The sequence below is a fragment of the Rudaea sp. genome (genome assembly GCF_057139185.1).
In genome coordinates, this window is record NZ_DBNHDN010000022.1 from 1 (window position 1) to 55076 (window position 55076).

Here is a 55076-nt window from a genome sequence, read left to right on the forward strand (position 1 = left end):
GGGACGGAATCGAACCGCCGACACGGGGATTTTCAATCCCCTGCTCTACCAACTGAGCTACCCGGCCGATGGGCTTTCGAAGCGGGGCGCAGAGGGCGCGGCCGCGGAAGGGCGCGTATTACAGCGACTTGCGGCGGGAGAGTCAAGAAGAAAATCGTCGATTGTCTTGTTCAGGCGCGGTCTTCGGGCGGCACGTAACCCAGCGGAGCGGCGGAGCCTTCGCCGAAGAAATACTTCTTCATCTCGTCTTCGAGAAACTTGCGCGCCTTCGGGTCCAGCGGTGAAAGTCGGTTCTCGTTGATCAGCATGGTCTGGTGCGCCAGCCATTGCGCCCAGGCTTCCTTCGACACGTGTCCGAAGATGCGCTTGCCGAGTTCGCCGGGGTAGGGCGCGTAGGCGAGGCCTTCGGCTTCGCGTTGCAGTTTGGCGCAGAAAACAGTCCGTGGCATGGTGGTTCTCGTCGGGTGTCAGGAAAGGGACTCGATCAGCCTGCGCACCGGCGCGGGCAAGCCGAGCGATGCGGCTTCGAGCGGATGCAGCCAGCGGCGGTCGACGTCGTCGGCGATGGCCGGCGCCGGATGAATATCGAGTGCAAGCGGGGTGACGTCGAGCAGATAGTGGCTGAAGCCATGAGCGAACGGCGGCAGCGGGTGAAAAACGATCGCGTTCGCATCGATGCCGTGCGTGCGCGCGATTTCGTTGCGTGCGGAAGTTTCGTCCGCGGATTCGGGCAGGCTCCAGAGTCCGGCCCAGACGCCGGTCGGTGCGCGCCGTTCCAGCAGCAGGCGCCCGCATGCGTCGCGCAGCACGAGCATGACCGTGCGCCGTGTCGGCCGCGCCTTCGCCGGCTTGCGCACGGGCAGGGTGGTGGTGCGGCCGTCGTGCTGCGCGACGCAATCGATGCGCAGCGGGCAGGCATCGCAGCCCGGCTTGGTACGCGTGCACACGGTCGCGCCGAGATCCATGATCGCCTGGGTGTAGTCTGCGACGCGCGCGCTCGGCGTATGCGCATCCGCGAGTTGCCACAGGCGGTTTTCCGTCGCGGCTTCACCCGGCCAGCCGGCGATGCCGTGAAAGCGCGCGAGCACGCGCTTGACGTTGGCGTCGAGGATGGCGCGGCGTTGGCCAAAAGCCTGCGCCGCGATCGCGCCGGCGGTCGAGCGGCCGATGCCGGGCAAGTCCAGCAGGCTGTCGAAAGCGTCCGGCAGCTCGCCGCCGTGGCGTTCGACGCAGATTTGCGCCGCGCGATGCAGGTTGCGCGCGCGGCTGTAGTAGCCGAGCCCCGACCACAGCGCGAAAACCTCGTCTTCCGTCGCCGCGGAAAGCATTTTTATACTTTGCAACTTCTCCACAAAGCGAAAAAAATACGGAATGACCGTGGCGACCTGCGTCTGTTGCAGCATCACTTCCGACAGCCACACGCGGTACGGCGTGCGCGGGTGCTGCCAGGGCAGGTCGTGGCGGCCGTGCGCGTCGAACCAGCGCAGCAGGCGCAGGGCGAAATCGTCGCTCATATGCGTGCAAACGGGCGGCGCATCGACATTGCCTTCGGCCCTCAGCTCTCGGCACTCAGCCCTATGTTTTCTGGCAGCAGCGCGTCGACGAACGCCGCAGGCTCGAACTCGCGCAAGTCGTCGGCGGTTTCGCCAAGGCCGACGTAGCGGATCGGCAGGCCGAATTCCCTGGCCAACGCGAACACCACGCCGCCCTTGGCGCTGCCGTCGAGTTTGGTGACGACGAGGCCGGTCACACCGATCGCGGCACGGAACTGGCGTGTCTGGTTGACCGCATTCTGGCCCGTGGTGCCGTCGATCACGAGCAGCACCTCGTGCGGCGCCTCGGCGTCGAGTTTGGCCAGCACGCGGCGAATCTTGGCGAGCTCGTCCATCAGACCCGACTGCGTGTGCAGGCGTCCGGCGGTGTCGGCGATGAGAACGTCGAGCTGCTTGGAGCGAGCCGATTGCAGCGCGTCGAAGATCACGCTGGCCGAGTCGGCGCCCGAGCCTTGCGCGACGACCGGTACGCCGTTGCGCTCACCCCAGGTCTTCAATTGCTCGACGGCAGCGGCGCGGAACGTGTCGCCGGCGGCGAGCGCGACGCCGTGGCCCTGCGTCTGGAAACGACGCGCGAGCTTGCCGATCGTCGTCGTCTTGCCGACGCCGTTGACACCGACCATGAGGATCACGAACGGCTTCTGCGCCGCATCGATGCGCAGCGGTTGCGCGACCGGCTGCAGCAGCGCGACGAGGTCGGCGCGCAGCGCAGCGAGCAGCGCATCGGCGTCGGCGAACTCGCGCTTGTTCATGCGTTTGCGCAGGTCGTCGACGAGCGTGGTCGTTGCGGTCACGCCGACGTCGGCGCCGAGCAGGGCGGTTTCGAGTTCGTCGAGCAAGGCTTCGTCGAGCCTGGGTTTGCGCGCGAACAGGCTGCCTATGTTGCGATGGAAAATGCTGCCGGCGAGGCGTTCGCGCCAGCTTCTCTTGGTCGGAACAGCGGGATTCGGGTCAGGGCGGTCGGGACTCGCAGCGGCGGCTGCGGGTTCGGGTTGCATGTCTGCCGCGGTGGCAGGCGCGTCGTGCGATGCGGGAATTCCTTCAGGCGCGAATGCATCGGCATGTTCTTCATGGTTTTCCGGGTTCCCGGTCGCGAGCCCCGGGTCCCGGCTTTCCTCACCCGTTTTTTTCTTCCAGAACTTGAACATCTTCGCCACGAATTGAAAGACAATGACGCCATGCTAACACCCGCGCCGACGCCGATTTTGGGCCGATGAGGTCTATCTCAAGCAATCGCCGCGGGGTTGCGGCACCCGGCAAGCTGCGCGTCGTCGGCGGCAGCCTGCGTGGATCGAAGCTGACGGTGGCCGATTTCGAGGGCCTGCGGCCGACACCCGATCGCGTGCGCGAGACGTTGTTCAACTGGCTCGCGCCGTCCCTCGCCGGCGCGCGCTGCTTGGATCTCTACGCCGGCACCGGCGCGCTCGGCATCGAGGCGCTGTCGCGCGGCGCGGCGCGGGTCGACTTCATCGAACGCGACGCGCGGCTCGCGCAGGCCTTGCGCGAAAATCTCGTGCGGCTGAAGCAGGGCAGCGGGCACGTTCGTTGCGCCGACGCGTTGGCCGTGCTGCGCGAGGCCCCCGCGCAGCGCAGCGATCTGGTGTTTCTCGACCCGCCATTCGCGCTGGATCTGTGGGACGAGTCGGCGCGGCTGCTCGAGGCGAACGCCTGGCTCGCGGCCGCCGCGCTGGTCTACGTCGAATCGCCGCTGGAACAGGCGCTGCATCTGCCACCGGCATGGCAGCCCCATCGCGAGGGCCGCGCGGGCGCGGTGCGCTATGCGCTGTACCGCCGATCGGATAAGCTTGCGGCCGGGTGAAGCACCCGCACATCCGGACGCGATCTCCATGTCGAACAACGCCATCCCCGCCGAACGCGCACGCATCGCGATCTACCCGGGCACGTTCGATCCGATCACCAATGGGCATGTCGATCTGACCATGCGTGCGGCGCCGTTGTTCGAGCGTATCATCGTCGCGGTCGCCGAAAGCCCGAACAAGGGCCCGGGATTCAGTCTCGAGGAGCGCATCGCGCTCGCGCGCGAGGCATTGGCGGACATCGCCAACGTCGAGGTGCGTGGGTTCTCCTCGCTGCTTGCGCATTTCGTCGAGGAGTCTGGTGCCGGCGTGATCCTGCGCGGCCTGCGCGCGGTGTCGGATTTCGAGTACGAATTCCAGCTCGCGAGCATGAACCGGCACCTGATTCCGCGTGCCGAAACCTTGTTCCTGACGCCGGCGGAGCAGTACAGTTTCATTTCGTCCTCGCTGGTGCGCGAAATCGCGCGCCTGGGAGGCGACGTATCGGGTTTCGTTCACCCGGCCGTGCAGCAGGCGCTGCGCAAGCGCTGGGGGAGCGTGAAGGTTTCTTGAAATCAGCAATGGGAGGCAAAATGAAAACGTACACATTCCGCATGATCCTCGTGCTCGTCGCCGCGCTGTTGCTCGCCGCCTGCGGGCCGAGCGAGGAAGAAAAGGCCAAGGCCGCAGAGGCCGCCGCCAAGGCCCAGGCGCTGGCGAAGGAAGCCGCCGCGCTCGTGCTGCCGAAGGACACGATCGACAAGGCCGCGTGGGCGCCGTACTTCAAGGCGACGGTCACCAAGTTCCTGCGCGACAACGCGGCAACGGTGAAGACCAATCATCCGTATGTCTACTACATCCCGGCTGGCGACGACGATGCGGCCAAGACCGATCGTCAGAACGGGCTCGACAACATCCAGACCACGGTGCAGCGTGGTGTGTTGCCTGGCGCGTTCATGGCTTTCGGCGGACCGAACTCGACCTACACGGCCGACACGACGGTCGATGCGTTCAAGGATGCGAAGGACGGTTCGTTCAAGGGCGTGTTCATCCTGTTCATCGGTTCGCCGGCCGACTCCGAGCGAGTCAAGCCTGTGATCGAGAAGACTGGCGCGACGTATTATTTCGTCGAGTTGAAGTGACGATGCGGCTCGAGAGCGCGTAGTGCGACCGGTCGGGCGAATCGTCATCCCGGCAGGGAGCGCCGGACTGCGAAGGCAGGAAGCCGAAGCGAACATGCGCGCAGCGAACGGCCTGAAGGGCATGCGGCAGGATTGCCGCATGTCATCCAGGTTCCAGGGACGGCAACAAGCAGATCGGCATCCATACAGTCCGGGCCCCGGCAATCCGTGCCGGGGTGACGCCGAACTTCAATGTCCTTAAAAATTCTCGACACCTGCGTCAATTGCGACGTCTGCGAACCGGTCTGTCCGAATCAGGCGATCGCGCTCGGCGCGGTGGTCTACGAGATTGCGCCGTCGCGCTGCACCGAATGCGTCGGCCACTACGACACGCCGCAATGCGTGGAGGTATGCCCGGTCGAATGCATCATCGTCGATCCGGAGCACGCGGAGTCGCGCGAAACCTTGCTTGAAAAATACCATGCGCTGACCGCGAACCAGGCGGGCAAGCCGGAGCCGAACGATGCCTAGACGAATGCTGTGTGTTTTTTCCTGTGTGCTGCTCGCTGCAGGCGTGGGCGCGCAGGCGGCCGAACCCGCCGCGAGGCCCGGGCATGCGGCGATCGCGAGCGCGCACAAGCTCGCGACCGAGGCCGGCTTCGAGGCGCTGGCACAGGGTGGCAACGCGTTCGACGCGGCGGTCGCGGTCGCGGCGGCGTTGTCGGTGGTCGAACCGCAGAGTTCGGGCATCGGTGGCGGCGCGATGTTTCTGCTGCATCGGGCGAGCGACGGCAAGGACATCTTCATCGATGCGCGCGAGACCGCTCCCGCAGCGGTCGACCCCAAGGACTATCTTGCCGCGAACGGCGACCTCGACAAGGATCATTCGCTCAACGGCCCGTTGTCGGCGGCGATTCCGGGCGAGCCGGCCGGGCTGGTCTGGCTCGCGGAAAAATACGGCAAGCTGCCGCTGGCCAAGTCGATGGCGCCGGCGATCCGCATCGCGCGTTCCGGTTTCGCGATCGACAAGCGCTTTGCCGACGAGGCCGCGTACCGCAAACCGATCTTCGAGCGTTACGCGGCGTCGAAGGCGTTGTTCCTGCCGAACGGCGAGGCGCCGAAGGCCGGTTGGATGTTCAAGAATCCCGACATCGCGCAGACGCTGGAGCGGATCGCGGCCAAGGGTAACGACGGCTTCTATCGCGGCGAGCTCGCCGCGCGCCTGGTCGGCGACGTGAACAAGAACGGCGGGCGCTGGTCGCTCGAGGACCTCGCCAGTTACCAGGTCAAGGAACGCGAGCCGATCTCGTTCAAATACCACGATTGGCAGATCGTCACCGCGCCGCCGCCTTCGTCTGGCGGCATCGCGATCGAGGAGATGCTCAACATCCTGTCGGGCTACGATCTGACCCGGCTCGATCGCGTGCATCGTGTGCATCTGATCGTCGAAGCGATGCGCCGCGCCTATCGCGACCGCGCGCAGTACCTGGGCGATCCCGACTTCGTGAAGATGCCGCTCGATGAATTGTCGAGCCCGATGTATGCCGCCGGCCTGCGCGCGACGATCCATCCCGACAAGGCGACGCCGAGCGATCTGCTGCCGCCGTACATGACGCCGCCACAAGGTCCGCATACGACGCATTTCTCGATCATCGACAAGGACGGCAACCGTGCCGCCGTGACCCAGACGGTGAACTTCGTGTTCGGCTCCGGCATGGTCGTGCCCGGCACGGGCTTCCTGCTCAACGACGAAATGGACGACTTCGCCCTCGTCGCCGGCAAGCCCAATGTCTACGGCGTGGTCGGCACCGACGCGAATGCGCCCGCGGCCGGACGGCGGCCGCTGTCGTCGATGTCGCCGAGTTTTGTCGTCGGTGCCGACCGCATCGGCGTGATCGGCACGCCGGGCGGCAGCCGCATCATCACGATGGTGCTCGAGGGCATTCTCGCCTTCGTCGATGGCGAGCTGCCGGAAAAATTCGTCGGCAATCCGCGCTACCACCACCAGTATCTGCCTGACGTGATTTCGGCGGAGAAAACCGCCTTCACCGCGGACGAGGTGAAGGCGCTCGAGGCGATGGGGCACAAGGTCAGCGAGTCCGAGCGCACCTGGGGCTTCATGAACGCGGTGAGCTGGAACCGCGCGACGAACAAGCTGCACGCGGGCACCGATCCGCGGCAGACGTCGGGCGGCGCGGTGGTCAAGTAGGCACGCGCGGCTAGGCATGGCGCGCAGACGCAAACAGAGGATTTCGCCGCGCAGGATCGGCGTGTTCGTCGCGCTGATCCTGCTCGGCTTCGGCGCGATCTGGACGTGGCAGCATCGCGCCCGCGTGCGCTCCGTGATGTCGACGGTCAACGCGGAACTGCCTGTGCCGGCGCGCGCGCCGGATGCGTCCCAGTCCGGCACGAGTGCCGCGATGCCGGTCAGGGTCGCGGGCAAACTTTCGCTGAAGCACGCGCCGCGCGACGCGCAGCTCGGCGTAGTCGCCGTCGACGCGGCGGTACTCGTGCGCAGCGTGGAAATGTATCAATGGCATGAGCGCTGCGAGCTGGGCGGCGGTGCGTGCGCGTACGCGGCGTCGTGGTCGCAGGGGCATGTCGACTCGACGAAGTTCCGCGAGCCGAAGGGGCACGAGAATCCGCCACTGCCGTTCGCCGATGCGCGCTTCGCCGCGGGCGAGATCCGGCTCGGCGACGTCGTTGTCGATCCGAAGCTGCTCGAAACGCTGCCGATGCAGGATTACTCGGTCAAGGCTGGCGCGCTGCCGCCGAACATGGCGGCGACGTTCAACGTCGTCGACGGCGTGCTCTACGCGGGCGGCGACGCTGCGCATCCGCAGATCGGCAGCGTGCGCGTGCGCTACCGCATCGTGCCCGCCGGCGCGGTCGATCTGGCCGGCGTGAAACGCGGCAACAAGCTCGAAGCGCAATAGTTGGCCGGCGACGCAAGAAAGTTCTTGAAACGAGCCGAGCTCTGACTTGAGATGATCAGCCGCTCAAGAGGAATTGCAAACATTCCCGGCGTGATGGATCGGGTGGTCGTGCAGATGGAGCCTGAGTGGAAGTTCAGCGGAACAGTGTTTCGCCGTGCTCGAGGAAGTACAGTCCGGCAAACAGTTTGGGATCGATCGAATAGCCCTCGCGCATCCTGGCGAGCAGCCAGCGCGGTGCCTCGGTACGTGCCACCTCGTGCACGAGGATGTCTTCCGTGGCGTCGCCGCCGCCGGCGTGCTCGCGCACCAGCCCGTGCGCGCGCACGAAGGCAATGATCTCGTTGCTCATGCCGGACGACGACGGCCCTCGCATCAGATATTCGATGCGCTCGGCGCGGTAGCCGGTTTCCTCGAGCAGTTCGCGCTCGGCGGCGAGGATCGCGGATTCGTCGCGGTTGCCGGCGATGTCGCCGATCAAGCCCGCCGGCATCTCGATCGTTTTCGCCTGCACTGCTTCGCGCCATTGCTCGACGAACAGGATGCGTCCCTCATCGGTCAACGCGACGATGATGACCGCGCCGCCGGGGTTCGTGCGTTCGGCGTATTCCCAGCGTCCGCGCCGGAGCAGGCGCAGCCAGCGGCCCTCGTGAAGCACTTCGGTCGTCGTCATCGTGTACAATTTTCCGGATTTGCGCCCGCAGGCGTGCCACGAACTTCGTCGGCGCCGCGCGGTCTTTAGCGCGATCCCGACACCATCCCGACCGCGTCGCCGCGGCCCGCCCTGACCAGACGCCCATGAAAACCCGATTCTATCCCGTCATTGTTGCGCTCGCCCTTGCCGCCTGCTCGAAGCCGCCGGCTACCGAACCCGCCAGCCAGGCGCAGCCCGCTCCCGCGCCCGCCGCGCAGGAGCAGGCCACTGCCGCGGCGAAACCGCAGACACCGGAAGAAGCGGCCAAGGCCGAGATGACGAAGAAGGCCGTGGCGCTGACCCGCGACCAGATCATGCAGTCGCGTGATCCCAATTCGTTGAGCAAGCTTGGCGAGATCTACGTGGAAGCCGGCGAGCCCGAGCATTTGGCGTGGACGCTCGAGCGCCTGTGCCAGCTGTTTCCCAACTCCGGCAACCTGCGCCTGCAGCTCGCGATGGCCTACGCCGGCCAGGACAAGAAGACGGAAACCTATGACACCCTGCTGCGCTTGATCAAGCAGGGCTACTACTACGACATCGGCAAGGATCCGCGTTTCGAAGGCGCGCATGGCACCAAGGTGTGGGACTACATCGTCAAGACCTTCGAAGACAACAACAAACCGTTCGGCGAGGGCAAGGTCGCCTTCGACCTGCCGAAGACGGACAGCCTGTTCGAATCGATCGCCTGGGATCCCAAGCGCAAGCAGTTCCTCGTCGGCAGCGTGCGCGACGGCGGCATCTACCTCGCCGACGGCAAGGGCGGGGTGAAGGAATTCATCAAGGCCGACGCGATCAACGGCCTGATGGCCGTGTTCGGCCTCGCGGTCGACGCCGAGCACGACCGGCTCTACGCGATCAGCAACGGCGTCGCGCATTTCAATCATTTCGACGCGGCGATGGTCGGCAAGGCCGGCGTCTACGAATTCGCCCTCGGCAGCGGGAAATTCCTGCACAAGGCGATGCTGCCTGTCGACGACGGCCGCCACATCCTGTCGAGCATCACGATCGATTCCAAGGGCAAGGTCTACGTCGCCGACGGCGTCGTCCAGCAGATCTACAAGCTCGACGGCGGCGAACTGAAACTCATCGCCGGCAACCCTGTGCTCAGCGGCATCCGCGGTCTCGCCGTGTCCGGCGACGGTCGCACACTGTACTTCGCCGACATCGCCCTCGGCCTGTTCGGCATCGATCTGGCCCAGGACAAGCCGTTCGCGCTGACCTACAACGAGGGCCAGCTGGCGCTCGGCGGCATCTCCGGCCTGTACTGGTTCGACGGCACGCTGGTGGCGATCCAGAACGACATGTCGCCCAAGCGCGTGATGCGCCTGCGCCTCGGCAACGACGCGCGCAGCATCGTCCAGGTACAGCCACTCGATGCAGCGCAGCCGGCGTTCACGTTGCCGACGGTCGGCACCATTTCCGGGACCGACCTCTATTTCATCGCGAACAGCCAGAAGGGGTTGTACAGCGACCTCGGCGTGCTGACCGACGAGAGCAAGCTCGAGCCGGTGCACATCTTCCGCAGCAACCTGCTTTACGCCTGGAACCAGAAGGCGCCCGCGATGCCGGCGCCGCACAAGTACACGCCGGAAGAACTCGAGAAGATGCGCAACACTCCGCCCAAGGGGTTCAACCCGCCTGGCGGCGCGCAGCCGAAGAACGAGATACCGCCCCTTCTGCAGCCGAACAAGTCCTGAGGCCGCCGCGGCACGCGGAAGCGCGCGCCTGCTCAGGCCGCCGGCGCGAGCGACCTGCAGCGCGAGCGCGTCAGCGGGCCGAACCGCAGGCGCTCGAACAACGCATCCAGCGTGCCGTGGTCGGGCAAGCGCCAACGCAGCGATTCGACGCCGCCGTCCGGCAGCGGTGCGTCGAGCGCGATCGCGGCGAGGCGTTGCGACAACAGCGCCTGTTCACGGTGTGCCCTGATCTTCGCACAGGTCTGGGCCGCGCCGCGAAAACGCAGATAGGGCACCTCATCGATGCGCGTCAGCAGCGCGTCGAGTGAGTCGAAGTGGCCGAGCAGCGTCGCCGCGGTTTTCGGCCCCACGCCGGGTACGCCGGGGATGTTGTCCACCGCATCGCCGGTCAGGGCGAGGTAGTCGACGACCTGGTCGGGGCGCACGCCGAGGCGTTGTTTGACGCCCTGCGCGTCCCAGCGTTCGTTCTTCGAGAAATCCCACTGTTCGTCGTGCAGGCCGACGAGCTGGCCGAAATCCTTGTCGGCCGAGACGATCACATTGCGGAAGTTCTGCCTGCGCGACATCTCGACCGCGCTGCCGATGAGGTCATCTGCCTCGTATTGCGCGTCGGCGAGCACGGTCAGGCCGAGCGCGGCGGCGATCTGCTTGCAGTAGGCGAACTGCAATTTCAGCTCCGGCGGCGGCAGCTCGCGGTTGGCCTTGTACTCGGGATAGATCGCGTTGCGAAACGAGGACACCAGCGATTCGTCGAACGCGGCGAGCACATGGGTAGGGCGCGTGCGTTCGAGAAATTCGCAGAGAAAGCGCGTATAGCCCTGCACCGCATTGACCGGCGCGCCGTCGACGTCGTGGAATTCGTCGGGCAGCGAATGCCACGCACGGAAGACGTACAGGCTCGAATCGATCAGATGCAGGGTTTGCATCGGGCTCACAGCCTCAACTCGCTGACGACGTCCGCCAACACTGGTCGCGGCCCTTCGATCGGGGCTTTCTGCGCCGTGCCGACATGCACGAAACCGATCACACGCTCGTTCGCGGCGAGTCCGAGCAACACGGCGGCGTCGCGGTCGTAGGCTGCCCAGCCGGTCAGCCACTGCGCGCCGTAACCCAGCGCCTGAGCGCCGAGCAGCAGGTTGTAGGCGACGCAGCCGGCGGAAAGGATCTGCTCCTGCGCCGGCACCTTCGGGCGGTGTTCATCGACGCGCACGATCACGCAGACGATCAGTGGCGCGAAATTGTAGCGCTCGCGGTCTTTTTCGAGTGTGGCCTCGGGCGCGTCGGGGTCGGTCCGGCGATGGATTGCGGCGAGCGCCGCACCGAGCTTCGCGCGCATCTCGCCGCGGATCAGCACGAGGCGCGTCGGCATGAGCTTGCCATGGTCGGGCGCGCGGATCGCGGCGGCGAGCAATTGATCGCATTGTTCCGGCGTCGGCCCCGGCTCACCGAGTTGGCGCGATGGGACGGATAGACGGCTATTCAGAAAGTCGAGCGTCGGCATGTCGGAAAAAGTAGTTTGGTTTCGGATCCCGGAATTCGAGGCGCAGGATAGCACTCGTCCAAATGGCGTATGGCGCCAGCCCCCAAGCTCGGCTAGGATGCGGATTCGGCAGTCATCGGGGATTTGCGCATGAGCATCACGATCAGCGCGGTACGCGAGACCGCGCCGGGCGAACGCCGCGTGGCGTTGACGCCGGACGTGGCGAAGAAACTGAAAGCAAGGCAGGTCGATCTCGTCATCGAACACGACGCCGGCAAGGCGGCGAGTTTCCCCGATGCTGCGTTCAAGGATGTCGAAGTCGTGCCCGACGCGCGCAGCGCGCTGGCGAAGGCGGACGTGCTGCTCAGCGTGCAGCCGCCGACGCTCGAGGAGATAGCCACGCTCAAGCCCGGCACGGTCACGATCGGCTACCTGCAGCCGCATCTCGCGCCCGAGCGCATCAAGGCGCTGCGCGATGCGAAGATCACGAGTTTCGCGATGGAACTCTTGCCGCGCACGACGCGCGCGCAGGCGATGGACGTGCTGTCCTCGCAGGCCAACATCGCCGGTTACAAGGCCGTGCTGATCGCGGCCGAGGCCAGCCCGAAGTTCTTCCCGATGCTGACCACCGCGGCCGGCACGGTGCGGCCGTCCAAAGCGCTGATCGTCGGCGCCGGCGTCGCCGGCCTGCAGGCGATCGCCACCGCGCGCCGCCTCGGCGCGCAGGTCGAAGGCTTCGACGTGCGCCCGGAGACGAAGGAGCAGATCCAGTCGCTCGGTGCCAAGTACGTCGAGCTCGGCGTCAGCGCCGCGGGCGCGGGCGGCTACGCGCGCGAGCTTACCGCCGAAGAACGCGCCCAGCAGCAGGCCGCGCTGGCCGAACACATCAAGGGTGTCGACGTGATCGTCACCACGGCCGCCGTGCCGGGACGCAAGGCGCCGCGCATCATCAGCGCCGACATGGTGCGCGGCATGAAGGCCGGCTCGGTCATCGTCGACATCGCCGCCGAGACCGGAGGCAACTGCGAGCTGACCGAAGCGGGCAAGAGCATCGTCACCGACAACGGCGTGACCATCATCGGCCCGGTCAACCTCGCCGCGACCGCGCCGATCCACGCGAGCGAGCTGTACGCGAAGAACCTGTACAACTTCCTCGAACTGTCGATCACCAAGGAGGGCGACCTCAACCTCGACTGGAACGACGAACTGATCGCCAAAACCTGCGTGACGCACGCGGGCGAAATCAAACACGAGCTGACCAAGCAGCTTGTCGAAGGAGCGCAGCCATGATCGACGGATTCCTCGCGCTGTACCTGTTCATGCTCGCCGCCTTCACCGGCCACGAGATCATCTCGCGCGTGCCGGTGATCCTGCACACGCCGCTGATGTCCGGCTCGAACTTCGTCCACGGCATCGTCCTCGTCGGCGCGATGATCGCGCTCGGCGAAGCGACGACCTGGTGGCAGCAGGTGATCGGCTTCGTCGGCGTGTTCCTCGGCGCGGGCAACGCGGCCGGCGGCTACGTCGTCACCGAGCGCATGCTCGAGATGTTCAAGTCGTCGAAGAAGCCGGCGGCGGCCGGCGAGGGGGGCAAGTAATGGAAACCGCGAAGATCGTTTCGCTGCTGATCCAGGCGAGCTACTTCGCCGCCGCGGTGCTGCTGATCCTCGGCATCAAGCGCATGGCATCCCCGGTAACCGCGCGCAGCGGTATCCAGTGGGCCGGCATCGGCGTGTTGATCGCGGTGATCGCCACCTTTTTCCACACCGAGGTGCCCGGCCATGTGCTGATCGAGAACGCGGTGCTGATCTTCATCGCGATCGCGGCGTCGACCGCGATCGCGTGGATCTGGGGCAAGAAGGTCGCGATGACCGACATGCCGCAGATGGTCGCGCTGTACAACGGCATGGGCGGCGGCTCGGCCGCGGCGATCGGCGCGAGCGCGCTGCTCGGCGCGGCGACGCAGAGCCACTTCGAGAGTCACCTGACCACGACGCAGACCCTGCTCGCGGTGATCGGCGCGCTGATCGGTTCGATCTCGATGACCGGCTCGATCATCGCCTGGGCCAAGCTCGACGGGCGCATGGACAAGACCTTCCGCTTCGGCGGGCAGAAGCTCGTCAACGGCGCGTGCTTCCTCGCCGCGCTGCTGATCGGTCTCTACAGCGTGTGGCATCTGCAGACCCAGTGGATCATCCTGTTCTTCGCCCTTGCGCTGCTGTTCGGCGTGCTGATGACGCTGCCGATCGGCGGCGCCGACATGCCCGTGGTCATCTCGCTGTACAACGCGTTCACCGGCCTCGCGGTCGGCTTCGAAGGCTACGTGCAGGGCAATATCGCGCTGATCATCGCCGGTACCGTCGTCGGTGCCGCCGGCACGCTGCTCACGCGCCTCATGGCCAAGGCGATGAACCGCTCGATCGCCAACGTGCTGTTCTCGAATTTCGGCGGCGGCGGTGCGAGCGCGCAGGAGATCAAGGGCTCGCAGAAACCGATCGAAGCCGACGACGCGGCCTCGCTGCTGTACATGGCCGACAATGTCATCATCGTGCCCGGCTACGGCATGGCCGTGGCCCAGGCGCAGCACAAGATCTGGGAGCTGTCGAAGAATCTGATCGCGCGCGGCAAGAGCGTCAAGTTCGCGATCCATCCGGTCGCCGGCCGCATGCCCGGCCACATGAACGTGCTGCTCGCCGAAGCTGGCGTGCCCTACGACCTGATCGCCGACATGGACGACATCAACCCCGAGTTCCCGAACTGCGACGTCGCCATCGTCATCGGCGCCAACGACGTGGTCAATCCGGCGGCCAAGACCGACAAATCATCCCCGATCTACGGCATGCCGATCCTCGACGTCGCCAACGCCAAGCAGACCATCGTGATCAAGCGCGGCAAGGGCACCGGCTTCGCTGGCATCGAGAACGAACTGTTCTACCAGGACAATACGCGCATGCTTTACGCGGACGGGCAGGATGCGGCGAACAAGCTGATTGCGGGGCTCAAGGCGGTTGATGGAGGCGGCGGGCATTAAATGGTGTAGGAGGCGTCCGCCCTTCTTGCGAGTCGAGTCATGAAGATCGGAGAACTCACATCATTTGGCCACAATGTCGCAGATTCGCTGGCAAGCGGAATTTGCTTCATGGTCGGCATATATTCGGTGGATACCCATGGCGAGGCAGCCGCTTCGTTAGAAGGACATATCGTCGTAGATTTCAAAGCAGGCTCAACATCTGGTAGCCCAGTCTCTGCGAATTTAGGAAACGCTATTCGGTGCTACGCGGAGTTGCTTCCCGAGCTCGCCAACCGGCACGGTTTAGACTCATCAGAGATCAAAATCCTCTCGGCCAGGTTCGGTACCGACCCCGTCGCTGGCCCTCATTTTTCCGTCACCGTTGAGGCTTCAGATGGGAGGCGGTCCATTGATCAGTACACAGGCGTTCCGGGCAGGCGTTTTAGTAGGCCGCGTAGGAACACACATTCCGCCTGACAATTCCGGCCGAATGCCTTCGCTACGCGCTTAGTGTTGATGTGCCCAAGCTAAGCGCGCAAGCTAACGGCCGAGGTGACCGCGCCTGTCAGTATCGCTAGCACCAACGCGACCCAATCCGACGCGCGCAAATTCGCCCAGGCGATATCGAAGGTCAGGCCGAAGCCGGCCTTGAACAACGCTTCGCGCAGCGACAGCCCCATCGAGTCAGCGATGCGCACGGCGCCGAACAGGTATTGCGCGTAGGCGAAGGCGATCAGCACCGCGAGCAGCGTGCAGACGATCGCCACGCTTCCGCGATAGCCCTGCCAGCGCGCGGACGCGGCGAGCACGATCGCGATCGGCACGATCCAGAATTGCGCGAACCACGGCAGCCAAAGCGAGAGAAAACACCAGGCGACGCCTCCGGCCATGCCGCCGAGCAGGGCGGAGACGAGGATCGCGATGGCGCCGGGCGCGGCGCGGTTCGATGCATTTGAAACGGAAGGATTCGCTGACATCGGATGATCTGTGTTGGGTTCGCCGCAATTATCCAGCGAATCGCACCAGCGCGTCGCGCCCGCGGAAACGGGATTCGGTCGCATGGAAAGAGCATCGCTATGACGCCAATGTAAACGTTTTCATCACATTGTTTAGCTGCTACGCTACGACCATCGCGACTGTCGGACGGCAGGCCGGCGAACGAGTACGCAATCAGAACAAGTCGGGGAGTAGCCATGAAGAATTCCACGGGTGCATCGAAACTCATGCTTGGCCTGTTGTCGCTCGCGCTCGCCGCAGCGTCGCCAGCATTGTTTGCGCAGATGGTCGAAATCGACGCCGCGGCGAAGGCGCGCGCGTTCCCGCATTTCTGGGAGCAGAGCTTCGGCTCGGGCCGCGCGATCCTCGCGCTGCGCGATTCGTATCGCCAGGACATCCGTACGGTGAAGGCGGCGACCGATTTCAAGTACGTGCGCTTCCACAACATCTTCCACGACGAAGTCGGCATCTACGACGAGGACGCGCAGGGCAAGGCCGTCTACAACTGGACCTACGTCGACCAGATCTACGACGGCCTGCTCGCCGACGGCGTGAAGCCGTTCATCGAGTTGTCGTTCATGCCGAAGAAGCTCGCCTCCGCCGAGTTCTGGCATCCGTTCTGGTATCACCCGAACATCTCCGAGCCGAAGGACTATGCGAAGTGGGACGCGCTGATCCAGGCGTTCGCGAAGCACCTGATCGAGCGCTACGGCATCGACGAAGTCGCGAGCTGGTACTTCGAGGTGTGGAACGAGCCGAACATCGGCTTCTGGGCCGGGTTCCCGCCGCAGAGAACCTATTGGACTCTGTACGACCACACCGCGCTCGCGCTCAAGGGCGTGGACAAACGTCTGCGCGTCGGTGGACCGTCGACCGCGCAGGCGGCGTGGGTCGCCGAGTTCATCAAGCATTGCAAGGATAAAAATATACCTTTTGATTTCGCCTCGACCCACGTTTATGGCAACGACACCGCCGACAACGTATTCGGCACGAACGAGGCCATTCCGCGCGACAAGATGGTCTGCCGTGCGGTGAAGAAGGTGCACGAGGAAATCAAGAAATCGTCTGCGCCGAACACGCCGCTGATCTGGAGCGAGTTCAACGCCGCCTACGACAACACCCCGCAGGTGACCGACTCGACCTACATGGGGCCGTGGATGGCCTCGACCATCGCGCAGTGCGACGGCCTCGTCGACATCATGTCGTACTGGTCGTTCTCCGACGTGTTCGAGGAGCAGGGTGTGGTCAAGACGCCGTTTTACGGCGGCTTCGGCCTGATCGCCGCGGACAACCTGCCCAAGCCCGCGTACAACGCGTTCAAACTGCTGCACAGACTCGGCGACCAGCGCATCGCAGTGCCATCCGACTCGGTGCTGGCGACGCGCACGAAGGACGGTGCGCTCGTGCTGGCGGCGTGGAACTACGCGCCGAGTGGCCTTGACCAAGCCGCCGACAAGGCCGACAAGGCGAAGACCGCACCGGTCACCCTGACCTTCAAATTCAGGAACTCGAAGGCGACGACCGCGCAGATTTCGCGCGTCGACCGCGAGCACGGCGACCTGCGCCCGGCCTACGAGAAGATGGGCTCACCGCGCTATCCGACCATCGCGCAGCAGAAGGAATTGCGCAAGGTGGCCGAATTGCCCGCTGCCGAATCGGTCGCGATCAAGGACGGCACGCTGACGATCACGCTGCCGCCGCAGGGCCTGGCGTTGATCGAGGTGAAGTGATGTTCGCCTGCCTTCTCCCATCAGGGGAGGCAGGCAAAGCTATCGCGGCCGCGCCATCTGCCATTCGAGGTGCGCCTTCACCGTCGGCCATTCGGCGGCGACAATGCTGTAGACGCAGGTATCGCGCAGCGCGCCGTTGGTGTAGTGCTGATGACTGCGCAGGATGCCGTCGAGCCTGGCACCGAGGCGCTCGATCGCGCGCCGGCTCTGGAAATTGACCGAGCCGGTGCGGAATTCGACCGCGATGCAGTCGAGATCCTCGAACGCGTGGCGCAGCATCAGGTATTTGCACTCGGTGTTGATGCCGGTGCGCTGCGCGCTCCGCGCATACCAGGTGCTGCCGATCTCGACGCGACGGTTCTCCGCATCGACGTTCATGTAGCTGGTCGCGCCGACGACTTTGTTCTTCGTCTTGTCGACGATGACGAACGGCAGCAAGCTGCCACGCTCGCGCAGGCCGAGGCGGCGCTGGATGTCCGCCTGCATGCCTTCGGGGGAGGGCACCTTGGTGTACCAGAGATTCCACAGTTCGCCGTCGCGGACGACGTCGACGAGCGCGTCGTGGTGCGCGAGGGCCAGTGGCGCGACGTCGACATGCTCGCCTTGCAGCGCGATCGTAGGGGGCCAGATCATGGTGGCTCGTCCTTTTTCAAGTGAGGGCGGATTCGCGCGTGGCATGTGCAGCCTGGTCACAGCGGCAGATGGTATTCGAGGAATCCGGTTTCGCGCTTCCAGCCAAGCGATTCGTAAAGATGCTGCGCGGCGACGTTGTCGGTCGCGGTGCTCAGCGACATCGACGCGGCGCCGTTCGCGCGCGCGAAGTCGGCCGCCGCGGTCAGCAATCGCGCGCCGATGCCGTGCTTGCGCGCCGTCGGCACGACGAACAGGTCGTTGAGCAGGTAGCTGCGCGCGCAGCGCACGGAACTGAAAACCGGATAGAGCTGGGTGAAACCGAGCGCCGCGCCGTCGCCGTCCAACGCAAGCAAGATTACCGACTCGTGATGGGCGAAGCGCTCGCGCAAAAATACGCGCGCGCGATCGAGGTCGTGCGCTTGTGCGTAGAACTGCCGGTAGGCGTCGAACAGCGGCGTGACCACGTCGAGATCATGGATGGTGGCCTGGCGGAGGGTGAATGTCATTGCGGCTCCCGCTCGCGCACGACCTGTGCCATGGCTGCGGCGGCGCAGGTGCCGCGTTTGCGCAGCCCTTCGATCACCCCTTCGCGATTCGCGGCTGGATGGTTCTGGCTGGCTTTCCACTTTCCTTCCAGCCGCGTGATTTGCAGTTCGATGCCGACGATGCCGCGCAGCAGTGTTTCGATGTAGTCGGGCGGAGCGTCGGCGATCTTCCACGGCACGGCCTCGCCCGCCTCGTGCTCGGTGACGAGTTCCTCCAGGTGCGCACGCAGCCATTGCGCGTCGTCGATCGCGCGCAACCTGCCGTGGGCATGGACCGTCACGTAGTTCCACGTCGGCACGGCCTTGCCGTCCGCGCGTTTTCCCGGATACCAGCCCGGTGTGATGTAGGCGTCGGGGCCGCGGAAGATCGCGAGTGCCGGAATGCCCGCGCCGCAGGCACGCCACAACGGATTCGCGCGCGCCACGTGGCCGCGCAGCGTGCCTGCCGCGCTGGCGGTCGCGTCCAGGTACAGCGGGATGTGGTTGGCATCGAGTCCGTCGTCGCGGGCGATGACCACGGCGGCGAGCGGATGCGCACGCATCAGCGCGTGCAGCGGGGCGGGTGCGTTTTCGGCGAAGGCGGGGGGAATGAACATGGTCGGTCAGGCGTGTTGCGCAGGCGCCAGGCGGAAGCCGACGCCGAAGCGGTTGAAGGCATTGATCAGCGCGATCGCCAGGGTGAGGTCGGCCAGCGCCTTGTCGTCGAACTGCGCGCGTACTTCGCCGTAGACGTCGTCCGGTGCGTGCGATTGGGCCAGCAGCGTCAACGCTTCGGCCCAGGCAAGCGCCGCGCGCTCGCGTGCATCGAACAGCGATGTTTCCCGCCAGACGCACAGGCAGTCGAGGCGTTGCTGCGCTTCGCCCGCGGCGCGTGCTTCGCTCACGTGCTTGTCGACGCAATAGGCGCAACCGTTGATCTGCGAGACGCGGATTTCCAGAAGCAGGCGCAGCTTGCGGTCGAGTCCGCAGGCATCGAGATAGCGGCGTGTTTCGTCGAGCCCACGGAATGCGGCGGGCGCCGCTATGCGATGGTTCAATCTCGGCTGCATGCGACTCTCCTCGCGCGAAGCGGTTGTCCGAAGTCAAATTTGCGCTAAACTATTGGTTCCATAAAGGTCCGGTATAGAAAATATTTTCGGAGCCAATAGTGTATCTGGAACTGGACGGACAAGGCCCGCGCTACGCGCAACTCACGCGCGGGTTGAAGCAAGCCATTCTCGGCGGCCGCGTCGCCGCGCACTCGCGCCTGCCCGCGACGCGCGTGCTCGCGCGCGACCTCGACCTGTCGCGCAACACGGTGTTGGCGGCGTACGAGCAGTTGGCGGCCGAGGGCTTCATCGAAGGCCGCGTCGGCTCGGGCTGCTATGTCGCCGCGATCGGCGCGGTGCAGGTGCCGCAGCCGGTGAAGTCGCCTGCGCGCAGCGGCGCGACGCGCGCGCCGTTGTCGCGGCGCGGCGAACGCATCCGCGAACTGTGGGATCAGCGCATTCCCGGGCGCGAGCACATCGGGCTGCGCTACAACCTGCAGTACGGCATGCCGATGACCAATCCGCAGCTCGCCAGCGCCTGGCGGCGCGAGCTTGCGCACGCGGCCGCGCACGGTCAGGCCGACTACCCCGATCCGCAGGGCCTGTTTGCGCTGCGCGAGCAGATCTGCGACTACCTTGCGCGTCGTCGCGGCATCCTCGCTGCGCCCGAGGATGTACTCGTGGTCAGCGGCGCGCAGCAGGCGTTCACGCTTGCCGCCGAGGTGTTGCTCGACGAGGGCGACGGCGTCGTGCTCGAAGACCCGCACTACCAGGGCGAGCGCCAGATCATGCAGGCCAGCGGCGCCGAGATCATCGGCTGTCGCGTCGACGAGAACGGCATCGTCTGCGCCGAACTGCCGATGCAGGGGCGCGCCAAGCTCGCCCTCGTCACGCCCTCGCACCAGTTCCCCAGCGGCGCGGTGATGAGTCTGGCGCGGCGCATGGAACTGCTGGCCTGGGCGGCGCGGACCGGCTGCTGGATCATTGAGGACGACTACGACGGCGAGTTTCGCTACGACGCGCGCCCGCTCGCCGCGCTGAAGTCGCTGGACCGCGACGGCCGCGTGCTGTATTTCGGCACGTTCTCGAAGGTGCTGTTTCCCTCGCTGCGCCTCGGCTACATCGTGCTGCCGCCGAACCTGCGCGAGGCCTTCATTGGCGCGAAATGGCTGACCGACCGCGGTTGCCCGGCAATCGAGCAGGCCGCGCTCGCGCGGTTGATGGCGGATGGCGCGTTCGAGCGGCATCTGCGTGCCGCAGCGAAATCGCTCAAGGCGCGGCGCGCGACCCTGCTCGCCGCGCTGCGCCGGTACGCGGGCGACGCGGTGGAGGTCGCCGACTCGAGCGCGGGCATGCACGTGCTCGCCTGGCTCACGCGGCTGAAGCCGGCGCAGGCGCGTCAGCTCGTTGCGCGCGCGCGCGAGCGCGGGCTCGGGCTGTACCTGATCGCACCATACTTCCTGAAATCCGCATCGCGACCCGGCCTGCTGCTTGGCTACGCCGACCTGCCCGCGGCCGACCTGCAGGCGGCGATGCGCATACTCGGCGAATGCCTGCGCGATTCGTGAGACGCAGTCCGGCGAAGACGCCGCTTGCATTCGCGGCGAGCGCACACAAATCGGATGCGCAACCAGCGAACCTGCGATAATTCCCTGCTCCATATTTTTCACACCGACTCCATGGGCGGCTACAGCCAAACTTCCGAACCGATCGTTTTCGCACGCGACTGCAGTGCCGTCATGGTGCCGCAGGGCCAGGTCGTGGACCTGCCGGCGGGGCAGAACGGCTACATCACCCAGGCCTTGGGCGGCAGCTTCACCGTGTTCGTCGACGGCAATCTGTTCCGCATCGATGGCAAGGACGCCGACGCCATCGGCAAGCCGCCGCCCGAGCCGATCGAGCTTGCTGCCGATGCGAGCGAGGACGAGGTCGAGAAGCTGGTCTGGCAGCAACTGCGCACCTGCTTCGATCCGGAGATTCCGGTCAACATCGTGGATCTGGGCCTCGTCTACGAATGCAACGTCGGCAAGGTCGAAAACGGTGCGCGCAAGGTCGAGGTCAGGATGACCCTGACCGCGCCGGGCTGCGGCATGGGCGACATTCTCGTCGACGACGTGCGCAGCAAGATCGAGGCGATACCGACCATCGCCGAAGCCGATGTCGAGCTCACCTTCGATCCGCCGTGGAACCACTCGATGATGTCGGACGTGGCCAAGCTCGAAACCGGCATGATGTAGCCGGGTTGCGTCGCCCGGGCGGCCTGCGATCGCCCCGGGCGCCACGGCGCGGTGCCGACGCAGAAACCAAGTCGATGATGGATGGTTGGGACAACGAGTTCTATCATCGCGGCCGGCGGCGACATCGGCGTGAGCGCGCCCGGTAGCGATCTGGTGCTCAGCAACCAGCCGTACAACATGGACCCGGCAAGCAGCTGCGGCGTCGGTGTCGTCAATGGCGGCGCGAACCGCAAGCTCGACGGTTACACCCTGAACACGAGTGCGACGAGCTCGGCGATCAAGGCGGTGACGGTGTCGACTCCAGCGGCGGCGACCTGTCGGCAAGCAGCCTGACGGCGACGAGGGATAGCTGGACCTCGACCTATGCGCTCGTGGTGCCGTCGGGCAAGACCGGAAAGATAAGCATCTCCGGCGGTACGGGCGATGCGGAGCTGTAGGTGAAGCTCGGCTCGGCACCGACCATTTCGAGCCCTACCTGCCGTCCGCATCTGACCGGCAACAACGAATCCTGCACGGTCACCACGGCGGACACTTGCTACATCCGTTTGCGCGCAGATGCGACCTTCTTCGGCGTGACCTTGACCGGCACGACGCAGTAAGCAACCGCCGCAGAAAGTTCAAGGGCGGCGCAATGCCGCCCTTCTTTTTCCGGAGCGCGCGATCGGCGCAGGCGTCATTCCGCCGCCTCGAACCGGTTCGCGTCGCGGTTCTTGCGCACGCGCAGCGGGTCCCAGATGCGCCCGTTCATCGCGATGTAGACGCCATCGGACAGGGTTTGCAGCGCGCCGACCGCGCAGCCGATGTTGAACACCGCATCCGAGCCCTGGAAGCGCGCCGGGTTGAGCGCGCCGGTCAGCACGATTACCTTGCCGGGAACGGACTGCAGCACGCGCGCGGTTTCGACCATGGTGTCGGTGCCGTGGGTGACGAGGATGTGCCGGTGCGGCTGCGCCTCGATCGTGCGCCGGACCAACTCGCGGTCTTCCCCGGTGACGTGCAGCGAATCCTTGCGCAACAGCGCGATCACTTCGAACTCGAAGGCAACGCCGAGCTGCTTGAGGATCTCGCCGATCGCCGGGGCGCCGATCTGGAACGTGGACTTGTCGTCGAAGTAGACCTTGTCGATCGTGCCGCCGGTGGTGACGATGGTCAGGTGCTGGAGCATGGCGCGTTCCGCGGAGTCGGCATGGCCGCAAAGTCTATCAGGCGTGGCAGCGCTTTCGGCTACACTTTGTCCCTGCCAGATACGAGGAACCCTGCAATGACCGATCGCCGTGGTTTTCTCATCGGCGCGCTCGCCGCCACGACTGCGGCGCTGCCGCACGCGGCGCGCGCCGCGGACGCCGGCAAGGCGGGCAAGCTGCGCCCGCGCGTGGTTTCGACCTGGGACTTCGGCGTCGCCGCGAACCGGGCTGCATGGCAGATCCTGGGCAAAGGCGGCAGCGTGCTCGACGCGGTCGAGGCCGGCGCGCGCGTGCCCGAAGCCGACCCGAAAAATCACACCGTCGGCCGTGCCGGGTACCCGGACCGCGACGGCCGGCTCACCCTCGATGCGAGCATCATGGATGGCAACGGCGACTGTGGCGCGGTCGCCGCGATCGAACACATCGCGCATCCGATTTCGGTCGCGCGGCGCGTGATGGAGAAGACACCGCACGTGCTTCTGGTCGGCGACGGCGCGTTGCAGTTCGCGCTCCAGCAAGGCTTTCCGAAAGAGGACCTGCTCACGCCGGAATCGGAGCAGGCCTGGCGCGAATGGTTGAAGAAAGGCGAATACAAGCCGCGGGCGAACAGCGAGAACAAAACCTACGGCGAAGGCAAGCCCGGCGATGCCAACAACCACGATACGCTCGGCCTGCTCGCGGTCGATGCGCAGGGCCGCCTCGCCGGCGCCTGCACGACCAGCGGCATGGCGTGGAAGCTGCACGGCCGTGCCGGCGACAGCCCGATCATCGGTGCCGGTCTGTATGTCGACAACGAAGTCGGCGCCGCCACCTCGACCGGCGTCGGCGAGGAAGTGATCCGCACCGCCGGCAGTTTTCTCGTCGTCGAACTGATGCGTCAGGGTCATTCGCCGCAGGAGGCCTGCCGCTATGCCGTGCAGCGCATCATGCGCCGGCGCATGAAGGTAGCGAAGGATCTGCAGGTCGGCTTCCTCGCGTTGAGCCGCAGCGGGGAAGTCGGTGCGTATGCGATCCAGAAAGGCTTCAGCTACGCCGTCTGCGACGCGGGCAAGCAGGATGCGCTGCGACAGTCCTCGAGCGCGCTGTAGCGCCACGACCGGCGGCGGTTGCGCGCGCCGAATCCGGCCCCCGATCCTTGCTGGCGGGAATGCCGGGCGCTACGGACTGCCACGCTGGGCGAGCTGTTGCGCAAAGTGCCGCGCCGCAGCAAGCGGGGTGGCGTCGCTTTCGCTGCGCAGGGCCCAATCCGCATGCCGTACCTGCAGGCCCGAGGCGATGCCTTCGGCGAAGGCAACCGCGAGTTCGCGCGCGTGAGCCTCCAGTGCGTCGCTGTCATTCCCCAACGACGCGAGTTGCGCTGCCGCGCGCGCGACGCACGCACGCGCGATCGACGCGCAGTCGGAAGCGTCCGACGATTCGATCTGCAGCAGCCACTCGGCTTGTGCGTCGAGCAGCGTCTGCGCACCGCCCGCGCCGCGCAGCGCGCGCAGGAAGTCGAGCGCGAGCACGTTCGTGGTGCCCTCCCAGATCGGGAACACCTGCGCGTCGCGCAGCAGTTTCGGCATGCCGGTGTCTTCGAGATAGCCGGCGCCGCCGAGGCATTCGCAGCATTCCGAGGTGATCGCCACGGCGAGTTTCCCGGTCCAGAGTTTCGCCAGCGGCGTGAGCAGGCGCAGACGGTTGCGTTGCGCCTCGCTTGCCGCGCCGGTTTCGACGAGACCGAGCAATTCGGCGACATGGAAGCTCAAATGGAATGCTGCTTCGAACTGCGCGCGCAGGTTCGCCAGCGTCGCGCGATGCAGCGGCTGCTGCGCGAGCGGTTTGCCGAACGCGCCGCGGCGCTGCGCGTAGTCTTCGGCCAGGGCCAGCGCGCGGCGCATCGTCGCGGTCGCACACACCGCGTTCCAGGTGCGGGTGACGTTGAGCATCGGCGCGATCGTGCGCACTCCGTGGTCGGTGCCGGCGACGAGGCGGGCGGGTGTGCCGTCGAGATGGATTTCCGCGGTCGGCAACTCGCGCGTGCCGAGCTTGTGCTTGAGCCGGTCGACGCGGATGTTGCGCCAGCGACCCTGCGCATCGCGCGGTTCGAGATAGAACAGGGCAAGACCGTCGGTGCCGTCCGCTGCGCCTTCGGGGCGCGCGAGCGCGAGCGCCATCTGCGCGTTGATCGCCGAGGTGAACCACTTGCGCCCGTACAGCCGCCATTCGCCGTCGACCAGGCGCGCCGTGGTCTCGGTGGCGGACACGTCCGAACCGCCGGCGTTCTCGGTCATCCACTGGCCGCTGATCCAGTGCTGCGCCGGATCGCGGCTGAGCAGGCGCGGCAACGCATGCGCGGCGAGTCCGGCGTTGCCCGAGGCCTTGATCGCGGTCGCCGCACCGTCGCTCATCGCCAGCGGGCAGGAGTGGAACTCGCTGGCGCAATGGTACAAGTATACAAGTGCAAATTGATGCACGCGCGCGGCGGCGCCGTGCGTCGCTTCGTGGCCTGAGGCGACGAGGCCGTGGCGTGCGGCCAGCGGCGCGGCCACGCGCCACGCGCGCGTGAGTTCGAGGCGATCGATGCGCCCGCCCCAGGCATCCCACTGGGTGAGCCTCGGTTCTTCGTCGACGTGCGCGAGCGCCGCGGTCCAGGCTTCGGCGGCGAATCGCCCGAGCGCGTCGAGATCGGGTTCGATCGCGGCCAGCGTCTGCTTGCGCAAGGCGCGACGCAGGTACGAACGCAGCAGCGCATCGTCGCGATATTGGTTGCCCAGCTGCGGGAAGGCTTGCACGAAGGACATGTCGACCTCCTACGAGGCGCGCTTGTTGGCACGCACCTCCCAACCCAGCGCGAACACGACGAGCAGGGCGAGTGCGGTTTCGGCAAGCGCCGGCCAGCGCGGCGCCGCGCCGCTCCATAGCTCGGCGACGCCGTGCGAGAAATAGAACAGACAGACCATGCCGCCGATCAGCGCGCCGCGGCGCAACGACTTCGCGGCAATCCACAGACTGAGCAGCAACGGCGTGATGGCGAGCACGAGGGTCGGCACGAGCAGATCGGGTTTCGGCGGTGCCAGCCAAGCGTGCCAGAGCGGCTGCAACGCCAGCAGCGCGGCGAGTGCGACGACGGCAAAGCGCAGTGCGGGGCTCATGCGGCGAGCTTCGCGGTGATCGCTGCGACCCGGCGGCCGAGCGCGCGCGCGAGAATTTTCGCATCCTCGCCGATGGCGCGCTCACCACCGGTGCCGGCGACGTGACTGGCGCCGTAGGGCGTGCCGCCGGCGCGCGTGGCGTTGAGCGCAGCCTCGGTGAACGGCAGGCCGACGATGAGCGCGCCGTGGTGCAGCAGCGGCAGCAGCATCGTGAGCAGGGTCGCCTCCTGACCGCCGTGCGTCGTCCCGGTCGAGGTGAACGCCGCAGCCGGCTTGCCGGCGAGCGCGCCGGAGGCCCATTCCGCACCGGTGGAATCGAGAAAATGCTTGAGCGGCGCGGCCATGTTGCCGAAGCGGGTCGGGCTGCCGAGGATGATCCCGGCGCATTCGCGCAGATCGACGGGCGTGGCGTACGGCGCGCCTTCGTCGGGCACCGGTGGCGCCGCGGTTGCGGTGACCGGCGCCACCGGCGGCACGCTGCGCAGGCGCGCGCGCATGCCCGGTACTTCCTCGACGCCGCGCGCGATCAGGCGCGCCAGTTGCGCGACGTTTCCGGTGCGGCTGTAGTAGACGATCAGGATCTCGGACATGGGGCCGTGGGCGGTGAACGGTGAGTGGAAAGTATAAGCTCGCCGTCGTTGCGCGATGGCAGGTGCACAACAAAGAAAAACATCGCTGGCCGCTTTCGCGGGACGGACATCACTATGTAAGCTGTCACCGCTCACCGCTCACCGCTCACCGCTCACCGCTCACCGCTCACCGCTTACGCACCATGAATTTCGACCGCAACCGTTATCTCAGCTTCGGCCGCTTCATGCTCAAGCGCTTCCTCGACGACCGCTGCCCGCAGGCAGCGGGTGCGCTGGCCTACACCACATTGTTCGCGCTGGTACCGCTGATCACCGCCGTGCTCGGCATCCTCAGCGCGTTCCCTGCGTTCGCGGAGTGGCAGGACAGGATCACCCAGTACCTGTTCGACAATTTCGTGCCCTCGGCCGGCGATACCATCCATGCCTATTTCACCGAGTTCACCGCGAATGCCGGCAAGGCCACCGCGATCGGCATCCTCGTGCTGCTGTTCAGCGTGATCTCGTTGATGATGAGCATCGAGGATGCGTTCAACCGCATCTGGCGCGTGCCGACTGGACGGCCGCTGACCTCGCGCCTGTTGATGTATTGGGCGGTGCTCACTGCCGGGCCGATCCTGATGGTCGGGGCACTGGCCATTTCGTCCTATGTGTTTGCCTTGCCGATGCTGGCGCAGGCCGGCGAGTCGTTTCAGGTCAAGGCGCGCCTGCTCGGGCTGCTGCCGTCGCTGATCCAGTGGTTCGCGCTGACCGCGATCTACGGACTCGTACCGAATTGCCGCGTGCGCATTCGCCACGCAGCGATCGGCGCGCTGATCGCCGCGGTCGCATTCGAGCTGGTCAAGCGCGGCTTCGTGCTCTACGTCGGCAAGAGCTACAACCAGGTCTACGGCGCACTCGCGATCCTGCCGATGTTCATCGTCTGGATCTACCTGAGCTGGATCATCGTGCTCGTCGGCGCTTCGATCGCGGCAACGCTGGCCGCGTTCGACTATCGTCCGGACGCGCCGAAGCTCGCCGCCGGCGACGAACTGCGCGGCCTCGTGCGCGTGCTCGCGCATTTCGCCCAGGCGCAACGGCTGGGCGAGGGCCTGAACGTCGATGCCTTGCGCCAGCGCGAACCGTTCCTCAGCGATGCCTCGACCCAGCGCTACCTCGGCGACCTGACCAAGGCAGGCCTGATCCGGCGCAGCGAGGCGGGTGATTTCGTCCTCGCGCGCGACCTGGCGACAGTCAGTCTGTACGAATTGTATGCCGCGAGCGGCTATCGCATCCCGTTGCACGAACCGCTGCCGGTTGCCGGAGACGTCGCGCTGGATGCGCTCGCGACCGGCAAACTCGGCGCGGCGGCCGACGAGCTGCGCGCGACGCTGGATACACCGCTCGCCGAAATTTTTCCCGCCGGCACGCGGTCGAATGTTCGGCGAACCACGACCTAGAAGGATCCGCATGAAACGTTTTTCCGCCCTTTTCGTTGCCGGCCTGCTGATGGCCGGCGTCGCCTGCGCAGCGACCGCGCCGAAACCCGCGCTCAAGGTGACCACGCTCGACGGCAAGGCCTTCGACCTGTCCGCGCAGAGTGGCAAGTGGGTCATCGTCAATTTCTGGGCGACCTGGTGCTCGCCGTGCATCAAGGAACTGCCCGACATCTCGGCCTACGTCGACGCGCACAAGGACAAGGTCGCCGCGATCGGCCTCGCCTATGAAGACAGCGACAAGGCCGACATCGAGAAATTCCTCAAGGCGCATCCGCTGAGCTATCCGGTCGCGCAGGTCGACGTGATGGACCCGCCCAAGGATTTCGACACACCCAAGGGTCTGCCCAACACCTACCTGATCGCGCCCGATGGGCATGTCGCCAAGGCGTTTCTCGGGCCGATCCAGATGAAGGATCTCGACGCGATCATCAAACCCTGAGGCCGGTTTCGCGCACTGCCCGAAATTCCGGGTCTGCGGCGAGGGTGAATTCGGCCGCGAACCCGCCATCCGCAGCGTTGGCGAGCGAGAGTGCACCGCCGTGCAACTGCGCGGCGCGCGCCACGATCGACAGGCCGAGCCCGCTGCCCCGGCTGTTGCGCGCCGAGTCGCCGCGCAGGAACGGTTGTCCCAGGCGCGGCAGCAGATCGGCGGCGACGCCGCCACCGTGATCGGCGATGCGGATGCGCACCATGCCGTCATCGCGCCACAGCGTCACCGTGAACGGCCCGGCGCCGTGGCGCTCGGCATTGTCCATCAGGTTGCCGAGCGCGCGGCGCAGCAGGGTCGGCCGAACCTTGGCGTGCAGGGTTGGCGGCGCGCTGAGCTGCCAGTCGTCCGGGCTGGTGCGCTGCCCGAGCAACTGGCCGGCGATGGTGGTCAGATCGACTTCGCGCGGCACTTCGTCGCGGCCGTCGCGGACGAAGGCGAGGCATTGTTCCAGCGTTTCGTCGAGCTGTTCGAGGTCCGCGATCATTGCCTCGCGCCGCTGCGCGTCGGCGCCGTCGCCGAGTTCGAGTGCCAGGCGCAGGCGCGCGAGCGGCGTGCGCAAGTCGTGGGAAACGCCGGCGAGCATCAGTTCGCGCTCGCGCGCGGCGTGACGCAGGCGCTCGCCGGCGTTGCCGATCGCCGCAGCCAGGCTGCGCACCTCGCATGAACTGCCGCGCAGCAGATCCGGCTGCGCTGCGCCGTCGAGCAGGGTGCCGGCGTTGTGCTCGAGCCGTTCCAGCGGACGCGTCAACAGGCGCGCGGCGACGGCCGCAACCAGTATCGCGATCAAGCCGGCGACTGCGGCAATGAGCATGGTTTCGCCGAACAGCGGACGGCGACGCGCTGCGCTTTGCAGGACGATCCAGCGCTGCGGGTCGTGCCGGCTGCGGATCCAGATCTCCGCCACGCCCGTTTGGGCAACGACGACGCGCGAGGGGTCGTCGATCAGATTGCCGATCGAGTCGCCGGTCCGGGCCAGCGCGTTGGCGATGCGCATGGTCGATGCGGGCGGCGGGCCGGCCTCGAAGCGCAGGCCCAGGCGTTGCATGCGGGCGAGGGTGGTGGCGGCATCGGCATCGTTGCGCGCAGCGAGATCGTCGGCGGCGAGCGCCGTCGACAGGGCGAGCCGGCTGAACGTGCCGCTCATGAAGCGCGCGCCGGTACCCAGCGACAGCGCGGCGGCGATGCCGAGGGCGAGCGCCACTGCCAGTGCGATCAGTCCGAGCACGAGCGCGAACGTGGTCGGGCCGCGTCTCACCGCGCACCCTCCTTCGCTCCCGGCACGAATACGTAGCCTTCGCCCCAGACCGTCTGCAGCCAGCGCGGCGCGCGCGGATCGTCTTCGATCAGGCGGCGCAAGCGCGACACCATCACATCGATGCTGCGATCGAAAGCCTCGTGCTCGCGGCCACGCGCCAGGGCGATGAGTTTCTCCCGGCTGAGCGTCTGGAACGGGTTGGCGACCAGGGCGGCGAGGACCGCGAATTCGCCGCTGGTCAGCTTGAGCGGCGTCTCGCCGTCGCATAGCTGGCGGGTGGCCGGATCGAACTCGAAACGACCGAAGCGGACGATGCTTTCGCCGCTCTGCGGCGCGCCGGCCGGCAGCGAAGGTTGGCGGCGCAGGACGGCGCGAATGTGCGCGACCAGCTCGCGTGGGTTGCACGGTTTGCCCAGATAGTCGTCGGCGCCGATTTCCAGGCCGACGATGCGGTCGATCTCGTCGCCTTTCGCGGTGAGCATGATGATCGGCGTGTGCGTGCCCTCGCCGCGCAGCGTGCGGCACAGTGCGAGCCCGTCGGCGTCCGGCAGCATCAGATCGAGCACGATCAGGTCGACGTGGTGCTCGGCGAGCGCGCGCCGCATCGCCGCCGCATTGGCGGCTCCGCGCGTGCGGAACCCCTGTTGTGCCAGGTAGCGCTCGAGCAGATCACGCAGGCGCAGATCGTCGTCGACGACGAGAATGTTCGCACTCTCCATGCCCCGACTATGTCGCCGTTCGCGGCGCGCGGCAAGCCATGGATGCCGGCAAATGTAATCAGTTGTTTCCGCCGCAGGCTGCAGAAATATCCATTCACGCCTGCCGGACAATCGCAAACGCGCAAGCGCGTTGTTCCGGCGAGGATGCGCCTGAGGCGTTCCCGCCAGTATCACCATCATCAACAGGAGTTCGCCAACATGTTTGCCCGAAATTCTGCAGCAACTGCCAACGGGCCGTCGGCCGGTGCAACACGGCGGGGCATGATCGCCGGGTGCTTGCTGCTGCTGTTGGCATGCAGCGGAGCGACGCTCGCGGCAACGCGAAACGATGCGATCGATGATGGCGTGAATCTTTCGCCGAGCGCGGCGCGCGCGATCCGGCCCGGCGATTTGCCGGCCGGGATCCGTGTGCTGCGCGACATCGCCTACGGGCCGGATCCGCTACAGCGTTTCGATGTCTACGCCCCGGCCGGCGCGAACAATGCGCCGGTGATCCTGATGGTTCATGGCGGCGGCTGGATGCGCGGCGACAAGGCGATGCGGGCCGTCGTCGAGAACAAGGTCAAGCGCTGGGTGCCGCGCGGGTTCATCCTCGTCAGCGTCGATTACCGTCTCGTCCCCGCGGTCGATCCGCTCGAGGAAGCACAGGATGTCGCCCGCGTCCTCGCCAAGGCACAGCATGACGCGGCCACCTGGGGAGGCGATGCGCACAAGTTCATCCTGATGGGACATTCGGCCGGGGCGCATCTCGTCGCCCTGCTCGATGCTTCGCCTGCCCGACTTCGCGACGCCGGCGCGGTGGCGCCGCTGGGCAGCGTGCTGCTCGACAGTGCGGCCCTGGATGTGCCGAGGATCATGGACGCGCCCCATCTGTCCTTGTACGACCGCGCGTTCGGCCGCGATGCAGCTTTGTGGCAGGCCGCTTCGCCACTGGCCCAGTTGCGCCAGAAGACACCCCCGATCCTGGCCGTGTGTTCCTCACGCCGCCACATCTCCTGTACGCAGGCGCAGCATTTCATCGCCAAGGCCGTCTCGTTCGGCAGCCGCGCCCGCATGCTCGCGGAAAACCGCACGCACGGCGAGATCAATGCGCAACTCGGTGTGCCGGGCGCCTACACCGATGCCGTCGAGGAATTCCTGGGTTCGCTCGATCCTGCCGTTGCCGCCCGTCTGCGCGCGCGCTGAGGCGGCGTTGTCCACACCACCGGAGAAAATCATCATGCATCATCCAAGTTGTCGCCCGTGGCTGCGCACCCGGCTCGTTGCTCCCGCCTGGCAGGCGATTGCGCTGGCGGTCGCCGGCCTGCTCGGTTTTTCCTCGGTCCGCGCCAGCGTCGCTCCCGGTGCGGTCGATGCGGCGGCCAACGCCGCGGCGACGGCGCCGGCGTGCAAGGCGATCAGCGACGGCACGATCGGCAATGACGGGTTCTACTGGGAAATCGACGATGCAAACGGAATCGTCACCGACAGCAACGGGAAACCGGCGGCTGGCAGCATCAATCCGCCCGGTGCGAGTTCGGCGAAATATACGCGCGACACCTTGATGCCGGTCGCTTCGGCGTCGAAGTGGCTCGAAGGCGCATATGTCGCCGAAGTGGCCGCCGTGCAGAACGGCAATACCTGGTCCATGCCGGTCGCGGTCGTGCCGTTTCTCAATTTCACCAGCGGCTACGCCAATCAGGTCGATGGCTGCAACGCGCAGAAAACCGGCAAAAGCGATCCTACCGTGCAGGATTGCCTCAACCAGCCCGGCCAGATCGCAGGGACGACCAACGGCTATCGTGTCCAGGCGTACATCGGCGGCTTCGCCTACAATTCGGGCCACCTCGAAGTGCTGCATGGCGGCGCCGACCCGTCGATCGCCACCGTGATCGGCGGCGCCAACGATGACGACAAGATGCTGGCCGACGAAAAAAGGAATGCGTTCGCCAAGCGTGGCGTGACCATGAACCTGCAGTACTTCTCGCCGATTCTCGCTGGCGGCGTGGCGACGACGGCCGGCGACTATGCCGCGTTCCTGCGCGGGCTGATCAATACCTCGAATCCGTTGATCATGGGCCGTCTGCTCGCGCCGACGGCAAGCGATCCGTATGCGGTGTGCACCAATCCTGCCGACCCGGCCTGCCCGAGCGCGAAGAAGTCGCCGCTGCAGGGCAAGGAGAGCTACCACTATTCGTTGGCGCACTGGATCGAGGATGATCCGCAGAACGGCGACGGCGCCTACAGCAGCGCGGGCGCGTACGGCTTCTACCCGTGGGTCGATGCATCGAAGACCTATGCAGGCGTCCTCGCGCGCGCCGATACCAACCACACCGCGAACGACTTTCAACCAGGCTATCGCTCGCAGCAGTGCGGCATGGCCATTCGCCAGGCGTTTTTGAACGGAGTCAGCCAACCCCGGCCAAGCCAGACCACGCTCACTTCCTCGTTCAATCCGATGCTGTCCAATCAGGCGACGACACTGATCGCAACGGTTGCCGGCACCGCGCCGACCGGCACGGTGACGTTCAGCCTCGGCGGCACCGCGCTTTGTACCGCGGCGGCGCTGAACACGGTCGGCACTCAGGTTGAGGCAGTCTGTGTCGCCGAACCGCAGGTGAGCGGCGCGATCGTCGCGCAATACAGCGGCGATGCGAGCAACGCGCCATCGACGTCGGCGCCGCTGAATCAGAGCATCGTGCCGGTCGCAGCGTTCAACCCCGACCAGTTCGGGCTGACCGGCACCTGGTACAACCCGGCCACCTCGGGGCAGGGAATCCTGTTGCAGGTGCTTCCCGACCACAATGCTGCGGGCAGCGGATTGCTGTTTGCCGGTTTCTATACCTTCACCAGCGACGGCGACGGCGCACGCGTCTGGTACACCCTGCAAGGCGACGTGACGAACACCGGTGCCGCCGCGCAGCTCGGCTTGTACACGGCGACGGCAGCCGGAAATTTCGCCGCAGGGCCCACCATCGGCGCGCGCCAAGTGGGCAACGCGAGCCTGCGTTTCGGCGACTGCGCACACATGACATTGAGCTATACGCTCAGCGACGGCAGCGGACTCAGCGGCACGATTCCGCTGACTCGGCTGACCACGAACACATCGTGTTCGCCTGCGGGCGACCTGGGTGAGTCCGATCCGCGCGCCCTGCTTTCCGGCGCCTGGTATGTTCCGGCGACGAGCGGGCAAGGCCTCGTGTTGGACGTGAGTCCGAGCGACAACGTCCTGGTGGGCGGATGGTATACGTATTCCGCCGCGGCGAGCGCGGATCAGAACCGGCAGACGTGGTATGTCCTGCAGAGCCACGGCCTGCTGCCGGGTGTGACCACGATCGAAAACGTGCCGATCTACACCGCAGGCGGCGGCGTCTTCGACCAGCCTACGCCGGTGGTGTCGAGCCAGGTCGGCACGGCCAACGTGCGCTTCGCCGCGGATTGCCGTTCGATCACCCTCGACTATGCGTTCAGCAGCGGCGACAACAGCGGCCAGCGGGGCTCGATGGTCCTGAGTTCGCTCGGCCTGAACGCACCCTGCTCGTTGCCGGCATCGGCGACGACGGGGCAATAGGCCGAACCCAGGGACGCGAAATGCCGACACTTGCGGCAACCGGTGTCGGCCGGCGTTGCCGGCCGAATCGACGGCCGGTCTGCCGCGCTTCGCGTTCGGCGACGGCTCGGCGCACGAGGTTGCCGCGCCGGCACGGCAGCGCCGCTGCGCAGCGCGGCGCGCAATTCGGCAGCGGCGGGCAGCGTGCTGCGATCAAAGTTCGCCGCGGAACTGCACGCCCCAGATGCGCGGTTCGTTGACGTAGCCGGTCAGGTTGTTGAAATCGATGCCGCCGGTGATCGCCTTCTTGTCGAGGATATTGCGGCCGTAGAACGCGACCTCGCGCTTGTTGTCGTGCCAGGCGTAGCCGACGCGCAGGCCGCCCTCGACCCAGGCCTTGCCGGTGAACTCGACCGAACGATACAGGAAGTAGTCGACCTTGCTGCGGTAAGCCCAGTCGGTATACGCGAACAGTTCGCCGTCCTTGAACGGGATCGCGTAGCGCGCAGTGACGTTGCCGATCCACTTCGGCGCCTGCGGCAGCGGGTTGCCGTTGATCGAGGCGAGCGTGACGCCACCCTCGACGATCTCCGGACTGAGCACCGTGCACGCTGCGCACGGCGTGATGTAGAGGTTCGGATCCTTGATCTTGGTGTAGTTGTAGCTGCCGCCGGCGGTGACCATCAGGTTGTCGGTGACGTAGGCGCGCGCGTCCAGCTCGAAACCGCGGCCTTCGGTCTTCTTCGCATTGACGAGACGGGCGAAGTTGGTCGTGCCGCCGACTGCGGTGAGCTGTTGGTTCTTGATCTCGTAAGCGTAGACGTCGGCGCTGATCGTGGCGCGATGATCGAACAGGTCGGACTTGATGCCGGCTTCGCCCGAGGTGATCGTTTCCGCCTTCGCCACCGACGGCGTGTCGCCGAACAGGAGACGACCCTGGATGCTCGGTGCGCGGTAGCCGGTGGCGGCGCGCGCGTACAGCGTCGTGTTCTTGTCGAGGCTGTAGGTGGCCGACAGATCGCCGGTCGTGCGCGACGTGGACGGATCGAGGAACAGCGGGCCCAGCGCACCGGCACCGATCGGCGAGGTGTAGCGCGTCGCGGTCCAGTTCTTCTGGTCGTGGGAAACGCGCAGGCCACCCTTGATCTTGAGTGCGTCGTTGACCTGGTAGCCGAGCGAGCCGAACAGCGCTCCGCTGGTGTCCTTCTGCTTTTGCTGCGCGTAACCGTCGAGCGCGCCGTGGCTGAAGATGGTTTCGTAGTCGAAACTGTCGACCGTGATGTTCTCGTTGAAGTAGTAGGCGCCGACGATCCAGTCCAGCGGCGAGGTGTTCTTCGAGGACAGGCGTAATTCCTGGGTGAGCTGGCGATGGAACGGCAGGCCGTCGGCCGATTCGGACGCGAACGGGATGAAGCCGGGGCCCATCACGCCGCCCGGCGCGTAAGAGGCGCCGTAGCCGCCGTCGATGTCGCCGTGGCTCAGCGTCTTGACACGGTCGAAGCTGGTGATCGAGGCCAGCTGCATGGTCTCGAAATCCCAGGTCAGATGCAGGCTGGCGCCGCTCGAGGTCACGTTCTGGAAGTTCGCGCCGTCGATCGAAATCCGGTCGCGTTTCCAGCCTGGAACGAAATCGTTGCTGCCCGGTTGGATGATGTTGGCGCGGAACAGGATCGCCGAGCCGTTGATGTTCATGCCGTGCACGTTGAGCAACGCGCTGAACGTGTCGGAGGGCTTGTACTCGAACTGCAGGCGCAGTGCCTGGGTGTTGTAGCCGCCGAGTTCGTTGCTCTTGCCGGGCGCCACGTTCTTCACCCAGTCGTCGCGGTGCTGGTCGAGGAAGGAGACGCGGAACGCCCAGTCCTGGTTGATGCCGGCACCGAACGCGGTCTCGACGTTGGTCGTGCCGTAGCGGCCGTAGCTGACGTCGACGTAACCGTCCGGCTCCTGGGTCGGCTTCTTCGAATCGAGCTTGACCACGCCGGCCGGCGTGTTGCGGCCGAACAGCGTGCCCTGCGGACCGCGCAGCACTTCGACCTGGTCGATGTCGAAGACCGGGAAGCCCTTGAGGATCGGGTTCTCGAGCACGACGTCGTCGTAGACGAACGACACCGGCTGCGAGGCGTTCAGATCGAAGTCGGTGTTGCCGAGGCCGCGGATGTAGAAGCGCGGGAATGTGCGCCCGAACGAGGACTCGATCAAGAGGCTCGGCACGCGCGCGGACAGGAAGCGCACGTCGTCGCCGCCGGACTTCAGGATGTCGAGCTTCTCGGTATCGATCGCGGTGATTGACTCGGGCACCTTCTGGATGTTCTCGCTGCGCTTTTCCGCGGTGACGGTGATGTCGCCGAGCTGCTTCGGTGCGCTGGTCTCTTCGGCTGCGGCGGCAAAGGCGGTATTGCCGGCCAGAACGCAGGCGATGGCGAGGCTCAGGGTATAGCGGCGCGGCGCGCGCGTGGCGCGGGCGGAATGGTGCGATGACATGTCGGCTCTCCGGTCGGAATGGGCGGTTTCATGGCGCGGAATCCCGTTCCTGCCCCGGGCATCGCGCTCCGATCGTTGCGTCGGAGCTTGTCGATATGAACGCGGCCGTCCGGATGCGACGGCTGCGTGTTGCCAGCGGGATTCCCGTGGCCGCTTTTTACCGAAGATGTAAGGAAATTGCAAAGATTCGTGCGCAATTTCCATCGGGATTCACGACGGTTTCATGACGGTCGCGGTGCTCTCGGCGTTTGCCTGCGCAGGCCTGCCGCGGACGCCTAGCCGCGTACCGGGCGACGGGGCGTTCAGTAAACGTCCTTCACCCACAGCGATGTGTCCGCCAGTTCCTCGACGCCGGGGTCGCCCTTGAGCCTGGGCAGCTTGAGCGGCTTCACCGCGATCTTGCGGTCGGGCAGACGGTCGAGCAGGTCGCGGATCAGATTGAGGCGGCCGCGCGGCTGGTCGTTGAAATCGACCACGTGCCACGGCGCGTAATCGGTGTTCGTCGCCGCGATCATTGCGTCGCGCGCCTCGCCGTACTCGCGGTACCGGTTGCGCGCGGCGATGTCGACCGGCGAGATCTTGAAGCGTTTGAGCGGGTTTTCCGCGCGTTCGGCGAAGCGCTGTTCCTGCTCGGCCTGATCGACCGCGAGCCAATACTTGTACAGCAGTATCCCGTCATCGACGAGGCCTTTTTCGAACACCGGGCACGAGGCGAGGAAGCGTTTGTACTCCGCGTCGGTGCAGAATCCCATGACCTTCTCGACGCCCGCGCGGTTGTACCAGCTGCGGTCGAACAGCACGATTTCACCGGCGGCGGGCAGATGCTCGACGTAGCGCTGGTAATACCACTGCGTGCGCTCGCGCTCGTCCGGTTTCGACAGCGCGACGATGCGGTAGTGGCGCGTGTCCAAGTACTCGGTGATCGCCTTGATCGTGCCGCCTTTGCCGGCCGCGTCGCGCCCCTCGAGGACCACGACCACGCGCTTGCCGGTGTGGATCAGCCAGCGCTGCAAACCGACGAGCTCGATCGCAAGCTTCTTGAAATGATGGGTGTATTTGTTTTTTTTCACGCAGCATTTCTCTCAGTTTTGTGGAAGACGGATCGCGCGCACGCCTTCGACGCCGCGCAGTTCCTCCGCCGCTTCGTGCAGTTGGGCCGGATTGGCGGGCAGCACGATCAGGGTGAAGTGTTCCTCGCTGCGGTCTTCGCCCTGTTCGATTTCGACGTGCTGCAGCGACAGCCGTGCCCGCGCCAGAATCTGCATGATCGCGCCGATGCCGAGACTGCCTTGCGAAACCGTCAATTCCAGCCGCAGCGGCCGCTTCCGCTGTAGCAGGCGCGTCTCGATCGGTTTGAGCCCGGCGAGAATGACGAGGATGATCGTGGTTGCGCTGACCGCCGCGGCGTACATGCCGCCGCCGGTGGCGAGACCGATCGCGGCGACGCTCCACACGCTCGCCGCCGTGGTCAGGCCATGCACCGCCTCGCGACGGAAGATGATGATGCCTGCGCCGAGAAAACCGATGCCGCTGACGACCTGCGCGGCGATGCGCGAGGGATCGAGCACCACATGTTGATCGATGAGGACGTCGGCGAAGCCGAATGCCGAGACGATCATCAACAGGCAAGAAGCGACGCACACGACCATGTGCGTGCGCAGACCGGCGGTCCAGGCGCGGCGTTCGCGTTCGACGCCGATGAGACTGCCCAGAACCGCAGCGATGAGCAGGCGGAGGATGATTTCCCGGGGGCTGAGCATGGCGTGCGGCCCCGGCCGGAATCAGTGCTCGCCGTCGCCGGGGATTTCGCGCAAACGCGGGCGCAGGCCGGCGAGGTTGCATGGCGCCGTGCGTGCATCGAGTTGCTTGTGGATCAGTTTTTCCCAAGCGGTACGGCAAGCCGACGTCGAGCCGGGCAGGCAGAACACGAACTTGTCGTTGACGAGGCCGGCGAACGCGCGCGACTGCAAGGTCGAGGTGCCGATCTCCGTGTACGAGAGCGCGCGGAACATTTCACCGAAGCCCGGCATCTCCTTGTCGAGCAGCGGGCACAGCGCCTCCGGGGTCGAGTCGCGGCCGGTGAAGCCGGTGCCGCCGGTGACGAGGATGCCATGCACGTCGGCCTGGGCGATCCAGGCCGAGACGATCGCGCGCAGGTTGTACTTGTCGTCGCGGCTGAGCGCGCGCGCATGCAGGCGATGGCCCGCGGCGGCGAGCGCGTCGCAGAGATAGTCGCCCGAGGTGTCGTTCTGCGCGCTGCGCGTGTCGGACACGGTCAGCACGCAGAGATTTAGCGGGGAGAATTCTTTGGCGGCGGTCATGGCTTTGCTCCTCGCTCAATCCTACAGCGAAATATCCTGCGGCGGCTGGCCGGAGCGCGCGCGTTCGGCGATGCGTTCGATCAACGCGGCGAAATCGTCTGCATAGGCCTGCATGTCGAACAGCTGTGCCCGTGCAGCCGGAGCGCCCAGGCGCGCGCGCAAGGCATGCACGCGCGTGGGCTGGCGCGCCAGTTCGATCGCGAGCGCGGCGTAGGCCTCGTCGTTGGCGACGACCATATCGTCGAGGCCGATCTGGCGGTTGAGGCTCGCCGCGACGCGCGAGGCAAACGTGTCGCCGGGTCGCGTCAGCACGGGGCAACCGGCGTAGAGTGCGTCCGAGGCGGTGGTGTGCGCGTTGTACGGATTCGTGTCGAGGAACAGGTCGGCGCGGCGATAGCGCGCAAGATAGTCGGCGTGGTTGGTCTTCGCTGCGAAGATCAGTCGCAGCGGATCGACTCCCGCGCGCCTTGCGGAGTCGCGCAGGCGTTCGATCACGCCGTTGCCGGGGCGTTCGTCGAGCAGCCACAGGACGCTGTCGGGCACCTCGCGCAGGATGTGCACCCACAACGCGAAGCTCTGCGGCGTGATCTTCCAGCTGGCGTTGAAGCAGCAGTAGACGAAACCGTCGGCAGGCAGGCCCAGCGCCTCGCGCGATGGTGCTTCGCGCACGATGCGGGTCGTGTCGGTCGGCTGATAGCAGCGCGGCAGTGTCGCTATGTTCTCGTCGTAGTGCGCGCGCTGCGAGGGTGGAACCACGCAGTCGTCGGCAATCAGATAGTCGTACCACGGCGCACCGAGCGAGCCGGGGTAGGCGAGCCAGTTGACCTGGATCGGCGCCGGCCGCAGCGCGAAGATGCGCGGCAGCGAGTTCATGCAGTAGCCGTCGATATCGATCAGCACGTCGATGTGCGCGGCGCGGATGCGTTCGGCGATCGCTTCGGGCGCCTGTCGGCCGACATCGTGGAACTCGTGGAACGCGTGTTCGAGGCGATGACGAAGTTCGCTGCCGTCGCCGGCTGTGGTTGCGAACGCGACCGTGGTCAGGCCCGTCGCGCGCAGGCGTTCGATCAGTTCGACCACGAGCAGGCCGGTGGCGTGTTCCTTGAACCCGGAGGAGACGAAGCCGACGCGCAGCGGAGAGCCCTCTCCTCCGACCCGGTCGGGGGCGCTGGTCGGGCCGGCGAATTGCCGCGCGAATGTACGCGCACAGCCAAGCTGCTGCGCCGGCGTCGTTTCCTCGACGAGCAGGGAGAACGGCAGGATGCCCGGACGCTGCGCGTCGACGCCGGCGACGAGCCGCGCCGCGAGTTCGGGCAAACCTCGCCACTCGCACAGCCGGCGCTTGATGTAGACCAGTTGGCTGAGGGCTTCGAACAGGTTGGGGGCAAGCTGCAGCGCGTGCTCCATTGTGCGCGCCGCTGCCTGCCAGTCGCCGAGTTGATCCTCGACCAAGGCAAGGTTGTGCGCGGTGTGCGGGCGCGGGCTCAGTTCCATCGAGTTGCGATACGGCTGCAGTGCGTCGTCGAGGCGACCCTGGCGTTCGTAGATGTAGCCGAGTACGTACCAGCCATCGGCCGAGCGCGGCGCAAGAGCGAGGCCCTGGCGCAGGTGCGATTCCGCGGCGCTGAAGTCGTGCAGCGAGGCGCTGGCATTGGCGAGATCGAACCAGGTTTCGGCGCGGTGCGGTTCTTCGCGCAGGCTGCGTTCGAAGCATTGCGCCGCGCCGGGATAGTCGCCGACCTGATGGCGCAGACGGCCGAGATTGTTGAGCGCGCCAACGTGATTCGGCGCCAGCCGCAAGGCGCGTTCGAGCAGGCGCGTGGCGCTGCCCGTGTCGCCGTGCTGGATTTCGACCGCGGCGAGATTGCACAGCACCTCGACCGAATTCGGGTCGAGCCGATGCGCCTGCTGCAGCGAGCGCGCGGCCGCGTCGATGCGCCCCGACCGGATCTGCGCGATGCCGAGCAGGCGCCAGATTTCCGCATGCGGCGGCAGGGTCTGCAGCGCGGCCTGCGCACGGCGCTCGGCGCCGGTGAAGTCGCCGCGTTCGATCAGCGTGGCGATCGTATCCAGTGTTGCCGGCAGCAGCGCGGCGTTCATCCGCCGAGGCCGCCTTCGGTCAAGCCGCTTTTGGTCAAGGCGGCCATCTGGTCTGCCTGGTATTCCTGGGTCAGCGGGCCGAGCAGCGGATCGAGAGCGCCGTCGACGATGGCCGGCAGGCTGTACAGGGTCAGGTTGATGCGGTGGTCGGTGATGCGCCCCTGCGGAAAATTGTAGGTGCGGATGCGCTGGCTGCGGTCGCCCGAGCCGACCTGCAGACGCCGCGACTCGGCCTGTTCCGCGGTCTGCTTGCTGCGCCGCTCGTCGGTGAGGCGCGCCTTGAGCAGCGACATGGCGCGCGCCCGGTTCTTGTGCTGGCTGCGTTCGTCCTGGCATTCGACGACGATGCCGCTCGGCAGGTGGGTGATGCGGATCGCGGAGTCGGTCTTGTTGACGTGCTGGCCGCCGGCGCCCGACGCGCGGAAGGTATCGACCTTGAGGTCGGCGGAATTCAATTCGACGTCCTCGATCTCGTCCATCTCGGGCAGGATCGCGACTGTCGCCGCCGAGGTGTGGATGCGGCCCTGGGCCTCGGTTTCCGGCACGCGCTGCACGCGATGCGTGCCCGACTCGAATTTCAGTTTCGAGAACACGCCCTTGCCCTCGACGCGCGCGATGACCTCCTTGTAGCCGCCGTGCTCGCCGGGATTGGCGGACAGGATCTCCACGCGCCAGCCCTGCGTCTCGGCGTAGCGCGTATACATGCGGAACAGGTCGCCGGCGAAGATCGCCGCCTCGTCGCCGCCGGTGCCGGCGCGCACTTCGAGGAAGATGTTGGCCTCGTCGCGCGCATCCTTGGGCAGCAGCAGCAGATTCAATTCATGGTCGAGCGCCTCGCGCCGGACCTCGAGTTCGGCGACCTCGCCCTCGGCGAGTTCCTTCAGCTCGGGATCCTTGAGCATCGCCCGCGCCGCTTCGAGATTCCTGCCGGCGGCGTCGTAGGCGAGCAACGAGGTGGTCAGCGGTTCGAGCTGGGCGAACTCGCGCGACAGGTCGCGGAAGCGCGCGTTGTCTGCGAGGACGTCGGGTTGGGCGAGCAGCAGGGAGACTTCCTGGTGACGCTCGGCAAGCTCGTCGAGCTTGCGCCTTATTGATGGGTTCATAGACGGCAAATTTTGCCACGGATTGCACCGATGGCACGGATAAGGCGGTATTTTGATTTTGTTCTATCCGTGCATATCCGTGTAATCCCTGGCCCAACGCTTCTGCGTCATTCTTTCGCCGATGAAGAGGAATCGAACAGCGCCTCGGCGGCGCGCAACAGTTCGACGTCGCCGCGCAGGGCGGCGGCGCGCAGGGCGGCGCTCGGCGCGTGCAGCAGCTTGTTGGTCAGCGTGTGGGCGAGAAATTCGAGTGCCTGCTCGGGTGTGCGTCCGCTCGCGAGCAGGGCGCGCGCCTTGTCCAGGGTTGCGTCGCGTTGCGCCTCGGCGTCGGAGCGCAGCGTCGCCAGCGGGTTGCGCACGGCCAGCGCGCGGCGCCAGGCGAGAAAGTGTTCGACCTGCAGGTCGATGATCGCCTCGGCCTCGCCGGCCGCAGTCTGGCGCGAGCGCAGGTTGTCCTCGATCACCTGCTTCAGATCGTCGACCGTGTACAGGAACACGTCGTCGAGATCGGCGACGGCCGGGTCGACGTCGCGCGGCACGGCGATGTCGACGAGGAACATCGGCCGGCGCTTGCGCGCGCGGATCGCGTTCTCGACCAGGGCGCGGCTGAGTACCGGTATGGTGCTTGCGGTCGAGGAGATGACGATGTCGGCCTCGGCCAGGTGCTGCGGCAGGTCGACGAGTGAAATGGCGTAGGCGCCGAAACGCGCGGCCAGCGTTTGCGCATTCTCCAGCGTGCGGTTGGCGACGATCAGGCGGCGCACCCTGGATTCGGACAGGTGGCGCGCGGCGAGTTCTATCGTCTCGCCCGCACCAATCAGCATGACGCAGGCGTCGGCGAGATTGGCGAACAGGCGCTCGGCCATGCGTACCGCGGTATAGGCCACCGAAACCGGATTCGCGCCGATGCGCGTGTCGGTGCGCACGCGCTTGGCCACGGCGAAGGTCTGCTGCAGCAGGCGCTCCATCGAGGTGCGCAACGTGCCGGCATCGCGCGCGACCTGGTAGGCGTCCTTGACCTGGCCGAGGATCTGCGGCTCGCCGAGCACCATCGAGTCGAGACCCGTGGCGACACGGAACAGGTGGCGCACGGCGGCGTTGTCCTCGTGCCGGTAGAGGAACTCGTCGAGCCGGCGGTGGGTCAATCCATGGTGATCGAGCAGCCAGCGCTGGGCCGCGTCTTCCGCACCCGCCTCGACTTCGACGTATAGCTCGGTGCGGTTGCAGGTCGACAGGATCAGCGCTTCGTTGATGCCGGGCTGGCGGGCGAGATCGCTGAGCGCGCCGGCCGTCGCCTCGGGCGCGAACGCGACCTTCTCACGCAGCTCCAGCGGCGCGGTCAGGTGGTTGAGTCCGAGGGCGATCAGGGCCATGTTCGAGGGAATCGGTTAAGCTTGCGGCGGGCGCTGGAAAGCCCGCATCGACGCGAAATTGTGCGGCCCGTGCCCTGCGATATCAAGCAAGCGGCGGCGCGAAGCGGTTTGAAATCAGGCGTTCGTGCTCCGGGTCGGGCGGGTAGCGACGATACGCCGCAGGTGGAACAGACAGTGAAAGCATATTCGTTCGGACCGCGTGAATGGGGCTTGCTGGCCGCCGCCGCGCTGCTTGCCGCTTGTGCGTCGGCTCCTGCGGGCAAACCGGCTGCGTCGGCCGCCACGCCGCAGCCGCTGCAACGGCTGGATATCGCCCCCGATCCGCGCCAGCGCGATCTGATCGCCAACCTGCTTGCCGGCGAACTCGCACTGGTCGACTCGGATACGGCCAACGCGGCGCGCCACTACGTCGACGCGGCGCAGGCGAGCGAGGATCCGGCGATCGCCGAACAGGCCACGCATATCGCCATCGCCGGCAGGCAGTGGGAAGCTGCGCACTCCGCGCTGTTGCGCTGGCAGGCGCTGCACGGCGACGAAGTCGGCGTGCGCCAGGCACGTGCGATGCTCGCGCTGCATGCCGGCGCGGACGACGCCGCGTTCGTCGACCTGGCCTGGCTCGCGCATCGTCCCGGCAGCAGCGGCTGGCGCGCGGTGTCGCAGGCTTTGCTCGGGGCCGAGAACAAGACCGCCGCCGCGCTGATTTTCGAGCGCCTGTTGCGCGGCGACGCGGCGACGCCGGGCAACGCCTTGCAGGCGGTCGATCTTGGCAACGATGCGCAGCTGTGGATCGCGGTCGGTCAGCTCGCCATGCGGCTCGACCGCAGCGACATTGCAAAGACGCTCGCCCAGCGCGCGATCGACCGATTCCATACGCCCGAGACCTACGCGTGGGCGGCGCAGGTGAAGATTGGCGCGGGCGACAGGGATGGCGCACGCAAGCTGTTCGCCGAGGCGTTGCGCAAAGCGAAGCCCGCCAGCGGTGCCTCGGCGCGCGACGACAATGCGCGCCTGCGCGTCGCCTACGCCGCGCTGCTCGGCGATCTCGGCGACTATGCGCAGGCCTCGGCGGTGCTGGCGCAGGGGCCGCAGAACGATCGCACCTACGCGGCGCGCGCGGCCTATCTGGCCCACGGCGACGCGAAGGCGAACAAGGCCCCGATCGAAACCCTGTATCGCCAGGTACTCGTCGAATCGCAGCCGCGTCCACCGATGCGCCTGCTGTTGCTCGGGCAGCTTAGCGAACTCGCCGACCGCAACGCCGACGCACTCAAGTGGTACGCGGACATCGACGAGGGCGCAGACGAGTGGTTCGATGCGCAGCAGCGCACCGCGATCCTGCTGCACGACAGCGGTCGCGTGGCCGCGGCGATGAGCCTGCTGCACGAACTCGAGGCGCGCGTCGCCGACGAGGCGAAGTCGCTGGGCGAGGTGTTTCTGCTCGAGGCCGAACTGAGGGGTGGCAAGGGCAAGAGCCCGGCCGATGCGATCGCGGTCTACGATCGTGGTCTGCAGGCGCTGCCCGACGACACGCGCCTGCTCTATGCGCGCGCACTCGCCTGCGAAAGTGCCGATCGTGTCGACGAGGCGATCCGCGACCTGCGCCGCGTGCTGGAACTCAAGCCAGACAACGCCGATGCAATGAATGCGCTCGGTTACACCCTCGCCGACCGCACCGACAAAAAGACCGAAGCGCTCAGCCTGATCGAAAAGGCGCTCGTGCTCAAGCCGGGCGAGCCCGCGATTATCGACAGCATGGGCTGGGTGCAGTATCGCCTCGGCAACCTCGACGCGGCGGTCGAACAACTGCGCAGTGCCTACGCCAAGCAACGCGATCCGGAGATTGCCGCGCACCTGGGCGAGGTGTTGTGGGTCTCCGGGCGCAAGGACGAAGCGCGTCAGGTCTGGGAGGAAGGGCGCAAGCAGGACGCCGGCAACAAGGTCCTGCTCGAAACGATCAAGCGGTTGGCGTCGTAGTCGCGGATACGCGTCGTCGCGAAGATTTTCGGCATAGAATCCGCCGTTCTCTCAGATTGGTGCCCGAATGAAACTTCTGCCCCTTGCGTTGTCGTTCTGTGCCCTCGCCTTGCCCGTCGCCGCGCAGCAACTCAGCGCTGACCGCATCGCGACCACGGTGCAAACCTTGTCTTCGGATTTCTTCGAAGGCCGCGCACCCGGCACGCCTGGCGAGGAACGTTCGGTAGGCTATCTGATCGGCCAGTTCGAGGCGCTCGGCCTGCAGCCGGGCGGCAAAGACGGCAGTTGGGTACAGGCGGCGCCGTTGCTGCACACGAGGCTCGGCGAGCCGACAACGCTCGGCATCGATGTCGGCGGCAGCGTGCAGTCATGGCAGCGCGGCAAGGAGGTGTACCTGTCGACGGTCCGCCCGGACGATCGCGCGCGGATCGGGCATGCGCCGCTGGTGTTCGTCGGCTATGGCGTGCACGCACCGGAGCGTCAATGGGACGACTTCAAGGGCGTCGATCTCAAGGGCAAGGTCGCGGTGTTTCTGGTCAACGACCCGGATTTCGAAGCGGCGAAAGACGAGCCGGTATACGGCCGCTTCGGCGGCAAGACGATGACGTACTACGGCCGCTGGACTTACAAATACGAGGAAGCCGCGCGCCATGGCGCGATCGGCGCGCTGATCGTGCACGATACGCCGGGCGCGGGTTACGGCTGGAACGTGGTGGTCAGCCCCCACGGCGAAAACTTTGACATCGTGCGCGCGCCGGACAAGCTGACCAGCCTCGCGTTGCAGGGCTGGATCGCCGGCGAGGCGGCGGCGAAGTTGTTCGCCGATGCGGGTCTGGATCTCGCCGCGCAGCGCAAGGCGGCACGGCGCGCGGATTTTCGCCCGGTCACGCTCAAGGGCGAGACGTTCTCGGCGGACATCCCGGTCGAGCACGAAGTAGTCGAAAGCCACAACGTGCTGGCGAAGATTGCCGGCACGAGGCATCCCGACGAAGTCGTCTTCTATGGCGCGCATTGGGACGCCTACGGCAAAGGGCCGGCGGACACGCAAGGCAACACGATCCGCCGCGGTGCCAACGACGACGGTATCGGCGTCGCCGGCATCATCGAGATCGCGCGTCAGTTCAAGGCGCAGCCGGCGCCGCAGCGCAGTATCGTCTTCGGCGTCTGGACCGCGGAGGAACGTGGCCTGCTCGGTTCGGAAGCCTATGCGCTCGATCCGGTCTACCCATTGGAAAAAACCGTCGCCAACCTGACCATCGACGTGCTGCAAACCGCCGGCAAGGCGCGCGACGTGATTCTTGTCGGCGGCGGCCAGGACAGCCTCGAGGACGACCTCGCGCGCTTTGCCAGAGCGCAAGGGCGCTCGATCACGCCCGAAAGCCTGCCGGAGCGCGGCCTGTTCTATCGCGCCGATCATTTCTCGTTCGCCAAGCGCGGCGTGCCGGTGCTGCTGATGATGGGCATCGCCGGGGCTTCCGATCTCGTCGACGGGGGTCGCGCAGCAGGGCAGAAGTGGGTCGATGACTACACCGGTCGTTGCTACCACCAGCCCTGCGATGCCTACGGCCCCGACTGGAAACTCGATGGGGCCGTGGAGGACATTGCGCTGATGTACGACATCGGCCGCGACCTTGCCAATTCCGCGCGCTGGCCCGAGTGGAAGGCGGGTTCGGAATTCAGGGCCGTGCGCGACAAGAGCGCCGCATTGCGTCACTGATGCAGGTTCGATCGATGATTTTCGCCGCTCGCTTCCCGATGCGCGCCGCTCGCTTGCTGCTGGGCGCGGCGCTGCTCGCGATGTTCGCCGCCTGCGCGCCGATGAAGGTGAAGCAGCATGCGGCGACGCCCGAGGCGCTGGCCGCGCAGGACGCGCGCGAGGCGGCGTTGGCCGGCAAGTCGCACTGGACGCTGGAGGCGCGCATCGCCGTGTCGGGAGCCAACGGCGGTTCCGGCGACCTGAGCTGGCGCCAGGACGGCGATGCCTACTCGTTCAGCGTGCGCGGCGCGAATGGCAAAACCTTGCGGCTCAGCGGCGATGCCGGCCGTGCGGTCCTCGAAGGCGTCGATGCCCAGCCCGACGTCGGCAGCGATCCGCAGGCGCTGCTGCGCGAACGCCTCGGTACCGAGGTGCCGTTCGCCGCGCTGCGACGCTGGGCGCTGGGCCTGCGCGTCGCCGCCGATCCGGCGCAGATGCAGTTCGACGAACGGAATCTGCCCACGCAACTCGTGCAGGACGGCTGGACGGTCGATTATCTCGACTGGTTCGACGATCGCTCGCCGCCGCTGCCGAAGAAGGTGTTCGCGGGGCGCGGCAAGGACAAGGTCAAGCTCGTCATCCAGTCGTGGAGCCTCGATTGACGGCCGTGGGCGAAGACGGCTGGAGCGTGTGGCCCGCACCGGCCAAGCTCAACCTGTTCCTGCGCATCGTCGGCCGTCGCGCCGACGGCTATCACCTGTTGCAGACGGTGTTCCAGCTGCTCGATTGGGGCGACACGCTGCGCCTGCGCGTGCGCACCGATGCGCAGATCGTACGCGTCGATGGTGCTCCCGGCGTCGCGGCGGAGCGGGATCTCTGCGTCCGCGCCGCGCGCGCGCTGGCCGAATATGCCGAAGCCGAATTCGGCGCCGATATTGCGCTCGAAAAACGCATCCCGATGGGCGGCGGCCTCGGTGGCGGCAGTTCCGATGCGGCGACGGTGCTCGTCGCGTTGAACGAGTTGTGGGGGACGGGCCTCGCGGTCGACGAACTGGCCGAACTGGGCCTGCGTCTCGGCGCCGACGTGCCGGTATTCGTGCGTGGCCATTCCGCCTGGGCGGAAGGCGTGGGCGAAAAACTCACCCCGGTGGCGTTGCCGCCGCGCCAGTACGTGATTCTCGATCCGCATGAGACGGTACCAACGGCAGCTTTGTTCCAAGCCGCGGAATTGACACGCAATTCCGCGGCAGCGACAATAGAGAGCTTTCTGTCGGGAATTGCAACGGACAATGTTTTCGCTCCGGTCGTGCGTGCGCGCTACGCAAATGTCGCGGCGGCGCTGGACTGGCTCGGTCGCTACGGCGACGCGCGTCTGAGCGGCAGCGGCGGTTGTGTTTTCGTCGCCGCGCCATCCGACGATGCGGCGCAGGCTATGGTACGTGATTGTCCGCGGGAGTTTTCCGCGTATCGCGCGCGCGGCGTGGATCGGTCGGCGTTGGCTGATGCGCTGGATGCGCATCGGACAAGTGAGAAGCTGAAAAGACAAGAGGAATCCCGGCCTTGCCGGGATAGCTGAATCATTGGGCCGTCGCCAAGCGGTAAGGCACCGGGTTTTGATCCCGGCATGCGTAGGTTCGAATCCTACCGGCCCAGCCACTTTTGAGCATGATGCAAGGCTGAAAGGGTTTTCAATCCGTGAACACGATCAATCCGGCGGCGGGCTACGGCAGTACCTATCCGCTCGATCGCGGCGAACGCAGCGGCTGGCAGATTTTTTCGGGCAACGCCAACAGGCGGCTCGCGCTCGACATCTGCCGGGTGTTGAGCGTGCCGCTGGGCAAGGCGCAGGTGACGACGTTCTCCGACGGCGAGGTGCGCGTGGAGATCGACGAGAACGTGCGCCGGCAAGAGGTGTTCGTGATCCAGCCGACCTCGGCGCCGACCGCGGAAAATTTCATGGAGCTGCTGGTGATGATCGATGCGCTCAAGCGCGCCTCGGCGGCGAGCGTGACCGCGGTGATTCCGTACTTCGGCTACGCGCGACAGGATAGGCGGCTGCGCTCGGCGCGTGTGCCGATCACGGCCAAGGTGGCGGCAAAGATGATTTCGTCGGTCGGCACCGATCATGTGTTGACCGTGGATCTGCATGCGGACCAGATCCAGGGTTTCTTCGACATTCCGCTGGACAACGTGTACTCCTCGCCGGTGATCCTTGCCGACATCTGGCGCTACAACCGGCCCGAGGAGCTGATCGTGGTCAGCCCGGACGTCGGCGGCGTTGCGCGCGCGCGCGCGATCGCCAAGCGCCTCGACGACGCGGACCTGGCGATCATCGACAAGCGCCGCCCGCGCGCGAACGAGGTCGCGGTGATGAACATCATCGGCGACGTCGAGGGCAAGGTCTGCGTGCTGATCGACGACATCGTCGACACCGCGGGCACGCTGTGCGCGGGTGCCGAGGTGTTGAAGAAGAACGGCGCGAAGCGCGTGGTCGCGTATTGCACGCATCCGGTCCTGTCGGGGCCGGCGATCCGCAACCTCAACGGATCGCAGCTCGACGAGCTCGTCGTCACCGACACGATCGCGCTGTCGGAGGAGGCGAAGGCCTGCGGCAAGATCCGCCAGCTCAGCGTGGCGGAATTGCTGGCGGAAACGATCCGCCGCATCGCCTTCGGCGAATCGGTTAGTTCGTTGTACGTGGATTGAGTAACAGCCGGGGTCCGGGGCCCGGGATTCGAAGAATCAGAGCGATCGGCTTTTTTTCTTCCGGGTCCCGGGCCCCGAGCCCCGGAAATTCACTCCTTTGGTCGCGAAGGAGTTTCCGGCTGTCGCGAGGCAGCTTCATTGCAATACCAATAGGTAAAACAAATGGCAACTTCACATGTAATCAAGGTCGAACGCCGCGAAAACGACGGGAGGGGTGCGAGCCGCCGCCTGCGCAACACGGGCAAGGTTCCGGCCATCGTCTACGGCGGCGAACTCGCCCCGGTCAGCATCCAGATCGAACACAACGACGTCTGGCTTGCCTCGCAGCACGAGTGGTTCTATTCGGCCATTCTCGACCTCTCGCTCAACGGCGACGTGCAGAAGGTGCTGCTGCGCGATTTGCAGCGTCACCCGGTCAAGCAGCAGTTGCTGCACCTGGACTTCCAGCGCGTCGACGAGAACAAGGCGATCCGCATCCGCGTGCCGCTGCACTTCCTCAACCAGGAGAAGTCGCCGGCCGGCAAGAAGGCGGGCGTGCTGATCTCGCACGCGCTCAACGACATCGAAATCTCGTGCCTGCCGAAGCATCTGCCGGAGTATGTCGAAGTCGATCTGAGCGACCTGGACGTGGGCGACATCGTGCACCTGTCCGAGATCAAGCTGCCGGAAGGTGTGGAGATTCCCGAGCTGCGTCTGGGCAAGGAGCACGACGCCGCGGTGGTCACCGCGCAGGAGCTCAAGGAAGAAGTCGAGGCCGCTCCGGTCGAGGCCGTTGCTGCGGGCGCGACGGCTGCTGCCGCGCCGGCCGCCGCTCCGGCCGCCGCCGCGAAGAAAGACGAGAAGAAGTAATCGTTCCGGCTTCCGCTGCCCCGGGGTGGCGGAAGCCGTGTGCGACGGGTGCGTGGCACCCGGCTCGTCATGGCGCAACTGCGGCTGCTCGTCGGCCTCGGCAATCCCGGGGCCGAACATCAGCGAACCCGGCACAACGCCGGGTTCTGGTTTATCGACGCCCTCGCACAGGCGCACGGTGCGCGTTTCGGTATGGAGTCGAAACTGCATGGTGAAACGGCGAAGATCACGCTCGACGGCCAGGCGCTGTGGCTGCTCAAGCCGGCGACCTACATGAACAAGAGCGGCATCGCGGTGCAATCGGCGCTGCGCTACTGGAAGATCGAACCGGAGGAAGCACTGGTCGTGCACGACGACCTGGACCTGCCGGCGGGCGCTGCGAGGCTCAAGTTCGACGGCGGCCACGGCGGCCAGAACGGTCTGCGCGACATCATGGCCCATCTGGGGCACGGCGGGTTCCATCGGCTGCGTCTGGGCATCGGCCATCCGGGTGACAGGAACCGCGTAACGTCCTGGGTGCTCGGACGCGCGGGCGTCGACGACGAGAACGCGATACTCGATGCGGTGGGCCGCTCGCTCGACGTGTTGCCGCTGGCGGTGCGTGGCGATTTCAACGAAGCAATGAAGAAACTGCATACGAGCAGGAGTGAGCCGTGAGCAGTGAGCGGCGAGCGCAACAACGCGCCTGCCGCTCACCGCTGACTGCTTACCGCTCACGGGTTCAACAATGGGTATCAAATGCGGCATCGTCGGCCTGCCGAACGTCGGCAAGTCGACCCTTTTCAATGCGCTGACCAAGGCAGGCATTGCCGCGGCGAACTTTCCTTTCTGCACGATTGATCCGAACATCGGCGTCGTCCCGGTGCCCGATCCGCGCCTCGAGGCGCTTGCCGGCATCGCCAAGCCGCTGAAGATCATCCCGACCTCGATCGAGTTCGTCGACATCGCCGGCCTCGTCGCCGGCGCCTCGAAAGGCGAGGGGCTGGGCAACAAGTTCCTCGCGCACATCCGCGAGGTCGACGCGATCGCGCATGTCGTACGCTGTTTCGAGAACGCGGACATCGTCCACGTCGCTGGCAAGATCGATCCGATCTCCGACATCGACACGATTGATACCGAACTGGCCCTGGCTGATCTCGATTCGGTCGACAAGGCACTCGCCCGCGTCGAGCGTTCGGCCAAATCGGGCGACAAGGACGCGCTGGCCAGACGCCCCGTGTTGCAAAAGCTCGCGGCGCATCTCAACGACGGCAAGCCCGCGCGCGCCGCCGGACTCGACGACGACGAGAAAGCATTGGTACGCGACCTGTTCCTGCTGACGCTCAAGCCGCTGATGTACATCGCCAACGTCAAGGAAGATGGCTTCAGCAACAACCCGTTCCTCGACAAGGTCGTCGCGCGCGCGCAGGGCGAGGGCGCCGAGGTCGTGCCGGTGTGTGCGGCGATCGAGGAGGAACTCTCGCAACTCGACGACACCGACAAGCTCGCCTTCCTTCAGGACATGGGTCTCGACGAGCCGGGCTTGAACCGCGTGATCCGTGCCGGCTACAAGCTGCTCGGCTTGCAGACCTATTTCACCGCGGGCGAAAAGGAAGTCCGTGCCTGGCAGGTGAAGAAGGGCGCGACCGCGCCGCAGGCAGCGGGCGTGATCCACACCGACTTCGAACGCGGATTCATCCGTGCCGAAACGATCGCCTACGACGACTACATCAAGTACAAGGGCGAGTCCGGTGCGCGCGATGCCGGCCGCTTGCGCCTCGAAGGCAAGGACTACCTGGTCAAGGAAGGCGACGTGCTGCATTTCCGCTTCAACGTCTGAACCATGCCGCGAGCCTCTGCCCGTGCCGGAATGGCGGCGACTGAGGACATGGATTCGATAGAATTCCGCGGTGGTTCGACATCTGCAGCCGCTGCGGGCATGTGTCAACGAGCCTACGATTGCCATGACTGCAACCCGCCGAGGAAACGTGCAAGTGGCGATCGATCTCGACAGGCCCCATGCGTTGACGGAACGGCAGATCGCCGATTTCCGGCGTGACGGTTTCATCCGCCTCAAGGACGTATTCAACGCCGAGGAACTGCGCCGCTATGGCGCGGAAATCGCGCGGCTGACGATCGCGCTGAACACGCAGACGCTGCCGCTGGAGCAGCGCAGTACCTACGACCGCGCCTTCCTGCAGGTGATGAACCTGTGGGAGCAGGGCGGCCTCGCGCGCGAGTTCGTGTTTGGCAAACGCCTCGCCAGCCTCGCCGCGGCGTTGTTGCAGGTCGAAGGTGTGCGTCTGTACCACGACCAGTCGTTGTACAAGGAGCCGAGTGGCGGCTTCACTCCGGCGCATGCCGACCAGTTCTATTGGCCGCTCGCGAGCGACCGTTCGATCACCGCCTGGGTACCCTTGCAGGCGGTGCCGATGGACATGGGGCCGCTGGCGTTCTACGCCGGCAGCCAGGGCGAGAAATTCGGTCGCGATCTGGAGATTTCCGATGAGAGCGAGCGCGCGATCACCGCGAATCTCGACGCGCAGGGCTTTCGCATCGTCGACGAACCGTTCGCACTTGGCGAAGTGAGCTTCCATCTCGGCTGGACCTTTCATCGTGCCGGCCCGAATCGTTCGACGATGCCGCGTTCGGTCATGACCGTGATCTACATCGATCGCGACATGCGCCTGCAGGCCCCGCTCAACAAGATGCAGCAGGCCGACTGGGAGCGCTGGTGCCCGGGTGCGGTCGTCGGCGAGATCATAGCCACGCCGAAGAACCCGGTGTTGTTCGAGCGCGCATGACTGCGGTCGCCGTCAGCGGACCTGCGTTGATCGGCGACGGCGCCGGTGGTTTCGTCCTCGACACGATCGAGGTCGATGCGCCGGGGCCGGGAGAGGTGCGCGTCGCGATCGCCGCCGCGGGCGTCTGTCACACCGATCATGCCGCGCTGCATTGGCCCGGGCCGCTCGTGCTCGGCCACGAGGGTGCGGGGCACGTCGAAGCGGTCGGCGCAGGCGTCGCCGGCTTCGCCTCCGGTCAGCCGGTGCTGCTGAACTGGGCGATTCCCTGCGGCACATGTTTCCAGTGCGGGCGTGGCGCCGACGCGCTGTGTGAGCGTACCCACGAACTCGATCCCGCGCGCTTCGGCACGAGTCGCGCGCATGCCGGTGCGACGCGCTGGCGCGGGCGCGCGATCGAGCGTGCGTTCCACCTCGGCACGTTCGCAAAGTATACTTTGACGCGCGCCGAGGCATTGACGCCGTTGCCGTCATCATTGCCGCTCGATCAGGTCTGTATCCTGGGCTGCGCGGTGATGACCGGGGTTGGCTCGGTGGTCAACGTCGCCGAGGTTGCGCGCGGTGAATCGGTGGCCGTGCTCGGTTGCGGCGGAGTAGGGCTCAACGTCGTGCAGGGTGCGCGCCTTGCCGGCGCACGCACGATCATCGCTATCGATCGCGTACCGGCGCGTCTGCATCGCGCGCAGGCGTTCGGTGCGACTCATGTGCTGCATGCCGCAGACGGTGGCCACGAAGATATCGTCGCGGCGGTGCGAGTGCTCAGCGAAGGGCGCGGCGTCGATCATGCGTTCGAGGCGACCGGCATTCCCGGGCTTGCGTTCCTGCCGCTGCGACTTGCGCGCAACGGTGGCAATGCGTTGCAGGTCAGCGGCGCGCACGGTCCGGCGACGCTGGAGCTGCCGCAGTTGTTCTGGAACAAGCGCTACCTGGCGCCGTTGTACGGTGGCTGCGTGCCGGCGCGCGATTTTCCGCGCCTGCTCGATTGGGTCGCGCACGGTCGGCTCGAACTCGCCGCGCTGATCAGTCACCGGTATCCGCTCGCGGCGTTGGCCCGGGCATTTGACGACATGCTTGCCGGGCACAGCAGCAAGGGGGTGCTGCAAATCGCATGAGTGAGAATCCGTCACCGCTGCGCACGATTGAACGATCCGATCCCGCGATCGACGCGGATGGATTGCAGTTCGTCACGGTCAAAAGCGCCGCGCTGCGCCGGCGCGCGGACGTCAGCGTGTTCGTGCCGGCGCAGGCACGCGAGGTCGAGAATCTGCCGATCGTGCTGTTGCTGCATGGTGTGTACGGTTCGCACTGGGCGTGGGCGCTGAAGGGCGCAGCACATCTCACCGCGGCGCGGTTGATCACCGAAGACGTGTTGCCGCCGGTCGCGTTGCTGATGCCTTCGGATGGTCTCGCCGGCGACGGTTCGGGGTATGTCGCGCATTCGTCGGAAGACGCCGAATGCTGGATCGTCGACGAGATGCCGGCGCTGGCGCGCACGATCGTGCCCGGCTGCACCCAACGCTCGCCGCTGTTCGTTGCCGGCCTGAGCATGGGTGGTTTCGGCGCGCTCAGGCTCGCCGGAAAATATCCGCCGCGCATCGCTGCCGCCGCGGCGCACTCGGCGATCACCGATGTTGCGCAGCTCGACGCGCTGCTCGATCACGGGCGCGATGATTGGAGCGCCGCGCCTGCCGACCGCAGTGTCCTCGCCGCATTGCTCGATGCGAAAGGCGCGCTGCCACCGCTACGCTTCGATTGCGGTCGCGAGGACGGGTTGTTCGAAGCCAATCGTGCATTGCATCGCGCGCTCGCCGCGGCGGGCGTCGCGCATCGCTATGCCGAGAACGCGGGCGGCCACGATTGGCCG

General features: G+C 66.3%; 55 protein-coding genes and 1 tRNA gene (1 of these 56 running past the window's edge). 32 read left to right on the forward strand and 24 right to left on the reverse strand.

Annotated elements, in window-relative coordinates; translation table 11 throughout:
- Nucleotides 1-170: 170 nt before the first annotated feature.
- Genes AC16HO_RS07555 through ftsY form a run of 3 tightly spaced genes read right to left on the reverse strand, consistent with a single transcriptional unit; the run spans nt 171 to nt 2701 of the window.
- Nucleotides 171-449: an oxidative damage protection protein gene (locus AC16HO_RS07555; RefSeq protein ID WP_395644275.1), complete on the reverse strand. Its 279-nt coding sequence runs from the start codon at nt 447-449 to the stop codon at nt 171-173.
- 18 nt (nt 450-467) lie between these two features.
- On the reverse strand, nt 468-1514 hold the full coding sequence (gene mutY / locus AC16HO_RS07560) for an A/G-specific adenine glycosylase (RefSeq protein ID WP_395644276.1): 1047 nt from the start codon (nt 1512-1514) through the stop codon (nt 468-470).
- A gap of 41 nt (nt 1515-1555) precedes the next feature.
- The gene (gene ftsY, locus AC16HO_RS07565; protein ID WP_395644277.1) at nt 1556-2701 is read right to left on the reverse strand and encodes a signal recognition particle-docking protein FtsY; all 1146 of its coding nucleotides are present in this window, start codon (nt 2699-2701) and stop codon (nt 1556-1558) included.
- A gap of 65 nt (nt 2702-2766) precedes the next feature.
- On the opposite strand from ftsY, the gene rsmD reads away from it, so the two are divergent.
- The 6 genes from rsmD to AC16HO_RS07595 all read left to right on the forward strand — a co-directional run bounded on the left by rsmD (nt 2767) and on the right by AC16HO_RS07595 (nt 7406).
- Nucleotides 2767-3372, forward strand: a complete 606-nt coding sequence (rsmD, locus tag AC16HO_RS07570) for a 16S rRNA (guanine(966)-N(2))-methyltransferase RsmD (protein WP_395644278.1) — start codon at nt 2767-2769, stop codon at nt 3370-3372.
- A 43-nt stretch (nt 3373-3415) separates the two neighbouring features.
- Nucleotides 3416-3922: a pantetheine-phosphate adenylyltransferase gene (gene coaD / locus AC16HO_RS07575; protein WP_395644329.1), complete on the forward strand. Its 507-nt coding sequence runs from the start codon at nt 3416-3418 to the stop codon at nt 3920-3922.
- Nucleotides 3923-3942: 20 nt separating this feature from the next.
- Entirely contained in the window at nt 3943-4491 is a 549-nt protein-coding gene (locus AC16HO_RS07580; protein ID WP_395644279.1) for a hypothetical protein, read from the forward strand.
- A 231-nt stretch (nt 4492-4722) separates the two neighbouring features.
- Nucleotides 4723-5001, forward strand: coding sequence for a YfhL family 4Fe-4S dicluster ferredoxin (locus AC16HO_RS07585; protein ID WP_395644280.1), 279 nt, complete (start codon nt 4723-4725; stop codon nt 4999-5001).
- Entirely contained in the window at nt 4994-6679 is a 1686-nt protein-coding gene (gene ggt / locus AC16HO_RS07590; RefSeq protein WP_395644281.1) for a gamma-glutamyltransferase, read from the forward strand. The genes AC16HO_RS07585 and ggt overlap by 8 nt, the downstream gene beginning before the upstream one ends.
- Nucleotides 6680-6695: 16 nt before the next feature.
- Nucleotides 6696-7406: a TMEM43 family protein gene (locus AC16HO_RS07595; RefSeq protein ID WP_395644282.1), complete on the forward strand. Its 711-nt coding sequence runs from the start codon at nt 6696-6698 to the stop codon at nt 7404-7406.
- 133 nt (nt 7407-7539) lie between these two features.
- Here AC16HO_RS07595 and AC16HO_RS07600 read toward each other — a convergent pair whose 3' ends face one another.
- Nucleotides 7540-8076 (reverse strand): NUDIX hydrolase, encoded by a 537-nt coding sequence (locus tag AC16HO_RS07600; RefSeq protein ID WP_395644283.1) that lies wholly within the window; start codon nt 8074-8076, stop codon nt 7540-7542.
- A 125-nt stretch (nt 8077-8201) separates the two neighbouring features.
- On the opposite strand from AC16HO_RS07600, the gene AC16HO_RS07605 reads away from it, so the two are divergent.
- On the forward strand, nt 8202-9794 hold the full coding sequence (locus tag AC16HO_RS07605) for a hypothetical protein (RefSeq protein ID WP_395644284.1): 1593 nt from the start codon (nt 8202-8204) through the stop codon (nt 9792-9794).
- A 32-nt stretch (nt 9795-9826) separates the two neighbouring features.
- On the opposite strand, the gene AC16HO_RS07610 is transcribed toward AC16HO_RS07605, so the two are convergent.
- Nucleotides 9827-10720, reverse strand: coding sequence for a 5'-3' exonuclease (locus tag AC16HO_RS07610; protein ID WP_395644330.1), 894 nt, complete (start codon nt 10718-10720; stop codon nt 9827-9829).
- A gap of 5 nt (nt 10721-10725) precedes the next feature.
- Nucleotides 10726-11295, reverse strand: a complete 570-nt coding sequence (locus tag AC16HO_RS07615; RefSeq protein WP_395644285.1) for a nitroreductase family protein — start codon at nt 11293-11295, stop codon at nt 10726-10728.
- 129 nt (nt 11296-11424) lie between these two features.
- Between AC16HO_RS07615 and AC16HO_RS07620 the strand changes: the two genes are divergently transcribed.
- From AC16HO_RS07620 to AC16HO_RS07630, 3 genes are read left to right on the forward strand one after another with little or no spacing between them, the layout of a single operon-like run.
- Entirely contained in the window at nt 11425-12564 is a 1140-nt protein-coding gene (locus AC16HO_RS07620; RefSeq protein WP_395644286.1) for a Re/Si-specific NAD(P)(+) transhydrogenase subunit alpha, read from the forward strand.
- Nucleotides 12561-12872 carry an NAD(P) transhydrogenase subunit alpha part 2 gene (locus AC16HO_RS07625; RefSeq protein WP_395644287.1) on the forward strand — a complete coding sequence of 104 codons (312 nt, stop codon included), beginning with the start codon at nt 12561-12563 and terminating at the stop codon, nt 12870-12872. The genes AC16HO_RS07620 and AC16HO_RS07625 overlap by 4 nt, the downstream gene beginning before the upstream one ends.
- Complete coding sequence (locus tag AC16HO_RS07630; protein WP_395644288.1) at nt 12872-14305, forward strand: NAD(P)(+) transhydrogenase (Re/Si-specific) subunit beta; 1434 nt, start codon at nt 12872-12874, stop codon at nt 14303-14305. The genes AC16HO_RS07625 and AC16HO_RS07630 overlap by 1 nt, the downstream gene beginning before the upstream one ends.
- 506 nt (nt 14306-14811) lie before the next feature.
- Here AC16HO_RS07630 and AC16HO_RS07635 read toward each other — a convergent pair.
- Nucleotides 14812-15261, reverse strand: a complete 450-nt coding sequence (locus tag AC16HO_RS07635) for a hypothetical protein (protein WP_395644289.1) — start codon at nt 15259-15261, stop codon at nt 14812-14814.
- Nucleotides 15262-15477: 216 nt separating this feature from the next.
- On the opposite strand from AC16HO_RS07635, the gene AC16HO_RS07640 reads away from it, so the two are divergent.
- A complete protein-coding gene (locus AC16HO_RS07640) occupies nt 15478-17010 on the forward strand; it encodes a GH39 family glycosyl hydrolase (RefSeq protein WP_395644290.1) in 1533 nt (510 codons plus the stop codon).
- 39 nt (nt 17011-17049) lie between these two features.
- On the opposite strand, the gene AC16HO_RS07645 is transcribed toward AC16HO_RS07640, so the two are convergent.
- From AC16HO_RS07645 to AC16HO_RS07660, 4 genes are read right to left on the reverse strand one after another with little or no spacing between them, the layout of a single operon-like run.
- Nucleotides 17050-17643, reverse strand: coding sequence for a GNAT family N-acetyltransferase (locus AC16HO_RS07645; RefSeq protein WP_395644291.1), 594 nt, complete (start codon nt 17641-17643; stop codon nt 17050-17052).
- A 56-nt stretch (nt 17644-17699) separates the two neighbouring features.
- Nucleotides 17700-18149, reverse strand: coding sequence for a GNAT family N-acetyltransferase (locus AC16HO_RS07650; RefSeq protein WP_395644292.1), 450 nt, complete (start codon nt 18147-18149; stop codon nt 17700-17702).
- Nucleotides 18146-18784, reverse strand: coding sequence for an FMN-binding negative transcriptional regulator (locus tag AC16HO_RS07655; RefSeq protein ID WP_395644293.1), 639 nt, complete (start codon nt 18782-18784; stop codon nt 18146-18148). The genes AC16HO_RS07650 and AC16HO_RS07655 overlap by 4 nt, the downstream gene beginning before the upstream one ends.
- 6 nt (nt 18785-18790) lie before the next feature.
- Nucleotides 18791-19237, reverse strand: coding sequence for a carboxymuconolactone decarboxylase family protein (locus AC16HO_RS07660; protein WP_395644294.1), 447 nt, complete (start codon nt 19235-19237; stop codon nt 18791-18793).
- A 98-nt stretch (nt 19238-19335) separates the two neighbouring features.
- Between AC16HO_RS07660 and pdxR the strand changes: the two genes are divergently transcribed.
- From pdxR to AC16HO_RS07680, 4 genes are all read left to right on the forward strand, one after another.
- Complete coding sequence (pdxR, locus tag AC16HO_RS07665) at nt 19336-20784, forward strand: MocR-like pyridoxine biosynthesis transcription factor PdxR (protein WP_395644295.1); 1449 nt, start codon at nt 19336-19338, stop codon at nt 20782-20784.
- A gap of 111 nt (nt 20785-20895) precedes the next feature.
- Entirely contained in the window at nt 20896-21453 is a 558-nt protein-coding gene (sufT, locus tag AC16HO_RS07670) for a putative Fe-S cluster assembly protein SufT (RefSeq protein ID WP_395644296.1), read from the forward strand.
- 129 nt (nt 21454-21582) lie between these two features.
- Nucleotides 21583-21786, forward strand: coding sequence for a hypothetical protein (locus AC16HO_RS07675; RefSeq protein WP_395644297.1), 204 nt, complete (start codon nt 21583-21585; stop codon nt 21784-21786).
- A 104-nt stretch (nt 21787-21890) separates the two neighbouring features.
- Complete coding sequence (locus AC16HO_RS07680; protein ID WP_395644298.1) at nt 21891-22052, forward strand: hypothetical protein; 162 nt, start codon at nt 21891-21893, stop codon at nt 22050-22052.
- Between the two features lie 74 nt (nt 22053-22126).
- On the opposite strand, the gene AC16HO_RS07685 is transcribed toward AC16HO_RS07680, so the two are convergent.
- Nucleotides 22127-22618 (reverse strand): asparaginase domain-containing protein, encoded by a 492-nt coding sequence (locus AC16HO_RS07685; RefSeq protein ID WP_395644299.1) that lies wholly within the window; start codon nt 22616-22618, stop codon nt 22127-22129.
- 96 nt (nt 22619-22714) lie between these two features.
- Here AC16HO_RS07685 and AC16HO_RS07690 point away from each other — a divergent pair, with 96 nt between their 5' ends.
- Complete coding sequence (locus AC16HO_RS07690) at nt 22715-23725, forward strand: glycosylasparaginase (protein WP_395644300.1); 1011 nt, start codon at nt 22715-22717, stop codon at nt 23723-23725.
- Between the two features lie 69 nt (nt 23726-23794).
- Here AC16HO_RS07690 and AC16HO_RS07695 read toward each other — a convergent pair whose 3' ends face one another.
- From AC16HO_RS07695 to wrbA, 3 genes are read right to left on the reverse strand one after another with little or no spacing between them, the layout of a single operon-like run.
- Nucleotides 23795-25420 (reverse strand): acyl-CoA dehydrogenase family protein, encoded by a 1626-nt coding sequence (locus AC16HO_RS07695; RefSeq protein WP_395644301.1) that lies wholly within the window; start codon nt 25418-25420, stop codon nt 23795-23797.
- A 9-nt stretch (nt 25421-25429) separates the two neighbouring features.
- The gene (locus AC16HO_RS07700; RefSeq protein ID WP_395644302.1) at nt 25430-25771 is read right to left on the reverse strand and encodes a DUF2069 domain-containing protein; all 342 of its coding nucleotides are present in this window, start codon (nt 25769-25771) and stop codon (nt 25430-25432) included.
- Nucleotides 25768-26361 carry an NAD(P)H:quinone oxidoreductase gene (wrbA, locus tag AC16HO_RS07705; protein WP_395644303.1) on the reverse strand — a complete coding sequence of 198 codons (594 nt, stop codon included), beginning with the start codon at nt 26359-26361 and terminating at the stop codon, nt 25768-25770. The genes AC16HO_RS07700 and wrbA overlap by 4 nt, the downstream gene beginning before the upstream one ends.
- A gap of 182 nt (nt 26362-26543) precedes the next feature.
- Here wrbA and AC16HO_RS07710 point away from each other — a divergent pair, with 182 nt between their 5' ends.
- Both AC16HO_RS07710 and AC16HO_RS07715 read left to right on the forward strand, forming a co-directional pair.
- Entirely contained in the window at nt 26544-27797 is a 1254-nt protein-coding gene (locus AC16HO_RS07710) for a YihY family inner membrane protein (RefSeq protein ID WP_395644304.1), read from the forward strand.
- 10 nt (nt 27798-27807) lie between these two features.
- A complete protein-coding gene (locus tag AC16HO_RS07715; RefSeq protein ID WP_395644305.1) occupies nt 27808-28275 on the forward strand; it encodes a TlpA family protein disulfide reductase in 468 nt (155 codons plus the stop codon).
- Here the strand turns inward: AC16HO_RS07715 and AC16HO_RS07720 are convergent.
- Both AC16HO_RS07720 and ompR read right to left on the reverse strand, forming a co-directional pair.
- Nucleotides 28265-29581 carry an ATP-binding protein gene (locus tag AC16HO_RS07720; protein ID WP_395644306.1) on the reverse strand — a complete coding sequence of 439 codons (1317 nt, stop codon included), beginning with the start codon at nt 29579-29581 and terminating at the stop codon, nt 28265-28267. The genes AC16HO_RS07715 and AC16HO_RS07720 overlap by 11 nt on opposite strands.
- Nucleotides 29578-30300, reverse strand: a complete 723-nt coding sequence (gene ompR, locus AC16HO_RS07725) for an osmolarity response regulator transcription factor OmpR (RefSeq protein WP_395644307.1) — start codon at nt 30298-30300, stop codon at nt 29578-29580. The genes AC16HO_RS07720 and ompR overlap by 4 nt, the downstream gene beginning before the upstream one ends.
- 345 nt (nt 30301-30645) lie before the next feature.
- Between ompR and AC16HO_RS07730 the strand changes: the two genes are divergently transcribed.
- Nucleotides 30646-31485 (forward strand): alpha/beta hydrolase, encoded by an 840-nt coding sequence (locus tag AC16HO_RS07730; RefSeq protein WP_395644308.1) that lies wholly within the window; start codon nt 30646-30648, stop codon nt 31483-31485.
- A 34-nt stretch (nt 31486-31519) separates the two neighbouring features.
- Nucleotides 31520-33850, forward strand: coding sequence for an Ig-like domain-containing protein (locus AC16HO_RS07735; RefSeq protein ID WP_395644309.1), 2331 nt, complete (start codon nt 31520-31522; stop codon nt 33848-33850).
- Between the two features lie 192 nt (nt 33851-34042).
- Here the strand turns inward: AC16HO_RS07735 and AC16HO_RS07740 are convergent, their stop codons facing one another.
- From AC16HO_RS07740 to hemA, 7 genes are all read right to left on the reverse strand, one after another.
- Complete coding sequence (locus tag AC16HO_RS07740) at nt 34043-36310, reverse strand: TonB-dependent receptor (protein ID WP_395644310.1); 2268 nt, start codon at nt 36308-36310, stop codon at nt 34043-34045.
- A gap of 302 nt (nt 36311-36612) precedes the next feature.
- Nucleotides 36613-37380, reverse strand: a complete 768-nt coding sequence (gene ppk2 / locus AC16HO_RS07745) for a polyphosphate kinase 2 (RefSeq protein WP_395644311.1) — start codon at nt 37378-37380, stop codon at nt 36613-36615.
- A gap of 12 nt (nt 37381-37392) precedes the next feature.
- On the reverse strand, nt 37393-38070 hold the full coding sequence (locus AC16HO_RS07750) for an MgtC/SapB family protein (protein ID WP_395644312.1): 678 nt from the start codon (nt 38068-38070) through the stop codon (nt 37393-37395).
- A gap of 21 nt (nt 38071-38091) precedes the next feature.
- Entirely contained in the window at nt 38092-38631 is a 540-nt protein-coding gene (moaB, locus tag AC16HO_RS07755; protein ID WP_395644313.1) for a molybdenum cofactor biosynthesis protein B, read from the reverse strand.
- Between the two features lie 21 nt (nt 38632-38652).
- Complete coding sequence (locus tag AC16HO_RS07760; RefSeq protein WP_395644314.1) at nt 38653-40731, reverse strand: tetratricopeptide repeat protein; 2079 nt, start codon at nt 40729-40731, stop codon at nt 38653-38655.
- Nucleotides 40728-41834, reverse strand: a complete 1107-nt coding sequence (gene prfA, locus AC16HO_RS07765) for a peptide chain release factor 1 (RefSeq protein ID WP_395644315.1) — start codon at nt 41832-41834, stop codon at nt 40728-40730. The genes AC16HO_RS07760 and prfA overlap by 4 nt, the downstream gene beginning before the upstream one ends.
- A gap of 107 nt (nt 41835-41941) precedes the next feature.
- Nucleotides 41942-43207, reverse strand: coding sequence for a glutamyl-tRNA reductase (hemA, locus tag AC16HO_RS07770; protein WP_395644316.1), 1266 nt, complete (start codon nt 43205-43207; stop codon nt 41942-41944).
- Between the two features lie 174 nt (nt 43208-43381).
- On the opposite strand from hemA, the gene AC16HO_RS07775 reads away from it, so the two are divergent.
- The 12 genes from AC16HO_RS07775 to AC16HO_RS07830 form a co-directional block, all read left to right on the forward strand.
- Entirely contained in the window at nt 43382-45181 is a 1800-nt protein-coding gene (locus AC16HO_RS07775) for a tetratricopeptide repeat protein (protein ID WP_395644317.1), read from the forward strand.
- Between the two features lie 67 nt (nt 45182-45248).
- Nucleotides 45249-46898 (forward strand): M28 family metallopeptidase, encoded by a 1650-nt coding sequence (locus tag AC16HO_RS07780; protein WP_395644318.1) that lies wholly within the window; start codon nt 45249-45251, stop codon nt 46896-46898.
- A 14-nt stretch (nt 46899-46912) separates the two neighbouring features.
- Nucleotides 46913-47539, forward strand: coding sequence for an outer membrane lipoprotein LolB (locus tag AC16HO_RS07785; RefSeq protein ID WP_395644319.1), 627 nt, complete (start codon nt 46913-46915; stop codon nt 47537-47539).
- Between the two features lie 5 nt (nt 47540-47544).
- Complete coding sequence (gene ispE, locus AC16HO_RS07790; RefSeq protein ID WP_395644331.1) at nt 47545-48453, forward strand: 4-(cytidine 5'-diphospho)-2-C-methyl-D-erythritol kinase; 909 nt, start codon at nt 47545-47547, stop codon at nt 48451-48453.
- A gap of 5 nt (nt 48454-48458) precedes the next feature.
- Nucleotides 48459-48533 (forward strand) — tRNA-Gln (locus AC16HO_RS07795).
- Nucleotides 48534-48647: 114 nt separating this feature from the next.
- Entirely contained in the window at nt 48648-49583 is a 936-nt protein-coding gene (locus AC16HO_RS07800) for a ribose-phosphate diphosphokinase (RefSeq protein ID WP_395644332.1), read from the forward strand.
- A 162-nt stretch (nt 49584-49745) separates the two neighbouring features.
- On the forward strand, nt 49746-50432 hold the full coding sequence (locus AC16HO_RS07805; protein WP_395644320.1) for a 50S ribosomal protein L25/general stress protein Ctc: 687 nt from the start codon (nt 49746-49748) through the stop codon (nt 50430-50432).
- A gap of 69 nt (nt 50433-50501) precedes the next feature.
- Complete coding sequence (gene pth, locus AC16HO_RS07810; protein ID WP_395644321.1) at nt 50502-51089, forward strand: aminoacyl-tRNA hydrolase; 588 nt, start codon at nt 50502-50504, stop codon at nt 51087-51089.
- 70 nt (nt 51090-51159) lie between these two features.
- Nucleotides 51160-52251 carry a redox-regulated ATPase YchF gene (ychF, locus tag AC16HO_RS07815; protein WP_395644322.1) on the forward strand — a complete coding sequence of 364 codons (1092 nt, stop codon included), beginning with the start codon at nt 51160-51162 and terminating at the stop codon, nt 52249-52251.
- A 124-nt stretch (nt 52252-52375) separates the two neighbouring features.
- Nucleotides 52376-53215: a phytanoyl-CoA dioxygenase family protein gene (locus tag AC16HO_RS07820; protein WP_395644323.1), complete on the forward strand. Its 840-nt coding sequence runs from the start codon at nt 52376-52378 to the stop codon at nt 53213-53215.
- Complete coding sequence (locus tag AC16HO_RS07825) at nt 53212-54324, forward strand: alcohol dehydrogenase catalytic domain-containing protein (protein WP_395644324.1); 1113 nt, start codon at nt 53212-53214, stop codon at nt 54322-54324. Before AC16HO_RS07820 ends, AC16HO_RS07825 begins: the two co-directional genes overlap by 4 nt.
- On the forward strand, nt 54321-55076 hold the 5' portion of the coding sequence (locus tag AC16HO_RS07830; RefSeq protein ID WP_395644325.1) for an alpha/beta hydrolase. Its footprint extends 84 nt past the window's final position; the window shows 756 of its 840 coding nt (coding positions 1-756); it begins with the start codon at nt 54321-54323; the stop codon falls past the right edge of the window. The genes AC16HO_RS07825 and AC16HO_RS07830 overlap by 4 nt, the downstream gene beginning before the upstream one ends.

Excerpts from the sequence above, each read along its gene's own strand:
- AC16HO_RS07555 (WP_395644275.1), bottom strand. The coding sequence starts at position 449 with ATGCCACGGACTGTTTTCTGCGCCAAACTGCAACGCGAAGCCGAAGGC.
- mutY (WP_395644276.1), bottom strand. The coding sequence starts at position 1,514 with ATGAGCGACGATTTCGCCCTGCGCCTGCTGCGCTGGTTCGACGCGCAC.
- ftsY (WP_395644277.1), bottom strand. The coding sequence starts at position 2,701 with ATGTTCAAGTTCTGGAAGAAAAAAACGGGTGAGGAAAGCCGGGACCCG.
- rsmD (WP_395644278.1), top strand. The coding sequence starts at position 2,767 with ATGAGGTCTATCTCAAGCAATCGCCGCGGGGTTGCGGCACCCGGCAAG.
- AC16HO_RS07580 (WP_395644279.1), top strand. The coding sequence starts at position 3,943 with ATGAAAACGTACACATTCCGCATGATCCTCGTGCTCGTCGCCGCGCTG.
- AC16HO_RS07585 (WP_395644280.1), top strand. The coding sequence starts at position 4,723 with ATGTCCTTAAAAATTCTCGACACCTGCGTCAATTGCGACGTCTGCGAA.
- ggt (WP_395644281.1), top strand. The coding sequence starts at position 4,994 with ATGCCTAGACGAATGCTGTGTGTTTTTTCCTGTGTGCTGCTCGCTGCA.
- AC16HO_RS07595 (WP_395644282.1), top strand. The coding sequence starts at position 6,696 with ATGGCGCGCAGACGCAAACAGAGGATTTCGCCGCGCAGGATCGGCGTG.
- AC16HO_RS07600 (WP_395644283.1), bottom strand. The coding sequence starts at position 8,076 with ATGACGACGACCGAAGTGCTTCACGAGGGCCGCTGGCTGCGCCTGCTC.
- AC16HO_RS07605 (WP_395644284.1), top strand. The coding sequence starts at position 8,202 with ATGAAAACCCGATTCTATCCCGTCATTGTTGCGCTCGCCCTTGCCGCC.
- AC16HO_RS07610 (WP_395644330.1), bottom strand. The coding sequence starts at position 10,720 with ATGCAAACCCTGCATCTGATCGATTCGAGCCTGTACGTCTTCCGTGCG.
- AC16HO_RS07615 (WP_395644285.1), bottom strand. The coding sequence starts at position 11,295 with ATGCCGACGCTCGACTTTCTGAATAGCCGTCTATCCGTCCCATCGCGC.
- AC16HO_RS07620 (WP_395644286.1), top strand. The coding sequence starts at position 11,425 with ATGAGCATCACGATCAGCGCGGTACGCGAGACCGCGCCGGGCGAACGC.
- AC16HO_RS07625 (WP_395644287.1), top strand. The coding sequence starts at position 12,561 with ATGATCGACGGATTCCTCGCGCTGTACCTGTTCATGCTCGCCGCCTTC.
- AC16HO_RS07630 (WP_395644288.1), top strand. The coding sequence starts at position 12,872 with ATGGAAACCGCGAAGATCGTTTCGCTGCTGATCCAGGCGAGCTACTTC.
- AC16HO_RS07635 (WP_395644289.1), bottom strand. The coding sequence starts at position 15,261 with ATGTCAGCGAATCCTTCCGTTTCAAATGCATCGAACCGCGCCGCGCCC.
- AC16HO_RS07640 (WP_395644290.1), top strand. The coding sequence starts at position 15,478 with ATGAAGAATTCCACGGGTGCATCGAAACTCATGCTTGGCCTGTTGTCG.
- AC16HO_RS07645 (WP_395644291.1), bottom strand. The coding sequence starts at position 17,643 with ATGATCTGGCCCCCTACGATCGCGCTGCAAGGCGAGCATGTCGACGTC.
- AC16HO_RS07650 (WP_395644292.1), bottom strand. The coding sequence starts at position 18,149 with ATGACATTCACCCTCCGCCAGGCCACCATCCATGATCTCGACGTGGTC.
- AC16HO_RS07655 (WP_395644293.1), bottom strand. The coding sequence starts at position 18,784 with ATGTTCATTCCCCCCGCCTTCGCCGAAAACGCACCCGCCCCGCTGCAC.
- AC16HO_RS07660 (WP_395644294.1), bottom strand. The coding sequence starts at position 19,237 with ATGCAGCCGAGATTGAACCATCGCATAGCGGCGCCCGCCGCATTCCGT.
- sufT (WP_395644296.1), top strand. The coding sequence starts at position 20,896 with ATGGGCGGCTACAGCCAAACTTCCGAACCGATCGTTTTCGCACGCGAC.
- AC16HO_RS07685 (WP_395644299.1), bottom strand. The coding sequence starts at position 22,618 with ATGCTCCAGCACCTGACCATCGTCACCACCGGCGGCACGATCGACAAG.
- AC16HO_RS07690 (WP_395644300.1), top strand. The coding sequence starts at position 22,715 with ATGACCGATCGCCGTGGTTTTCTCATCGGCGCGCTCGCCGCCACGACT.
- AC16HO_RS07695 (WP_395644301.1), bottom strand. The coding sequence starts at position 25,420 with ATGTCCTTCGTGCAAGCCTTCCCGCAGCTGGGCAACCAATATCGCGAC.
- AC16HO_RS07700 (WP_395644302.1), bottom strand. The coding sequence starts at position 25,771 with ATGAGCCCCGCACTGCGCTTTGCCGTCGTCGCACTCGCCGCGCTGCTG.
- wrbA (WP_395644303.1), bottom strand. The coding sequence starts at position 26,361 with ATGTCCGAGATCCTGATCGTCTACTACAGCCGCACCGGAAACGTCGCG.
- AC16HO_RS07710 (WP_395644304.1), top strand. The coding sequence starts at position 26,544 with ATGAATTTCGACCGCAACCGTTATCTCAGCTTCGGCCGCTTCATGCTC.
- AC16HO_RS07715 (WP_395644305.1), top strand. The coding sequence starts at position 27,808 with ATGAAACGTTTTTCCGCCCTTTTCGTTGCCGGCCTGCTGATGGCCGGC.
- ompR (WP_395644307.1), bottom strand. The coding sequence starts at position 30,300 with ATGGAGAGTGCGAACATTCTCGTCGTCGACGACGATCTGCGCCTGCGT.
- AC16HO_RS07735 (WP_395644309.1), top strand. The coding sequence starts at position 31,520 with ATGCATCATCCAAGTTGTCGCCCGTGGCTGCGCACCCGGCTCGTTGCT.
- AC16HO_RS07740 (WP_395644310.1), bottom strand. The coding sequence starts at position 36,310 with ATGTCATCGCACCATTCCGCCCGCGCCACGCGCGCGCCGCGCCGCTAT.
- AC16HO_RS07750 (WP_395644312.1), bottom strand. The coding sequence starts at position 38,070 with ATGCTCAGCCCCCGGGAAATCATCCTCCGCCTGCTCATCGCTGCGGTT.
- moaB (WP_395644313.1), bottom strand. The coding sequence starts at position 38,631 with ATGACCGCCGCCAAAGAATTCTCCCCGCTAAATCTCTGCGTGCTGACC.
- AC16HO_RS07760 (WP_395644314.1), bottom strand. The coding sequence starts at position 40,731 with ATGAACGCCGCGCTGCTGCCGGCAACACTGGATACGATCGCCACGCTG.
- prfA (WP_395644315.1), bottom strand. The coding sequence starts at position 41,834 with ATGAACCCATCAATAAGGCGCAAGCTCGACGAGCTTGCCGAGCGTCAC.
- hemA (WP_395644316.1), bottom strand. The coding sequence starts at position 43,207 with ATGGCCCTGATCGCCCTCGGACTCAACCACCTGACCGCGCCGCTGGAG.
- AC16HO_RS07780 (WP_395644318.1), top strand. The coding sequence starts at position 45,249 with ATGAAACTTCTGCCCCTTGCGTTGTCGTTCTGTGCCCTCGCCTTGCCC.
- AC16HO_RS07785 (WP_395644319.1), top strand. The coding sequence starts at position 46,913 with ATGATTTTCGCCGCTCGCTTCCCGATGCGCGCCGCTCGCTTGCTGCTG.
- AC16HO_RS07805 (WP_395644320.1), top strand. The coding sequence starts at position 49,746 with ATGGCAACTTCACATGTAATCAAGGTCGAACGCCGCGAAAACGACGGG.
- pth (WP_395644321.1), top strand. The coding sequence starts at position 50,502 with ATGGCGCAACTGCGGCTGCTCGTCGGCCTCGGCAATCCCGGGGCCGAA.
- ychF (WP_395644322.1), top strand. The coding sequence starts at position 51,160 with ATGGGTATCAAATGCGGCATCGTCGGCCTGCCGAACGTCGGCAAGTCG.
- AC16HO_RS07820 (WP_395644323.1), top strand. The coding sequence starts at position 52,376 with ATGACTGCAACCCGCCGAGGAAACGTGCAAGTGGCGATCGATCTCGAC.
- AC16HO_RS07825 (WP_395644324.1), top strand. The coding sequence starts at position 53,212 with ATGACTGCGGTCGCCGTCAGCGGACCTGCGTTGATCGGCGACGGCGCC.